Here is a 53,781-nt window from a genome sequence, read left to right on the forward strand (position 1 = left end):
CCGGCGTTCTCAACCACGCCGTCGACGGGCGACCGCACCGCCGGGTTGCTCTTGTTCAGACGAGCCTCTCGTCCACCGACATAGTTGAAGTCGATACCTCGATGCGGATTGGACGAGCCACGCGGCCTGTCCGCGGTCACGCCATATCCGCTGGTCACATGAGGAGACACGCGCCCGGCGGGCTGCAAGATCCTCCGCATCATATCTTCCCAGGACATGTCCAACTCCATTCGAAAGAGGCAGGCCAGCACACCCCGCCCGCAGCCAGGATGGTGCGACCTCGGCCGACTTGCTCAACCATTGATAATTGTCTAACTACGTTGCCCGCAGGGCACGCAGAGCGCGACCACGCAATCTGCTCGACACGGAGACTGGCGTGAGCAATTTACCGGTCCTCGGAATTCTAAATCATGCGATGCTGGCGCTGATCGCATTCGCCTGCGCTGCGACCGCACAAGAGCGCCCCGCACCGGCATTCGACAAATGGCGTCCGAAGGCCGGCGCCTATGCCGAACCCGGCAAGAATTTCGCGTCGTCCTGCGATGAAGGCAACGACATGACGATCGGCGAAAAGTCGGTCAGCGGTTCCGAATGGGGCTGCGACGTCAAGAGAATCATCGATCTTGGCCCGGGCTCGCTGAAGTTTGAAATGATCTGCGACGATTACAATCTGGCGCAGAACCTCAACCCGCGCGATCCCAACTGGGCGAACAGGCAATTCAACGAAGTCATGTTCGTCAAGCGGATCGATGATGCGACAATCTCCGTTCAGAAGAGCTTGAACGGGAAGCTCAAGGATTCTCCCTGGCGTGCGGCCTACTGCCCTCTGAAGACCCAGCGCGCGCTTGCCGAAGCCACACTGAGGGCCAAGGTGGAAGCAAAGCAGAAGGCCGAACTGGAGCAAGCTCTGAAAGGCGCTCACCCGCGGGACGGCGTTTACGCGGCGGCCGGCCCCGACTTCGAGGACCGCTGCGCGAAGTTCGAGGACACCACCGTTTCGTTCTCCGGCAAATCGATCACGACAGCCTCGAACATCTGCAAAATCGAAAAGGCGCGGGTTCAGCTTCCCGACACGGTCCGGATCGGCGCCGACTGCACATTGCAGCCGGCGTCAGACAGGGACGCCGTCAGCGTACAGAATGTGGATACGACCCCGGACCGCGAGAACCTGATGTTCAAGAAGATCGACGACAAGACCGTCATCCTCTGGATCATCAACAACGGACACTTCACCGGCGATGGCCGAAAGCTGTCCTATTGCAGCGACCAGGTGCAGCGCGCCTATGCCGGGCAGCGCCGGACCAGCAAGCAGAGCAAGAACTAGGACCGTCGGTATTGGAGTGTTTAGGTCGGGCAAAGGGGCACTTACGAAAGACCAAGGATAAGCAAGGATGGCGTTCTCTCGCCCGCATTCTCCACCCCGGCACCAGACGAAGATCGAGACGAACACCAGATCGAGATATCCGGCAGCTCAAGCCTTCGGACCGGCATCGCCCTCGACGGCGTCTTCCGGGCGCACGATGACGCGCTCGACCCGGTGGACCAATTCCGGCGCGCCGTCTTCGCCGTTCTCGATCGGCTGTGCGGCCTTGCCCCAGCCGCGATCCAGGATGGCGTTGGCCGCCGAAAGGCGCACGGCCGGTGTCGCGTCATCGCTGCGCATGATGCCGACGAGAACCCTGAGGGCCGTCCTGGTGTGGCTGCGCGCCAGCGAGCGGATCTCGGTCAGGCTCCGCGCCCTCGACGTCTTCCTGGCCGAGGGCTTGGGGGACGGCTCGCTTGCAAGCTCGCATTCGACGTCCTCGCTCACGACAGCGTCTCCCACAGCACGATTGCGACCAGGCCCGCGAGCGCGAGCGATATCAGATAGGCAGTCATCATCCCTCCATAAGAAGAAAATGCGCGGCAGATCGCGCCAGGCGAGGCGCGATCGTTTCGGGCGCGAACCCTATCTCCGTATCTTCCGGAGACCGCAGCGGCGCGGGCGACTGGTCCCGGCGCCGCGGGCCGGCACGTTCGCGCGTGCTCGGCCGGCAATGGTTCGGACGGCGGCGCGCCGATCGGCGCTCCAGGTTTGACGAGTGCGTGGCCGTAATGCGCCGCCGCCGTCCGATCTCGAAAACCGAGACGAAAAAACCCGCGGCGGATGTGCTCCGCGCGGGTAAACCAAACTTCTTTCGATGATGCCATTCTGCCAGTGTTTTGCCCGACGCGTCAAACGAACTTACCGGCCCGGCGAAAGTTAGCCGATCTGGAGGATCGGTGAGATGACATTTGAGATGACGTCACCAGAGACATCGCGAGAATTGCCCGGAGCCAAGCCGCGCATCGACAAGGAGCGCGAGCCGCAGGAGGCGATCATCGAAGACGCCGGCGAGACAAAGGAGAGCGATCGCGATCTCGTGCACGGCGATGGCGGCACCATCGACATTCCCGCCAAGCCGGGCGATTTGTCGAAGGACGATTAGGCGGACCGGCGCCCGGCGGGCGTTTCGATGATGCCGTACCGCCGATGTTTTGCCCGAGGCCGCAAACATCTGTCCACGCGGCCGGGCCTTTGCGGGAACTTAATCCACGAGAGGCGCGTTGAATGCCTCGTCAGAAGGAACGTTCCTGCGATGAGCCGCACTGTCCTGGTTGTTGACGACGATCCCGCCGTCCTCGACGTGATCGTCGGCATGCTGGAAGATCTCGGCTGCGAGGTGATCAGCGCCCAAAGCGGCCTTGATGCACTCGAACGGCTCGAGCAGAACCGGGACATCTCCATCCTCATCACTGACATCAACATGCCCGGCATGGATGGTCATGAACTGGCCGAGCTGGCCAAGCGCGTCCGCCCGGAGCTGAAGATGCTGCAATTGTCGGGTCGCGAGCCCCGGCGCGGCGGCCTTCCGATGATCAGGAAGCCGTTTTCGTTCGAGGAGCTCGCCGACATCATGCAGCGGACCACCGGCCTCAGCTGACCATCCAATGCCGCAAAGGAAAACCCGCCGCAGATTGCTCCGCGCGGGCTGAACCGAACTCTTTCGATGATGCCTTTATGTCGGTGTTTTGCCCGACGTGTCAACGCGGCGAGCGCGGAGGAGGAAGTCCCTCCTCCCAACTCAATATGTGGTGCGCAACGGACTTGCTTCAAGTCCCCGCCTCTGCCGTAGAACCCCCGACCCAGGAAACATCCAAAGCAACCAGCCGAGGGGCACGACATGCCTGTACTGCTTCCGACGTCCCGTTCACGCCGTCAGCGACAGGGAGCCGACGCGCGGAACCAGATGCCGCCGGACCATGCCGTGGTGATCGCCGGCGGCGGCCCGACCGGGCTGATGCTGGCTGCGGAGCTCGCGCTCGCAAAGGTCGATGTCGCCATCCTCGAGCGGCGGGCGAACCAGGATCTCGTCGGCACGCGCGCCGGCGGGTTGCATGCCCGCAGCATCGAGCTGCTCGATCAGCGCGGCGTTGCGGATCGCTTCCTGCGCGAGGGACAGATCGTCCAGCTCGCGGGCTTTGCCTGGACGCGGCTCGACATCAGCGATCTCCCCACAAGGCACGCTTACGGGCTCGCGCTACGGCAGACCCACATCGAGCGCATCCTGGCGGACTGGGTCGAAGAACTCGGAGTGCCGGTCTATCGCAATGTCGAGCTCACGGGCTTCGCACAGGACGAAACCGGCATCGACGTGACGCTCTCCAGCGGCGAGACCTTGCGCGCAGACTATCTCGTCGGCTGCGACGGCGGTCGCAGCCTGGTGCGCAAGGCCGCCGGCATCGATTTTGCCGGCACCTCACCGACGCTCAGCAATCTCATGGCCGAGGTCGAGATGCGCGAGGCGCCGGAATTCGGCCTGCGTCACGATGCGCTCGGTTTTCACGGCCTCAGCAAGACCGAGAGCGGCCGCGTGCTGGTCGTCGTGACGGAAGCAACGCTCGCGCGCACCGGCGAGCCCTCCTTGCGCGATCTCAGCGATGCGCTCGTCGCGGTCTACGGCACCGATTTCGGACTGCAAAATCCCGCCTGGATCTCCCATTTCACCGATGCGGCACGGCAGGCCACGACCTATCGCAAAGGACGCGTGCTGCTCGCCGGCGATGCCGCGCATATCCATCACTCCGTCGGCGGGCAAGGCCTCAACATTGGCGTGCAGGACGCCGTCAATCTCGGCTGGAAGCTGGCGCAGGTGGTGCATCGCATCTCGCCGGACAGCCTGCTCGACAGCTACCACGCCGAGCGCCATCCCGTCGGCGCGCGCGTGCTGAAAAACACCATGGCGCAGATCGCCCTGCTCCGCCGCGGCGACGATGGCCTCAAGGCCGCGCGCGACACCGTCTCCGAACTGCTCGGCATGGACGAGCCGCGCAAACGTTTTGGCGCGATGATGAGCGGGCTCGACATCGCTTACGATCTCGGCGAAGGCCACGCGCTGCTGGGGCGGCGCATGCCGGATCTCGAGCTGACGGTCGAAGGACGGAAGCTGAGATTATTCTCGCTGCTGCACGGAGCGCGGGGCGTGCTGCTCAATTTCGGCAAGCGAGGCGGCGTGCCCGCAACGCCCTGGGTGGATCGCATCAATGTCGTCGACGCCGGCACCGATGGCGTGTGGGAGCTTCCGGTGATCGGCCAGGTCACCGCACCCGGCGCCGTGCTGGTGCGGCCCGACGGGCACGTCGCCTGGGTGGGAGATGAGAGCCAGCACGGACTTGAGGAGGCGGTGAGGAGGTGGTTCGGACCGACTGCTGCGTAGCGCACGACGTGGCAACTGCTCGAAATAAAGAAAGCTCGCGGCATCCCGCGGGCTCGATCCGAACTCTTCCGATGATGCTATTCTGCCGTTGTTTTGCCCGACGTGTCAAACGAACGATCCGACGGGATACTCACCGCTCCGCAACCTCAACCTTCACTCTGGTCGAAGCAACGGCCGTATCCACCGCGAAAACCACTCCTCAGCGTCACTATGCGGGTTGCCTGGACCGTCCACTCCGAAGATCGAGGGTGGGATAACGTAGCTCGGCTCGTCGGCGAAGAGACCGACCGGCTTGCTGGGCTGCAGTTGCCCGTTGCCAGCCGTCGGCACGGTCCAATTGCCAAATCGCTCGTTGAATTCCGTGGAAGGCGGATACGGGACCGGCGCGCTGCCGGATGTGAACACGCTGCCCGCGTTGGACTCGTTGACGCGGGCGAGGCGCCGAACGTTTTCGGGCGCGACCGATCCGCCTGGAGGAGCGTCTGGCAATCTATCCACGTTTGCCGGCTCGGCAGGTACAGTGCCGTCTGGCGTGTTGGCCCAGTTGCCAAAGCGATCTGCAAAAGTGCTGGCGCAGGTCTCTGGATCGGTGGAGGAAGCTCCGCCCACCTGCCGCCCAAACGTCGATGAAGCCGAAGAGCCGCTGCTGCTGGCCGCGTTGTCGACGTTAAGTCCATTGCCGATGATGTTGAGCGGCGGCGCTCCTGTCGAGAACACTCCTCCGCTAAGAGCGGCGGCGCCCATCGTCGTGCCGGAACTATTTTCCTCCGCGTTGGCAGCTCGCGTAAACGCCAAAATGCCTCCAATACCGAGCAGCCAGGGAAGGACAGAGGGAGCCGCTAAGCCGACGGCGGCCCCTCCGGCCAACCAAGGAAGAACACCGCGCTCCGGAGATGTGCCTCCGGCCAACGGATTCTCGTAGTATGGATACGTTATTCCGGAGTGCGGATCGGATTGCAGCACCAGCGGATCCGATGGAGCGGCCGTTGTCGGAGGCAATTGACCGATCCGTTGTTCATTGGGATCGAGCGTAGGAAACGGTGGCAGCGCACGTGTGAAGCGGGGATCACTTCGCGCAAACCCTTCCTGTTTGTTCAGACCGGCAAGCGGAGGTGAGCTGGACCCCGGCAGCGGCGGAAAGTCGCTCGGGTTGGCTGATGTTGAGCCGGGTACACGAAAAATGTCCGAAGAGGGATCTGACGCTTCGAACTTGGACCAATTCGTACCGCCCAGGTCGCGATTGCCAGCGGTGAGGTTGACGTCAGGATTGCGAGCAATTGCCTCATCTATCAGTCTCTGCCGCTCCGGATCGTCCAGGTAGAGCAGCCATTTGATCAGGTGGTCCTGACCGGCGTCCGCTCCCCTTCGCTCAACATCTCTGATGGTCCTCAATTGATCCGGGTATTGACCGCGGTAAGCCTTGGGGTCCGTCAAAACTTTCTCGATCCCTTGGTAGACTTCCTCTTGTGTTTTACCGATAGGCACATTGGTGTAGAGATGGCCGTTAAGGAAGCCAACGCGCATAGCATCGATAAGAGTCTTGATCTCCACAAGTCGCTCGTCTGGACTCTCGATCGTTGCGATCTCCTTGAGCCTCTTACAAATGAAGTCGCCATACGGCTCCACGTGTCTGCTCGGATGGGGCGACACCTCCAACTTTGCGGCGAGCTCTCGATTTGCCGGCAAATAGATTCGGTTTGCGGGCGCATCGATATCGAACGTCTTCTTGTCGATACCGCGAAACGCGGGGTGACCTCTAAAGCGCTCTGGAATGATGTGGTGATCGAAAAAAATCGACATGCACCCTCACAAGGGTTTCATTGAGTATGGGAGTTGGCAAGGTGAGTGGATTAGGCGCGCAAGCGCGGCCGCGGCGGGAACGCCCGCGCGTTCGTCAAACAAGGTTGCAATATTCCTGAAGTGCTATGGCGTGCAGGCGATCGCTTGATCAGACCGCCCGCAGTCGAAGCCCATGGAGCGCGAATTGAATACCGGCCCCAGAGCGTGGGCTTTATTGGGTTCTATTTTATCGGGAAGAAGTATGGGCACGCCCCGCCGCCATCTGCGCGCGGGCGCCCCTTGTCCGCTAGCAAAAATTGCCAAGCCACTGGTCATCGTTGAAGCCAAGGCGGCCGGCGTTTCTCACCTGTTCCGAGTATGCAATGCCGCCCACCAGCGAACAGACTTCATTTCTCAGGATGGCGCGAATCAATATCGGGTTTTTGAGCGATCGCGAAACCGAATTCTCTTCAGCCCCGCCGACTTGCAAGCGTCCTTGAACTCTTGATCGCATATGACAGTCGCTTCGTCGTAGGCCATGCGGAAGATGTGCGCGTTACCGATCGCGGCCTCTCTGAAGATCAGTTTGTAGCCGGGAGTGAACCCGTAGTATTTCTGACCGTGGTCTATGTAGCGAACATCGTCCCGGACTCCGATGCGCAAGCAGGACTCCGTTTCGTCCAGCGCGTCGAGGACGCGAACAACATCGCAGAGCCAATAGTCCGGTCCATGATAGCGACCTTGCGGCACTCGCACGTCGCACCGCACAAACACAAAAGCCTCCGGATCAACTCGCTCGAAGACAGCCTTTGTCCGGTCCGAAATGAGCCACCAGCGAAAGCAGAGCTCCAGGTCATAGGGCAGACTGCCATCGGATTTATCAAACATGTAAGGCACGGGCGGCGTAGAAGCGGGCAGACGATATACTCTGTGGGGAGGAAGGACGCTCTCGTCCGCAACCCAAAAGCCCGGCCGCCCTCCGTTAAAATCGGGACCCATTTCGTAGAAGCGGCGTTTTCGCGCTCTAGGCCGCTTTGCAGCAGAAATTGCTTTATCGTCACTCATGACTTGGACCCATTGAACAGCGTGCCTGCAATGACGCGCGGTGGAGACCACGATCGACCGCTCAACAAAAAGAGCCCGCGGCTTCCCGCGAGCTTGATCGGACTGTTTCGATGATGCCATTCTGCCGGTGTTTTGCCCGACGTGTCAAACGATCGATATCGAGCAATGAATCTGGCGGCAAATACCGATCGTAAGTCGCTCATCGACATCAGTGTTTGAACTCATCCACACAGTAAAACACCGGCAGTCCGCCAAACGCATCGGAGTTCTTGTGACGAACCTGGATACGCTCGCTCGCGCTTGCCCCGATCGTGTCGCCGTCCTTCACCACGCTGCCATGCTCGATCAGATAGACGGCAAGGCCAGCCACCTTGTCGAACAACGCCGAAAGCGTGAGCTTGCCAGTCACGAACTCGATCTCACGACCGACGAAGGCGGAGAGTCCCATCGTGACCGCTCCGATCTTGGCGCCTGATCGGAACGGAAGAATGTCGACCCATAGCCTGAAGGGGTAGTCGGGAAACGATGCGAACGAATCGCGGGACATTTCGAGCCAGAGATCGGCAGGCCGCGCGACCCGGCCCGCCCACACCACGCCGCAACACTCAGGCATCGTCGCAATCAACGCGCCGATGACCGCGGTCGTGATCCGCGCGGCGACCAGCGGCTGTTCGCTCTTACCGAGCATCGATACGATCATATGACCTCGATGCCGGGCGGCCACCGCCTTGCTCTCCGGCCACGTCGTGGCGGCGCGTGCCCACGGTCCCTGATCGTCCGGGATGGGTGGCGGCATCGACATGACGGCGACAAGCTCGTTGCCGCAACGAATGAGCGGCGAGTTTGCTCGAGCCTGCGGTGCACGCCCGTCATCCATCGTCTCCGTTGCCAACTCCGGATGTCGGGCGTGAAGGACCTCAGCAACCGCAGACATGTCCGGCGTCACCGGATGATCCAATAAGACAAAAGCGAGAAGGAAGCTACTCATCGACTGCCCGTGGAATTTTGGGACGAGACACGATCCTCTGCCCTGCTCGCCCAACAGTTGAAGTGTTTCCCAACCTAGAACAAAACGGGAACATTGTCAACCAGCGTTTCTTTGCGTCATATTATGCGGCCGCAATCCGAGTGCCGACACAGGTCCCAAACGGTCCCCCATGTTCTCAATCCACCCCGACGATCTCACCTCTGAACCGACCCGCCGCCTGCTCGCGCTTCATCTCGCCGGCATGCATGCGAGCTCGCCGCCGGGCCACGTGTTCGCGCTCGACCTGTCCGGGCTGCAGGTGTCCGGGGTCACCGTGTGGTCGGTGCGCGAGGGCGACGACGTCATCGGCATCGGCGCGCTGAAAGAGCTGGAGGACGGCGGCGCCGAGGTGAAGTCGATGCGGACCCACCCCGATCATCTGCGCCGCGGCGTCGCGGCGCTGCTGCTGGACCACATCGTGCGCGAGGCGAAGGCGCGCGGGTTGACCCGGCTGAGCCTGGAGACCGGAAGCGGCCCGGCGTTCGAGCCGGCGCTGGCGCTGTACCGCAAGCGCGGCTTCGTCAACGGCGAGGCGTTCGCCGATTACCAGGCGAGCGCCTTCAACCAATTCCTGCACCTTGCGCTTCGCGCCTGAGCCCGCGCGCGGACGCCACGCCGGGAGTGGCCGGCGAAGTTTTCTTGGGAGGTTTCCTTGGGAAGTTTCCTTGGGAAGTTTCCTTGGGAAGTTTCCTTGGGAAGATTCCTTGCTCGAAGACGTTCAGGGTTGCAGCCGCGAGAGGAGACGTTGTCGATCCTGATCGCGACTTCGCTGATCTTGGCGCATCCTCTCAAGTTCGGCTTCGGCTTTGGCTGTGTCCTGGCCCTGGCGCTTCAAATCAACAATCAGAGCCTCTTGCTCGGCAAGCCGCCGTTCACCCTCGACCACATCGCTCTCGATCCGCCTCAGCTCGTCAAATACTGCAGTCTGGTCCATCACGACTTCGGCGCGAGTGTGTTGCGATTGCATGTCTGCAGAGCCGAAGCACGCAGCATGATTTTTAACTCAGCCAACTTGTCGGATGTTCCGACCGATGCCACATTTTCCCGAACTTCTGACAACCCGCATCGTCAGCTCCCTTCGCGGCAGCAACGACCTGCCTCTGATGTCTAGACCTGAAGGGAATGACGGCAGCCCCTGCGGGAGCGAGCTGTTCAGCTTGAACGTTTGGCAGCGACCGAACGCGATGCGGGCTTCAAAGATCAACTGCTTGCACAGGCGCTGGCGTATCGGAAGCTGGCCGCCAAACGGGCAAAGGACTATGGGCGGCCGGCCCCGAGCCCGTCCGAACTGGCGCGCTAACTGCCAGCGCTTGGACGAGCCGCGGCGCGTCATCAGGGAGTACGCCGCAGACCTCCGCGAGATCATCATGAAGTCGCGCAGAAGTTGTGACGCTCCTGAAGGAGCGGACAGAGAGGTTCTTTCTGTGTCCGCTGCGAGGCACGCCAGGCCAGCGATAGGAACAGTCGAACCTCCAGCGGTGTTGGCCTAAAGGGCGCCTGCGCCTTTGGAGTCACTATAGTGCGATCTTCCCTCGAATCGCTCGTGTCCATTTACGTGCGCTTGAAGAATCGGCGAGCGCTCGAGGAGATGAGAGAACTCCGGCGCAAGCTGCTTGATGACCTCCATAACTCGCCGAACCACGACGCCCGCCATGCTCTTCACGACGATCTGCGAACGATTGAAGACGGACTTAAGCAACTCCTCGCCTGACGGGAGTGGAGGTCAGCGAATAGAGCCAGCGAAGTTTCTTGACGCTGCCGATTGCCGCAGGCTCGCTGAAGAATACCGCTCGCGCGCGGAGGCGTGGTGACCGAATGCGTGGAAGATGCCGCCTCGGAAAAAACCGGGAGGAAATGGAGCCCGGAGCGCCGCTCCAACTTGATATTTTTAATTTGATTTAATTCTATTTAAAGCGTTAATTCCTTTTTGCTGCATCCGGGAGGACCTTGCCATGCCAGATCAAGACGACGACCGCCGCGAATTCCTCAAGACGTGTGGAAAGTTCGCCGCCGTGACGCCGCCTACCATCACACTGTTGCTCTCGACCTCCCTCACCTCCAATGCAATTGCGCAATCTGGTGGCAGGCCGGTCCGCGGCAACAATGGCTGGGGCAACGGCGGCGATGATGGCAGCCCCAACGGCAAGAGCGATAGCGGCCGTTGAGCCGACGCGCGCGACCTCCGCAAAGAGACAAATGCAGCCAGGCGCCGCGTGGATTGGCAATTCACCTCCTTTATCGTTTCGCTTGTACGGCTAGCGATACTCGTTGCCGGACCTGTCAGTGCTATCCGAGGCAATCCTGAACACACACACAGGCTGGTTTGGCCATCGTCGGGGTGCTCGCCCTCCTGTGGCTAAATCAGGCGCCCGCGCTGGCGCGTTTCGAACCCTAGCGGCTGGTTCGAATTTCCCAGTGGTGGTTTGGGTCGAGGCGCGAAAAAGGCCCCAGCTCCTTTGGCAACGGGGCGGGGAACTGGGGCCAAGCGGGGTAAGCCCTTGGGGAAGGGCATCGGGAAAACCTGGCAATTGGCAAAGCGTTCCACACTGCCGCTGGCGGTGCGAGGCGTTCGCCGATGACCAGCGAGCGCCTTCAACCAAAATCCTGCACCTTGCGCTTCGCGCCTGAGCCGGCGCGCGGACGCCACGCCTCGGCGACCATTGAGGTAAAATCAAAACTGCTTCGGCGGCTGCAAGCCGGGCGACCGCAGCCATTCGCTCATGTGCGAGCCTGTCTCGGCCTGTCGGGCCTTTCGTAGCAGCTCCTCACGAGTCGCCCCAGGTGGAAGCAATGCGGCTTTAGCACGTAGGCGAGTCGCTTGTTCGGCAAGACGGACCTCCAGGGTGGCTGTCTGTTTGAACCGACGCCGCTCACTCATCACTCAACCTCCGAACACGGGTTCCTAATCCGTCAACGGGACTGCCCATCCAATATGCTAATATGCAGATAACTGCTGTCGGTTCCAAAGTTGGATTCAAATAAGCTACGGCGGCCAACTATGGCGGACTTACGCCAAGCTCTTTTATGGCCAGATCGGACAACTGCTTCGCCTCGCGAACGCCGCGCCGCTCCAGCTCTATGATCTTTTTTGCGATCAGGTCCGTGATTGGGTCGTTGCGGTCAACCAGACAAAGCGCGTGCAAAGTGCGCTCGTAGGCGTCCGTCAATATCGTTATTTCCTCCGGGCCCAACGGAGAGTTCTGTAACAGGCGGTAGATGGCCATTTTGGCTTTTAGCTCCGGACCCATTATGGCGCCCGAAAATCCAATTAGGACACACCTAAATTCAGCTTAGGACACTCGGGGAGATCCCGCAGTGCAAACAGAAAGCGGGCATCAATGGCCGGATTCGGCCAGCACCCACGCGTCAGCCGGCATCCGCGTCCGGCTTCCGCTCTTTCGGAGGCGCCTCCCTTGTCTTGCGTCCCAGAAACGTATCGGGCGGCGGCTGGTTCAGCAGCTCGCGGGCCTGGCGCAAAAGCTCTTGCATGTGTTCTGCCTGCGCATGATCGGCAGGCAACGGCCGATACACCGGCATCGGTGTGCTCCCTTCGCTTTGCAGGCGGGAGCACGCTGGGTCTCTCAGCCACCGACGCCCACGGACAAAGCCTTGGCCGGTGATATCTTGCGACGACCAGAGGTGGCTTTGGTACAAAAGTGAACTTAGCTCTCGTGTCGCACTCAAGATGAGTAAGTGGCTCAAAGGGCTGAATTTGCACCCGAAAATTTAATTTGCGGACATACCAAATGATACAGACTCGGCGCCGCCTGCGGCGTACGGTTAAAGCATCACCGCAAGGCTCGTGGCATTTATCGGTGATGAGAACGCCGTTTGCGCTCCCGCCTCCTCGAACAGGGAGAAGCGCCATGCTGACGCGGCGTCGTTTCAAACAGACCAGGACTCTCACCGAAAGACTCGCCGACGAAGCCACGCGCTGTCGCGAGGAAGCACGCGCGCTCTCGCCGGGACGTCGCCGCGAGCTGCTGCTGCGCCGGGCGCGGCAGGACGAGACGGCCATGCAGATCGAGGCCTGGCTGCGCTCCCCCGGCCTGAGGGCACCGACATGATGCAGCAATATCGCGCTTACCTCGTCGGCGAGAACGGCGTCTTCCGCTCCGCCGAAGCGTTCGAGGCCCCGTCGGATTCCTCCGCTCTCAGCTTCGCACGACAGTACACCCGCCATGGCAAGGTCGAGGTGTGGCAGCTCGGCCGGAAGATCGCCGTGCTGGATCCCGAGCAGTCGCCGCCGAGATCGTTGACGCGTCAATGATCGTGTGATTGCGGTCGCGACGCCGGAGTCTCGATCTCGAACCAGAATGTCAGCTGCATGACGGGACCGCTAGCGTCGCGAACGTCGATCGCCATCGTCTGCCTGCCGCCCGTGGGCGGCGCGGAAAGAACCGCATCGCGTGCCATGTCGGCAAGCGACTTGGCGGCCTCGGCCCGAACAGCGCGCGGGCTGGCCAATTCCAGCCCTTCCTCGTCGAGCGCAATTCCCTGGTGGTCACGAAGGTCGAAGTAGTAACGCGGCATCGTTGCATCCCTTTGCCGTATTAGGCCCGAGACGGGCAAAGGTTTCCAAATGCTACGAAAAATTCGCTTGGGATCAAGGGGTTCCGGGAACACCGCTAAGGGACGCTGCCAAGTGAGGCGGGATCGATCCGGCAGGACCGGACCGCGCCTGCTTGCGCAGTCCCCTACTCCTCCGCAAGCTTGTGCTCGATATAGGCGTCCACCGTCTCGGCGAACGAGCGCTGCACGCCGACCGCCACATCGTGCTGGTCGAGTGCGTCGCGCTGGAGCACGCGCAGGCCGCGCCCGCGGGCGCTGAGCGGCGCCGTGTTCAGATACTGATCGATGGCGCCTTTGGCGAGCGGGATGGCCTTGGGATCGCCCCTGGCGATCAGGAGCCTGAGCAGGCTCTGGCATTCGGCCAAACCTGGCATGGGTTCAGCCTCTTTACCTTTGCTGCGATTTCGGCTTCGGCCGCTGCACCGGCTGGGTGTGGGTGCCGAACAGCGCCAGCAGGAACGCGACTTCTTCCTTCGAACCGATCTGGATCATGATTGTCTCTCCTCTTCGCTCCGTTGGTCGGGACGAGCGGGCGCGGAGTTCAGGACGATCTGGTTTCAGCAATGTTTCAGCCGTGTTTCGTCGGACGGGCGGCTCGGGCGCCGCCTGCTTGTGTCCACAACTGAACATGGTCACCGCGAGCTCATCTGCGCGGCAAGCGGACGAGGCGTCACATACGATCAGCCCGCGCGGATCGCTCCACGCGGGCTTCTGCTTGACGCTTGCGCAACCTCAGCAAGGGGGGCCGTGGGCGCGCCAGACACCTTCGGCATCTATTCTCAGTGCATGTGGCCAATCAGATAAACGCCGCCACCGATCACGATCACGGCCGGGACGGCCCAAAGCAAAAGTACAGGCATCTGTCCTTCTCCTCAGTTCGACGTGCAGACCTTGACGGTCTTCATGCCGGCCTCGGCTTCAGTCCTGGTCTTGTACACGGTGTCACCGCTGACGACCGTGGTTTCCGTGCTCGTCGGCTTCGCCTCGGTGATCGTGCACTTCTTGGTCTTGACGTCCTGCACCACGTAGAACGACTGCGCGAATGCGGGAGCCGCGAATGACGTCAACACGGCAGCGGCAATGATGGTCTTGATGTTCATCGTGTCCTCCTCCAGCAGTCCGGTCATCCGGACCTGTCTTCTTCAAACCTACAAAATTACCACTTGTTCCCGATCTCGCCCGAACCAAGTCCCGCTGCCTGCGTTGACGCGGAAACTGGAGGCTTCGATGCTGGATGTGAGACTTGTGACGACCTCGCTGGCCATGCTGATCGCACTGCTGTCCGTGGCGCTGGCGGATCCCGCCAAGGAGCAAGCCCGGCCTGCTGGTCAAGGCTCCGCTGAGGCTCGTCCGATCCGCGTCATCCTTCCCGCACCCTGGGAGCCGGCCAGGACGCAAGCCGACGCACAATCGTCGAAGTGACGCGGCCGCTTTCCGCCTCGCTCACATGCGGGCCTTCGAACCAGCCGTTTTCAGCGGCTTGCGCCTCTGAATGACGAGCCGCAAGGCGATGCCGTGCTGCCAGGCGCGCACTCTCACCGCCGCTTCGCTTCGATTGAGCTCGCTTGCAATCTCGTCCGGCCGCCGGCCCGCTTCGGCCAATGCCTTCAATCGCTCGTGGTCTTGCGCAGTCCACTTCTTCAACAGCGGGTAGCCAGATTGCATGATGGGAGCCGTCTCGATTTCCGGCGACAATGGACCGGAGCAGTTGAAGTTCCGAAGGCGAAAACCAGTTAATCATCCGCCCCTCACGCCTTCGTGCCGTATCAGTTGATGCGTCGGCTGAAATAAATCTGCCAACGGCATCCGCAGGGCGCGCATAAACGGGACAAACCGGCAGACGTTCCTAAACTGGTTCGATGCACACGCGCGTTTCGCGCGCGACAGACTGCGGCACTCGGCATCTTCAAACGGAAGCAACCAATTCGAATCTCGCCTGTTGTCGCCGGCACATTCACCTGCTCGAGGACAAAAAAATGCGACGACTTACTCTACTTGCCACGACCATGCTGCTGCTCGGAGCGGTGCCCGCCAGCGCGCAATCGCAGCCTGCCCAGAGCGGGCCGGGCAACAACGCCGTCAACAGCTCGGACCAGAACAACTCGAACAAGCCGGTCGCCGGTCGCAACAGCTTCACCGAGGGGCAGGCCAAATCGCGGATCGAGGGTGCCGGTTATTCCAACGTCTCCGGCCTGCACAAGGACAACGAGGGCGTCTGGCGCGGCAAGGCCGACAAGGCCGGCAGCAAGAGCGACGTCAGCGTCGACTTCCAGGGCAACGTGAACCCCACCAAGTAACAAGCAAATCGCGAGGATACCGAACAATGACCGTCACCATCTCACGTCTTTACGACAATTACTCCGATGCCGAACGTGCCGTGACCCGGCTCGAAGGCGCCGGTGTGCCGCATTCCGATATCAGCATCGTCGCCAACAATTCGGACAATTGGTACGGCTCGCGGTCCGGCAAGGTCGACCGCGATCGCGACGGCGTCGACGATCGCGCTGAAGGCGCCGGGACCGGAGCCGGCATCGGCGCCGGCATCGGCGGCGCAGCCGGCCTGCTCGCCGGCCTCGGCCTGCTGGCAATCCCCGGCCTCGGGCCGGTCGTCGCGGCGGGCTGGCTCGCCTCGACCGCCGTCGGCGCGGCCGCCGGCGCGGCCACAGGCGGCATCGTCGGCGCCCTGACGCAGGCCGGCGTCTCCAGGGAAGATGCCTCGCGTTATGCCGAGGGCATTCGCCGCGGCGGCACGCTGGTGTCGGCCAGGGTGCCCGACCAGGACCGCTCACGCCTCGATGCGCTTCTCCACGAGAAGTCAGTGAACCTGCAGAATCGCAGCGCGGCCTGGCAGAAAGCCGGCTGGACCGACTTCGATGCCGCAAGCCCGCCCTTGTCTCCCGAGGACATCGGCCGCGAGCGCGAGCTCTACGGCGTGGGCACGCGGCGATAGGCCATCCCACACCGACACGACGAAGGCCCCGCGACGCGGGGCCTTTTTTTGATGGGAATGCGCCATCAGCGCAGCGCTATCGCGTCCCGATGCTCTCATCCTGCGGATGCTTTGCCCGACAGATCAAACTTTAACTCAAATGCAGCAAAGCGGATTTGGCGAAATGCAATCTCTTCGCGCCATGCTGGGACATGTGCTTGCGCGAATGCAATCGGGAAAGCGTCGGAGAGATTGCCATGTACTACGTCGCCGCTGCATTGCTGGTGCTGTCGGGACTGTTCTACTCCGCGAGCCATCACGAGATCGGCTCGTTCGGCGTCACCATGTGCAGCTATGGCGGCGCATTCTGCGATAACCCGCTGATCGTCTTTTCCGGCGCGGCGCTGGCCGCCGCCTGGGGCATGTTCGTCAGCGTCAAGTAGCGCGGCTGACGTCCTTCATCCCCAACGTTCAAAGTCCCGCCGCCGACGCAAGCGGCCTCGCCGACTGAGCTTGCGAGAATTTGGGCTGCGGGAATTTTTGCGATGATGGCAATCTACACCTGTTTTGCCCGACAGTCAAGTCGATTTAGCATTATCAGAAATTGAATTGACGCCGGCGCGGCGAGGAACTTTCGTTCCCCGATTGGCATTTGCTGTGAAAGCATCTGCCCCGACGAGGTCCCCTTCATGAGCGACAGCGCTGTCACGCCGACGAAATCCGCGCCGACGTTGCTGCAAAGGCTGGGGCCGGGCCTCATCACCGGAGCTGCCGACGACGATCCCTCGGGCATCGCCACTTATTCGCAAGCCGGCGCGCAATTCGGCTACGGGCTGCTGTGGACGGTATTTCTGACCACACCGTTCATGATCGCCATCCAGCTCGTCAGCGCGCAGATCGGCCGGGTCACCGGCAAGGGACTTGCCGCCAACGTCATGAAGCTCGCGCCACGTTGGGCGGTGCTGAGCCTGGTCGCCATGCTCGTTGCCGCCAACACGTTCAACATCGCCGCCGACATCGCCGCGATGGCCGAGGCGCTTTCGCTGGTCATCGGCGGCCTCAACCACGAGCACGCGCTGATCTTCGCGGCGGGCTCGACGCTGCTCCAGGTATTCCTGCCCTATCGCCGCTATTCGCCGGTGCTGAAATTCCTCACCTTGACGCTGTTCGCCTATGTCGCGACCGCCTTCACCGTCAAGATCCCGTGGAGCACGGCGCTGCTCGCCGCGGTGTGGCCCGAGGCGAACGTCACCGGCGATTATTTTCTGATGGTCGTCGCCGTGCTCGGCACCACCATCAGCCCCTATCTGTTCTTCTGGCAGGCCTCGCAGGAGGTCGAGGAGATGAACCAGGGCGAGCGCGACAAGCCGCTGCGCGAGCTGAAGCGCGGCGGCACCCACGAGCTCGATCGCATCAAGACGGACACCATCTCCGGCATGCTGCTGTCCAACGGCATCGCCTTCTTCATCATTCTCACCACCGCATCGGTCCTGCACGCCAACGGCATCACCAGGATCAATTCGGCGACGGAGGCGGCCGAAGCGCTGCGGCCGCTGGCCGGCGATTTCACCTTCGCGCTGTTTGCGATCGGCATCATCGGCACGGGCCTGCTCGCGATCCCGGTGCTGGCAGGCTCGGCCGCCTACGGCGTCGCGGAGATCTTCGGCTGGCGAGCCACGCTGGAGGCCAAGCCCGACGACGCCGCCGGCTTCTACACCATCATCGCCGCGGCAACCATCATCGGCTTCGGCCTCGGCTTCACGGGCATAGACTCCATCCACATGCTGGTGTGGAGCGCGGTGCTCAATGGCATCGTCGCCGTGCCCATCATGGCGATGATGATGCTGATCGTCTCGAGCCGCGCGATCATGGGCCGCTTCAGGGCGCGGTCATGGCTGATCGCGCTGGGCTGGCTCGGCACCGCGCTGATGGCGCTGGCCGTCCTCGCTTTGCTCGGCTCGTCGGTGATCGGCTGAGGTCAGAGCGGCGACAACGCCGCCGAGATCTGCGAGGCGGCTCCACTCATCGTGAGCAGCGAAGCTACGGCGTCACGGGGTTGACGGTCGGCGACGTCTTGGGTCCCGGCCGTGACGGCTCGATCGGTGATTTCGGGTTGGTCGGGAGCACCGCGGCACCGGCGGCCCGTGCCGCTTCCCCCGTGGTCGCATACATCGCAATATGGGCCGGCTGGGTCTTGGCGCGGCTCCAGGGGCCGTGATCGACAATCAGCATTGCCGCAATCGTCACGCCAGCCACGATCAGCGCGATCACACCGGGATGGCGGAGGGCGGCAGAGATGGAGCTCGCGAAACGAGTATTTGTCATCGAAAGATCCGCTGTTGTCCTCATGCAGGGTTAATTCAATGGCGCCCCTTCCGGTTCCCCACATCCTTCGGGGCGGGCGGTTCCAGCCTGCAGAGGCCACGATCCTGCGGTCGGGAAATCGACCCGGCCCGGCACCGCATTGCCGAACCGAGTGAATAGCTTCACGTGGCTGATTGTGAAGCGCCGCTGCAAGCGGCTCCGGTGTGGGTCGGCATGAAAAGGGCCTCCAAATGGAGGCCCTCGAACTCGATAACGTTGCGTCCTGTCAGTTGTAGTCCGAATATTTGAACTGCGGGAGCGCCTTCAGCTGCTCCTTGTTTCCGCTCATGACGGCGTGATCGGGGACCCAATCGTTGGTGTTGCGGGTCGTGGCGTTGGTCGAAGCCGCGCCGGTCGTCGTCTCGCGCGACGTGGTCGAAGTGCTGGTCGAGCTGGTCCGCACAGGCTCTTCCACGAACTTCAGCTTGTCCATCGAGACGGCGATATCGTGCTCGCCCATTCCCAGGAAGCCGCCGATGCCGATCACCACCGCGTTGATCTTGCCGCTCTTGTCGACGAGCAGTTCGTTGATGTCGCCGAGCTTCTCGTTGGCTTCGTTATAGACGTTCAGGCCCATGAGCTTCGAGGCGCGCCAATTGTCCTTGAGCATCATCTTATCGGCCGGCTGTGCGGTAGCAGCCGGAGCCGCTCGATCAGCCGGCGGAGTGGATTGCGCGAACGCAGCGCCGCCAATCAGAGCGCTGCTGATCAGAGCTGCGGCGAAAGTGGTTTTCATCATCGTCTCCTCCAGTGAGTCAGCATCCAGATGGATGCCTGGCCGCCAACGCCTGGATATTCCACTTGTTCCCGGTTGGGCACTCAGGGAGCGGAGCCGCTAGCCCGGCGATCCGATCTAGCTCCCGAACATGATGCGCAAGGCGATCACGATGACCGCCGAGACGAGAAAGGAAATCGCCAGCAGCGTCCAACTCGGCCTTGTGCTTCCGCGGGCCACGCGGGCAACGAGCATCTTCATGTCCGTCAACATTCGTCCTTGGGAAGCCGGTGCTGGTAGGCTATCCCGAAGCTGGCGAGTTCTTCGGCATCGCTTTCGCGCTCTTCTCATCTGCAAAAAAGACCGCGCTCCGAACGGGCGCGGCCTTTTCCTTTACAACACTTGCGAAGTTTTCCGCTCACCACCATCCGCCGGAAGACGGGTCGTGCCGCTCGAAGGCAAGCCGTCGCTCGGGTGCCCTTTTCGATGATTTGGCCGAGCGCTTCGGATGCGTACGGGCCACTGCGGAGACGCGGAGGGCCGGTTCTTTCTTGATCTGGCCGGACGGTGCTGCAGGCATGGCGGCCATGGCTTCACGCATTTGCAGCCGCGGTTCTTCAGGAATCGGATCGGCCTGCGCGATCTCAGGCATATCGGCGCGCGGCCGCGTATCGAATACGATCTTCTCCGGCAGCTTCCTTGCCGATGCGATCCGGATGATGGTTCTGTCAGGATCTGCCGTCGCTGCGGGCTCGCCCGGAGCCGGCAAGTACCGGTCGGCAGCGAACAGCAAGGCCAGCAGGACCCCGCCGACGAAGACGAAGTATCGAATGATCGGCATGACAGCCGCTCGCGAGCAAGAATAAGGGGAAGGTATTGGGCGGGGCCGTGGTTGCGGGAGGCGGGCCGCCTGCTCAGCGACCCGCCTCCCGGGACTTAGTCGATCTCTTGGACGACCGTGCGCGTCGACGGATCGACCAGCATCACGCGTTCGCCCGAGTAGACGTAACGATACCTGGTGAGCGAGGGGCCCCAATCGGCGGGCACGGCCTCGAGCTCGACCTCGCGCGGCACCGGCTGGCCGACCACGATTTTCTCTCGGGTCTGCACCGGGCGCACCTTGTGTTCGGTCACGTAGGTACGGATCTTCGTGCGGTATTCCGGCTCGATCTGCACGGCGGCGGCATGGCCGGTGCCGGTGGTGGTGACGACGGTCGACTGCGCCAGCGCGCCGCTCGAGATCAGCGCAGCAGCCGCGCACGTCAGCATCAGCTTCTTCATGGGTATCTCCTCACCGCAGGAGGCGGCGCTGCGAGAACCCGCGAATTGGTCACAAGGTTCCAAGATATTGCCACTTTTTCCCGATCCGTTGCGACCTCGCAGGCCCGAATTTGGCTGAAGGCAATCGGGCAGCGTTCGCTAAGGTCGCACCGCCGGCGGCGGCGGCGCGGCGGGTTGCTGCGAAGGTGCGGCGGGCGGCTTGGGCTGCTCCGCCGGCGCAACAGAATCTCCTCCGCCGTGTGGCACACAGGTGCCTACGTTGCTCAGCAGTCTTTTCGCCTCGAGATCGCGGGCCTTCCTGTAGTCGCTACGCCGGTCGATTCTTGCTGCGGCCACACGGTCCCAGGCATCGAACGCATCGGCGTAGTGCTGTCGCATTTGCGCTTCGGCGGACAGGCAGTCACTGAACTTGTCGAATACGAGATCGGTATTGACGGGGGCGACGCCACCCACGAGGACCACAAGCATCCATTTCATGGTGTCCGCCTAGGTTCGCGCCCGCGCATCGGGAACGGGTTTATGTCGGCAAAGTTCCGGGCGGCGTCGCCACCCCGGTCGCGATGGAAAAAGGCCCCAGCTCGGGGGGCGATTGGGAGCTGGGGCCATGCGTGTCACCCTTTGGGAAGGGCACCGGGAAAACTTGGCAAGCGTGGGAATGTTCCTGCCCGATCTACGATATCAGCTTGTGCCCTAGCCTTTAGGCCAACATCTTCCACGACCAATAGACGCCTATCGCCATCTGGACTGCGAAAGCCGTGAAGCGCAGACTGACCGCGATAGGACTGCTCGAAAGGAGATGGATAATCGACTGCACGATTCGTGCGGCAAGAAACCAAGGCGCCAAGGGATCCGTAATCGCTGTTCTTGATGTCATGATCGCAATCGCCAATAGACCGCCAAAGATCGGCAGACCTTCGACGCAGTTGGCATGAGCACGGGCGAGGCGCTGCATAAACGGCGACAGTCCGGAATTGTCCGGCGTGAAGCCATTGGCTGCAACATCACCCGTCACCACAAGATAAGCTCGGATGCTTTCCATGAGCACCAGCAGCAAGAGCGCCCACGAGATGAAACCTGTCAGCGCGTAGCCGGTATTGGACACTTTTCCCCTCCCAGGTCATTCTTCCCCTCTCTTTTACATTAGCTGAAAGCAGTGATCTCCGCTCTGGGTCAAAGTCTGCTCTTGGCAACTTGTCCGATGTGGTTCGGGTCATCTTTGGGAAGCAGACTCCGCGGCGGGTTCGACCATGGGCCGCTACGGGCCAGCCGCGGACCAGTTGAAGTCCGCTCCCTTCAGGGCAATAGCTCAATTCAGCTTCTACCCCAGCTTCCTGATGATCTGGCGAAGGTCGGCTGCATACTGTTCGGTAATGCGCAGACCGCTCTGCCGAGCCTCGTCGTCGGTGCGCAGCGACTGCTCCGGCACGCCTTTCTTGGGGGCGGCCATGTGGCACAGGTGATCGCCTGACGCCCGCAGGCTTTGATTTAATTCAATGGCTCTGGCCAAAGTCGCCGCTGCCGTTAGCTCTGTGCATTTCGTTCAGGGGTGCCCACGCAAAAGCGCCGCCCACCACGCAAGTTACAATCGCGTGCATTCGCCGCTGGAGTCCGTTGGGGACGGTTATTCGGACCTCAGCTTGAGATGTCAGCTGAGGGCCAAAAAAAGACATCAGCTAAGTAGGCATTCAAGCAGGTCTGTCGTATAAATCGGCTACGAGGACCACTGCCATGGTTCATGACCGCCCAGCCCGGATCGAGCGCAGGTTGTCGGCGATATTGGCCGCCGATGTCGCTGGCTATTCACGGCTTATGCACCAAAATGAAGAGGCCACGCATACCAAACTGACAGCGCTCCTGGCACACGGGACGCCTGCCGTCTCTGAGCACGGCGGTCGCATTGTCAAAAGCACCGGCGACGGGTTCTTGGCAGAATTTCCAAGCGCGGTGGAGGCGGTTCGGGCTGCAATACAATTCCAGAACCGCGTCAAGCAGCTTACGAACGCTGAGGCGGAAGACAGGCGTATCGCCTTTCGTATTGGCATCAATGTTGGCGACGTGATCGTCGAGCCTCATGACGTTTTCGGTGATGGCGTAAACATTGCTGCACGGCTCGAGAGTATCGCAGAGCCCGGCGGCATCTGCATCTCGTCTTCCGCATACGATCATGTAAAGGGCAGGGTCAGCGTCGAGTTCGTCGATTTAGGCGAGCAAATTCTTAGGAACATCCATAGCCCGGTACGGGTCTATGCAGTTGTCCGTGCAGGACCTCGTTCGACGGCACAAGGCGAGAGCGCGAAGCCCGGTCCGCTGTCGCCACCTCGTCTTTCCATTGTCGTGCTGCCGTTTGTCAATCTAAGCGGCGATCGCGAGCAGGACTATTTCGTCGATGGTGTAACCGAGAGTTTGACCACGGACTTGTCGCGTATCAGTGGTTCATGTGTGACAGCGCGGAACGTCTCCGTCTCAGACAAAAGGGGAGCAGTCGATGTCCGGCAAGTCGGCCGCGAATTGAACGTTCGCTACGTGCTCGAAGGCTCAGTTCAACGCGGCGGCAATCGGCTTCGGATGAACGTGCAGCTGATCGATGCCATGAGCGGTCAGCATCTTTGGGCCGAGCGCTTTGAGAAGCCTATTGCCGACCTGTTCGATATGCAGGACGAGATCGTATCAAGGCTCGCGAATACATTGGGTGCCCAGCTTATCGTGGCTGAGGCACGACGAGCCGAGCGTACGCTGCATCCCGATGCTATGGATCTGTACTTCCAAGGCCGGGCGTGTGTGATGAAGGGACTTAGCCTTGAATGCTTGACGCAAGCGCGGAACTTCTTCGAACGCGCCCTAGAGTGCGACCCTGGCAGCGTCGAAGCAATGATTGGCTTGGCAAATGTTGACACGACAGTTGGAGCCAGCTTTACGACGGATGATGGGCCCGCGCGGCTTTCAGCGGCCGAGGCGATGGTGAATAAGGCACTGTCCATCAGGCCAAATTATACTTCGGCTCACTTGGCTCGGGGTTGGGTCCAGATCCTTACGAACCGGGCCGCCCAAGGCATTCGTGAATTTGAGCATGCGTTGGTGCTGAATCCGAATGAGGCCAACGCTCATGCCGCCCTTGGTTGCGCCAAATTCTATATGGGTCGTGCTACCGAGACCGAAGGCCATATACTAGAGGCTTTACGTCTCTCCCCACGCGACTTTCAAGCCTACCATTGGACGTGTTTTGTGGGCGTGGCCAAACTGCTGCTTGGATCTGACGTCGACGCCGTCAGTTGGCTACGACGAAGCACTGAGGCGAATCGCAACTATCATCTCGCTCATTTGGCGCTGGCCGCTGCGTTGGGCCTGACTGGCGCCCTCGATGAGGCGCAAACTGCTGCAAGAACGGGACTCGCGCTCAACCCAGGTTTCACCATCCGCCGCTTCCTCGCCGCTCAACAAAGCAATAACCCAATTTACCTCGCTGGCCTCAAACGCTCGTGTGAAGGCTTGCGCCTCGCTGGCGTGCCCGAAGGGTAATGAGCGCTTCCGGTCGAAAGCCGACATCAGCGCCTTCCTGCCCTCAATCAACTTTGGATCAAAGCGCGCAGACGTCGCTATGAGAACGCGTTAACTGGAACGCAACTTCGGCTTAGAACCAACAAGCAGCTCGGTGTCATGCAAATCGCCGGGGTGGCGCTGCCTCAGTGATCTGCATGCAGCAATCGGCTCGCGACGTCCGTTCAGGGTCACAAGCGGCCCTCAGCGGACGTCACGAATGCGCGCGGGCAACATGTTGGATGTCAGCCGTGTCGGTGACGTACACCACGGTCCGAAAATTTCGCCGCGACGCATCCCCGGACCGCGAAGCGGCCAACTCGCAAGCTCATGATCCACTCGGTCGATTGCATCACTCGCCCGGAGCAATCGCGTTGCTCGGCGTCGGCCGGTCGGTGATCTGCTGGCCGAACAGGCTGCCGATCAGCTCGACGGCCGTGCGCGCCGTCCGGCCACGCTCGTCCAGGAAGGGATTGAGCTCGACGATGTCGACCGATCCCACCACGCCGGAATCGTGCAACAGCTCCATGATCAGGTGTGCCTCGCGATAGGTCGCTCCGCCCGGCACCGTGGTGCCGACGCCCGGCGCCACGCAGGGATCGAGGAAGTCGACGTCGAAGCTGACATGCAGCACGCCGTTGCTCGCCTTGACCCGCTCGATGACGCGTCGGATCAACACGGCGACTCCGAACTCGTCGATCTCACGCATGTCGACCACCCTGATCCTGCGCGCGCGCATCAGCTCCCTTTCGAGCTTGTCGACCGAACGCGCGCCGAACAAATCGAGCCTGTCCGGGGTGATCGAAGCGCGCGGATCGTCGCCGAGCAGGCCGTCGAGGCCGGGCTCGCCACACAGGAACGCGGCCGACATGCCGTGCATGTTCGCGGTGATCGTCGTCTGCGGCGTGTTATAGTCGGCATGGGCATCGAGCCAGAGCACGAACAGCTCGCGTCCACACTCGCGCCAATGACGCGCCATGGCGTTGACCGATCCCATGGACAGCGTGTGATCGCCGCCAAGGAAGATCGGTAGCGCACCGGTCTTCGCAATCTCATAGCCTTTGCGGCTCAGAACGCGCGTCCAGCGCTGGATCTCGCGGTAGTGATTGGCCCTTTCCGGCGGCCTGTCGGTGAGGTCCCCGACTTCGGCCACGGAAAGATCGCCGTAGTCGACGACCTCGAAATCCAGGCTTTCGAGCAGTGTCGCAAGGCCTGCGGTGCGCAGTGCCGCGGGGCCCATCAAGGTGCCGCGCTGCGAAGCCCCCATGTCGATGGGAGCGCCGAGCAAGGCGATGCGCCGGCCTCGATCCGTCACGGTCCGATCGGTCACGGCTGTCTCCTGACATCAACGAGCCACCGCCAGCCTAACAGAGATTCGCACCCGTCGTTTCCCGGGGAAGGTCCGCCGTGGACGTCCAATCATCCGGAACAAAATCCCGCGCGCTGAATTGCCCATCCAAGGCCGGCACCCGCCGTAAACCACGGCGCCTGTCGCGGATAGCCAAAGGTCATCAAGACCCGCTGTTCAGAACGAGCGCTCGCGCGGATAGCCAAAGGTGCCGGCCCATCGTCAGGTCTGGAGGTCGCGCACTTGAGCACGGAGATACCGCAATCCGCCTCGCAACCCGGCATGGCCGAACGTGCCATCGATACCGCGGCGGACGTTTCCCGGACGATCGGTGAAGTCGCAGGAGGCCTGCACGCAGCGGTCGATCGTCTCACCTCTGCAGTGGAAGAATCGCGCAAGCCCGGCGGAGCACTCGCGACGGTTTCCGCGATCACGCGCGAAGCACCGCTTGCGAGCCTGTTCGTCGCCTTCCTCTTTGGCGTCGCGATCGCGCGCCGGCGCTAGCTTCTCTGCGACCGCCCCTTCGGTGAGACCGTCCTCCATCAGGACTGGCCCGGCGCTGCGGTGCGGCCCCGGAGGCGATCTGCTGAAGGCACTATTCGTCGCATTGCCGCGGTGGCACCTGCCAACGGCGGTCTTCACCTTAACGGTCGAATGCTGAGCCGGGTCGCGCAGGCGTTCGCCAATTGCGTTCGCGACGTCGCCAAGCCACATGCTTAAGGCAAGGCGGCACCGCGACATTGGCGGCTTGCCCGTGCGAAGTGGGCCTCCTCTAAATCGGTGGACACCTATAGCTTAGGCAGCGAGAGGTGTCCGATGGCGAAACGGCAGCGTCGGTCCTATTCGGACGAGTACAAGCGTCAGGCAATTGATCTGGTTTTGTCGAGCGGCCGCTCGGCGAAGTCGGTATCGAAGGAGCTCGGGCTTGACGGCTCCGTGCTAAGCCGATGGGTGAAGGAGTGGCCGCGATGGGCATAAGCGGACGAGAAAAACTTGATTCACTAGCAGCCGTCTAAGAGCTTTATGGGGAAGCCCACCATCCGTCGGGAAATGGCTCAAGCAACATCCAGTCGATTTGGTTGTCGTTCTGAGGGAGCCTGAGACCTCCTGCACTTCTGCTTGGTCGCGTGCAGCGACGGAGATGGACAGACAGGGCGCCGAGATCACGACCTCGGAGGCGGCGCGAAGCCTGGCGTCTGGAGCGCAATGCAGGCGGACCGCGAGCGACGCGCTCTGCATCTTCGACTAGACTTCGAAGATCTTCCAGTTCTGAGAGCTGAGAGGCGAGTTCACCAAGTCGTTGCAGATAAAGGATTGCGCGAGAGCTTCGCATAAATGTCCTCCACAGTACAAAAAGGCACTACTAGGACGGCTTCAAAAGCAATCGGGATAAAGCGGTAATCTACCATGGCTAAAAATCGGCTTTCAATACGTCAGGCTCATTGCCTCATATCAGCGCTATCGCTTTCGAGCGCCTGCTCAGCGAAAGGGCGCTTTTGGTCAATACGCGAAGACTCAGGTTGAGCCAAATCTGGTCCGCTCTGGCTCAACGAGCGGACTACTGACCGCCGAAGCGCAACTTCGCCGATGGGCCGATATGCGACATCAACTTAGGTAGGTATCCCATCCGATCTGTCGTACAATCGCGTCTAGGTTGGATTGCGGGCCATGGTGCAGGAGCGGCCAGTCCGGGTCGAGCGCAGGTTGGCGGCGATATTGGCCGCCGACGTGGCGGGCTATTCGCGACTAATGCACCATGACGAAGACGGCACGCACGTCAGACTCACAACTCTCCTCGCGGACGACGTCACGCCCGCGATCGCCGAACACGGTGGCCGCATTGTCAAGAATACCGGCGACGGGTTTTTGGCAGAATTTCCGAGCGCAGTCGAAGCGGTTCGATGTGCTGTTCGGTTCCAAAGCCGCATCCGAGAACTCACGCCCCCCAATGCGGACGACAGCCGTATTGCTTTTCGTGTAGGCGTCAATATCGGTGACATAATCGCCGAGCCGCATGACATATTTGGCGACGGCGTTAACATCGCGGCACGGCTTGAGAGCATTGCCGAACCGGGCGGTATTTGCATCTCGTCCTCCGCTTTTGATCAGGTTAGAGGCAAGGTCGAGGCGGAGTTCGCTGATCTGGGAGAGCAAATCTTCAAGAACATCGCGCGTCCGGTGCGAGCCTATGCTGTCATTCGAGACGGGCTTGGTTCACGAAACGGCAGCGGGGCACCAACCTCGCTTTCGGCGCCGCGTCTATCCATTGTGGTGCTCCCGTTTGCGAATGTCAGTGGCGATCCCGAGCAGGACTATTTCGCGGATGGGGTGACCGAGAGTTTGACCACGGACCTGTCGCGTATCGGCGGCTCGTTCGTAATCGCTCGCAACAGCGCGTTCTCATATAAGGGCAAAGCCATAGACGTACGGCTGGTCGGCCGCGACTTGAACGTTCGCTACGTGCTCGAAGGATCAGTGCAGCGCAGCGGCAAGCGGCTTCGAGTGAACGTGCAATTGATCGATGCGGAAAGCGGCAGACATCTTTGGGCCGAACGGTTTGAGAAGCCGGTTACCGATCTGTTCGACTTGCAAGACGAAGTCGTGTCGAGGCTCGCGAACACGCTGGATGCCCAGCTCATTGTAGCGGAAGCACGAAGAGCCAAACATTTGCGGCATCCAGATGCGATGGATCTATATTTTCAGGGAATGGCATCCATATTCAAGGGGCTTATCGCCGAGCACTTGATCGCAGCGCGCGAGTTCTTCGAACGTGCGTTAGCAATCGACCCCCAAAGTGTAGAGGCGCTGGTCGGCGTGGCTTTTGTTGATCTAACAACGGGGGGCGCGCTGTTAATGGACGACCGAGCCGCGCTCCTTTCCGCAGCCGAAACGAATGCGACCAGGGCGCTTTCATTAACCCCGGACCATGCGGTAGCCCACATGGTCCTGGGCGACGTGTATATTTTTACAAATCGCGCCGCGCAGGGAATTGCTGAATGCGAGCGTGCATTAGCGCTTAATCGCAATCTAGCCGAGGCCCATAGCAATATTGGTTTTGCGAAACTCCTAATGGGTCGTGCAGCCGAAACTGAAGGTCATATCCACGAGGCTCTCCGTCTTTCTCCCCGAGACGTCTTTTGCCACCGCTGGCTGTACCTTATAGGCTGCGCCAAGTTGCAGCTCGGTGCGGATGCCGAAGCAGCGGGTTGGCTGCGACGAAGCATTGAGGCAAACCGCAATTATCCCTTGGCCTATTTTGCGCTCGCCGCTGCCTTGGGCCCACTCGGCGCGTTAGATGAGGCACGAAGGGTTGCAACTGAGGGACTTGCGCTCAATCCAAGCTTCACCGTCAATCGCTTGCGCGCCAGCAAATTGAGCGACAATCCGGTGTTCCTTGCCGGGCGCGAGCGCCTTTGTATGGGCATGTGTCTCGCCGGGGTGCCCGAGGGGTAGTATCCGCTTCGGGTCAAAATCTGCCCTGATCAGCTTCAAGACACCTTTCCGTTCAGCTCTGGAAAGCAGGTCAATGCGAGGCCAATCCCCCGGGACATTTCCGTCCTCAGATTGCGCTGCGACCTCGCAGGCAGCAAGGAATGTCCGCACCGTCGCTGGATGCCGAATACCCGACTGATGTTGACCCACGGGGCGCCGCTCGTCAAAACAACAAGCGGCATTCGGAGTGCTGGTGTCAACGCGCAGGCGAAAGCAGCCCGCTCAGGCAGCGCTGGCCGCGTCGAGCTCGGTCGCCAGGAATTGCTTTTCGAACGCCTCGGCCGGCATCGGACGGCCGAAGAAATAGCCCTGTCCTTCCGCGCATCCCATGCTGACCAGGAAGTCGGCAGTCGCGCGGTTCTCGATGCCTTCCGCCACGACCGTGAGGCCGAGCTGCTTGCTGAGGCCGATGGTCGAGCCGACGATCGCGGCATCGTCGGAATCGGCGAGCAGATCGAGCACGAACGAGCGGTCGATCTTGAGCCCGTCGAGGGGAAACTTCTTCAGATAGCTGAGGCTCGCGTAACCGGTGCCGAAATCGTCGAACAGGACGCGTACCCCGAGCTCCTGAATTCGCTTGAACATGTCGAGCACGCGGCGTTCGTCATGGATCAGGATGTCTTCGGTCACTTCGATCTCGAGCAGTGACGGGGTAAGCCCCGTCGCTTCGAGCAACGCCGCAACCGAATGCGCGAGATCGCCGGAGTGAAGCTGCGAGGGCGACAGGTTGATGGCGACGCGCACGCCGTTGCCGGACAGTTCCCAGTCGCGCGCCTGACGGCAGGCGGTCTCCATCACCCAGTTCGCGATCCGCTCTGACAGTGCCGAGGTGTTGACCACCGGCATGAATTCTCCGGGCGAGACGCAGCCGCGCACCGGATGCCGCCAACGGATGAGCGCTTCGGCCCCGACAAGGCTGCCGTCGATCAGACGAACCTGGGGCTGGTAGAACAGCTCGAACTCGCCGCGATCCGCCGCAAGCGCCAACTCGCTCTCCAGCGTAAGCCGGTTCTCCAGCTCCTGCCTGATCGCAGCCTCGAAGATCACATGGCTGCCGCGCCGCGTCATCTTAGCCTTGCTCAACGCCAGATGAGCATTGCTGAGAAGTTCGTCGGCGCCCTGTCCGCCTTCGCCGTAGACCGCGACGCCGATGCTGATCCTGACGCGATGCTGGCGCGTGCCCGTCGCGAGCGGCGTTTCGAATGCACGCGCGATCCGCTCGGCGAACTTCACGATCGGCTCACCGTCATCTGCGGTTTCGCGCACAATGGCGAATTCATCTCCGCCGAGCCGGGCGACGATCGCCCGATCTCCGGCCTGACCCTCCAGTCGAATGGCGACCGCCTGCAGCACCAGATCTCCCGCCGAATGCCCCAGCATGTCGTTGATGCCCTGGAAGCCATCGAGCCCGATGACGAGCAACGCGACTTCGCGAGGCCGTCGCTCTGCATTCGCGATCATGCCGGCCAGTCCGGCATGCAGCGTGTTGCGATTGGCAAGACCGGTCAGCGCGTCATGTTCGGCGAGATATTTGACGCGTTCGACTTCCCGCTTGCGGACCGAGATGTCGCGCAGGATCGCGCCGTACTGAAAGCCATCCGTTCCCTGCCAGCCCGAGAAGCTCGCCTCGACGGCGAAGGTTTCGCCATTCTTGCGCCGGCCCTCGAACTCGACGACGACCGCCCCGCCCGGAACCAGCAGCGCCTGGCGCGCGGCGTCATGCATGGACGGTCTTGCATCACCGTCCGCCGCCACTGTGCATAGCGTTTCGAACGGACGGCCGATCATCTCGGCCGGCGCGTAGCCGAAGATCGCACTCGCCCCGGGATTCCAGACCGTGATCCGGTGATCCTCGTCGGTGCAGACGAGACCATCGCCAAGCGACATCGCGATGCGGTGAAAGCGGCTCTCGGCGATGCGTCCCAGGAGACCACGGAAATCGATTTCGTCCAGCGCAATCGCGGCCAGATAGGCGACGATCGCGATGTGGAACAGCGATGTGTCGATGACGAGGGGCCATCTTGCCTGCACGAGGGCCGCGACCAGCTCGATAGCCGACCCGGAGGCGATCAGGACCGCGACGCGAATTCCTGGCGCGAGACGGCGCCACGAATACATCATCAGCAGGCAGATCACGCCCAGGCCCAGGATCATGCCGATATCGGATGTCCAGTGCAGCATCCGGCCCTGGAGGATCGATTCTGCCGCAAGCGCCTGGAGGACCGGCCCCGAGACCAGCTTGCCGTTGGGAACGCTGAACCGGTCACCGAGCTCGAGCGCGGTGGCGCCGACAATGATCTTCTTGCCTCTCACCCTGTCGAGAGCAGCAGTATCGCCGCGCAGCGCGTCGACATAAGAGACGCTCGGAATGGAGGCTGCACGAATGCTGAAGTCGATCAGGAAGGGCGGCCGCCGGTTGGCGTCCTGCCCGGCCAGCACGACGGCCATCGACGGCATCAAGGCATCGCCGAGCTTCTCGCCGAACGGATAGCGGCGAACGAGTCCGTCGGATTCGACCGCGACGTTGACGACGGCCGGCCACGACTGGTTGCTGAAACCCTTCAGGGGGCGATTGATGTGCGCCGTGCCGCCATTCGGCGTCGGCTGCTTGAAGGACGGCAGGATCGTCGAGCCGCCGACATCGCGGAGCGCCTTGACGAAGGCCTCGTCGGACGCCGGATCGGACGGCGTGCTGAAATCGACGTCGAAGGCAATGTCCCCCGCGCCCGCCGCCTCGAGCCTGCGCAACAGCTCCGCGTGAAGCCGGCGCGGCCACGGCCACACCCCGATCTGATCGATAGACGGTGCGTCGATGGCCACCACGACGACATTGCCGCTGGCCGCACGCGATTGCCAGCTGAATCGCAGATCGGTGAGCGCGTTGCGAAGCGCCCCATGCCATCCCGTGGACAGCACGATCGCAAGCGCGATCACAACGAGAATATGCGGCCGATAACGCTTCACCCGATCCTCCCGCGCACCCGCTTCAACGGATGCGCCCCCCTCATCCCCTAGGAAACCGCCTCAGCGCCTGTTGTGGCCGTAGGCATTGCCATGGCCGTTGCTGCCGTTGCCGCCGCCGTTCCCATTGCCGTTGCCGTTGTTGCCCCTGCCGTTGCCGGTGGCACCATTGTTGCCGTGGTCGTTGTTCCCGCTATTTCCGTTATTGCCGTTATTACCGTTGCCGTTGTTGCCGGAATTGCCGTTGCCGCCGGAGTTTCCGTTGTTGGCGCCGGGGCTGTCGCTGGATGCACCGGCTGCCGCGGCCGCGATCGCCGCATTAGCAGCCGACGCGCTGCTGCCGGCAGCTGCACCGCTGGTCGTTGCCGCAGTCTGGACTGAGCTGTTGGATGCCGCCGTATTGGTTTTGCCATCGCTCCAGACCGTCGCGGTGCCGGCGTTGGCGTTCGCGTTGCGCACCTGTCCGGGAGCAACCGCGCCGTGGGCGAGCCCATTCGTGACCTTGTGGACATTGAGCTTGACCTCGCCGAGCGAGCTCGAGATGCGCACGACGCCGGCCTTGGAAACATGAGCTCCAGCCGCCTGATGCGAAGGCTTCGGCACGCCAGCCGCCTTGGTCCCCTTGTCGATCGGACCGAGCGCATGGATCGCATGGCCGCTCGCGGCATTGCGCGGCGCCGACAGGCCCGATTTCGGGACGGGGACACGCTCGATCGTCGAGGCGCGCGGCTTGCCATGCTCGATCGGATTGAACGTCCCCGCGCCGCTCAAGCCGAGACCAGGCTTGCCGTGCTCAAACACCGTGGCCGCTTGTCCCGGCATGACCTGGGCGACCTGTCCCGTCTTGAAGTCGGAGACTTCGACCTGGCCGCGGAGCACGCCGACCTTGGTGCTGCCAGCTCCCACCGTGACGCTGAACTGCGTTCCCTTGACCACGGCGGCGAGATAGGGCGTCTCGACCTCGAAATGCTTGACGTTGCGCTTCTCGACCTCGAGCAGGATCGATCCCGCCCGCTGGATGATCGTGGTCGAAAGCCCCTCCTTCTTCTCCGAGGGCAAGCCGACCACGGAGTTGGGAGAGATCAGAATGGTTTCCTCGCCGCGGACCAGCAGCACCCGGCCGTTGCGTCCGGTGCGGATGGTATTGCCAGGCTTGAGCGTCTCTTCCCGGTTCAGCGACACCGGTTGCGCGCCCTCGGTCGCGATCCACACCTCACCGGTGGCCTTGCTGACCGACCAGACGCCATCCTCCGCGGCGAACGCAGCGGAAGCCGTTCCAACGGTCAGCGCCGCCACGAAGGCACACCGCATTCCAATTCTGCCAAGCATGACGATCCTCAGTCCGCGTTACAGCCGGGGCTGAGGGGGTATCCGAAAATCACTCAAGAGAGGATTAGCGGCAAGCGGCCAGTGGAGTGGCAGCATTAACCAATCATTGACCATAAAAAACTATGAAAAATCATGCGGATAACGAACCCTTACCGCCCAATCGCAAAGTCTCCGTCAAACTACGGAGGAAGATTCGCGACGTGCGTTGAGCAGCGGCATCTCATTACCGCGTTCGCAGTGCTGGTATCGATCTTTGCGGGAGTTTCCCAGGCGTTCGCACAACAGGCGAACCAGCCGGGTTTCGATCCGCGCCAGCCCGAGAAATATTTCGATAACCAAGCCGAGCGGGAATCGCTGAGCCGGCCTCCGGTCCGGCTTCCGAACGTCGGACAGCCCAACACCGGCGGCGATACCAAACTGCAATTCGTGCTGCGGGGCATCGACGTCAGCGGCGCACACACCGTGTCCCAAGATCGGATCGCCACGACCTATCAGCCCTATCTCGGCAAGCAGGTCTCACAGGCGGATCTCGCCGCGATCGCCGGCGCGATCAGCGATCTCTACCGCGCCGACGGCTTCCATCTGAGCCGGGCCATCGTGCCGCCGCAGGACATTGCCGACGGCCGGGTGCGCATCCAGGTGATCGAAGGCGCCATCGTGCAGGCGGAGCTGAAAGGCGACGGCGCCGAGCAGTTCGGCGTAAGGCCGATGCTCGGGCCGGTTCTGGCCGAGCAGCCGTCGCGCCTTGCAACGCTCGAACGCCAGCTCTTCCTGATCAACGGCAGGCCGGGCGTCCGGATCACCGATACCGCGCTGGAGGAGATCGGTGGCGCGACCGGCCGCTTCCGTCTCACAGTCGTTTTGAAGACCTGGCACGTCTTCTCCTCGTTCGGTCTGGACAATCTCGGATCATCTTCCGTTGGCCCGTGGCAGAGCTACGCCACCGGCGCGTTCAACTCCTACCTCACGCCCGGCGACACGCTGGCAGTCAACCTGTCGACAGTTGCCAACGATCCTCGCCAGCTCGGCTTTGCGCGACTGTCCTACGACACGCCCGTCGGCGTCGACGGCGTACGCCTCGGCGCTTCCGTCCTGTACAGCGCGGTCCGGCCGGGCGATGCCCGCCGCCTCGACAGCGACATCACCACGACAGAGGCCTTCGAGCTGCGCGCCAGCAGCGTCCCGCTGCAATCGCAATCCTCCACGCTCACGCTGACTGCGGCGACGACCTTCAGCAATGTGTCCGAGCACGACCGTTACGGTCCCTGGTACAACGACCATATCAGGACAGCGAGCCTGACCGCCGACTACCGGCTGCAGGATCGCTTCGGCGGCACCAATCTTGCGACGCTGACCTATCGCCAGGGCCTCGACATCTTCGGCGCCTCGCATTTCGACGACGATCTGTTGTCGCGCGACGGCGCATCCTCGAACTTCTCGGTGCTGAACCTCTGGTTCACGCGCTACCAGACGCTCAACGATACCTGGTCGCTCAAGCTCTCCGCGGCGAGCCAGACGGCATCGCGGCCACTGTTCACCTCGCAGCAATTCTATCTCGGCGGCGCGGCCTTCGGCCGGGGCTATGGCGCAGCCGAGATCAGCGGCGACAACGGCCTTGCCGGCTCGCTCGAACTGCGCTTCGACCAGAAGCTCAATTTCCGCTACTGGACCGGCTATCAGCTCTACGCCTTTGGCGACGCCGGCGCCGTCTGGAACGACGGTTACCGCCTGAGTGACGGCCTGTCGCTCACATCGGCCGGAGCCGGTGTGCGCTTCTTCCTGCCAGACGATCTCCAGGCCGATCTCGGCGTGGCGGTGCCCTTGAGCTACCGGGCACTGGACAACGAGCGCCGCAGCCCCCGCTTCCTGTTCACCCTGTCGAGCGCGTTCCGGCTCTGACCCGAACGCGGCAAGTCCGGCTGTCTCTAGCCACCCCGTCGTTCGCGCGGTGGGCTTGGCATGCGGTCCTTTTTGCGGGCTTGCTCACAGACTTGCCTAAATTTAATCCCGTAAGCTGCTCACGATCGCTCGATCCGGGAGTTCCCAATGACCATGTTCAGTCAAATGTGATTTGAGATGAAACCATGAAGAGGGTGTTTGCAATCCTGGCGTTTCTCTGCGTCCTCGGCGTCGGGGAATATTTCGTCGTTAGTCGGTTCGCGATCCGCCATGAGACTTTGGCGCTGTTCGACGCCTCGCGGCAGCGGCCGATCTCGGTCGACGTGGCGGTGCGGCGCGACTACGAGACCAAGGCGAATCTCGGCCTCTGGAAACTCCCGCTCGCCATCATCAGCAACGGCAACACCGTCAAGGCCACCGAATACTCCTTCCTTGCCAACGTGCTCGCCGCGCGCGGCTATCTGGTTGCCAGCATTCAGCAGGACCTGCCGAGCGATCCGCCATTGATGACCCATGTCGGTCAGCAATATGTCGGCCGGCGCGAGGTCTATATCCGCTGCGAAGCCAACATTCTTTTCGTGCTGGACAAGCTGAAAAAGCAACAGGAGAACGTCGATTACGACCACGTCACCCTCGTCGGCCACTCCAATGGCGGCGATGTCTCCATGTATGTTGCCCATCAGCACCCGGAGCTGGTGTCGAAGGTGATCACGCTGGACAATCTGCGGGTGCCCTTCGTGGTCAGCGACGGCATGAAGATCCTGTCGTTCCGGTCGAAGGACCCGCATTTCGTGACCGATCCCGGCGTGCTACCGACGCCGGAAGAAGCCAAGGCGCGCGGTATCGACATCGTTCACACCGGCGCGCAGCACACGGAAATGAGCGATCGCGGACCCAACGCGGTCAAGGAGAAGATCCAGGAAACGCTCGACCGCTTCCTGCGCGACAGCGCCAGCAGCGCGCTCGCGCCGGCTGATACGAAAACCCCGATGATCATGAATCCGGGCGACTATTAGCCGGGAACGCTTTGCGGCAGATCAAGGCGGCTCCGAGGCGCCGGGATAAAAGGGCGATATAGCCTCGGAGAGACACGTGTCGCACTACATTGAAAGTCTGGATACGAGAACTCTCGATACGAGAAGTCTCGACACGAGAAGTCTTGGCCTGCCCGCGGCGAGGATGCCGGCTTTCCTACGGCATCTCTATCGTTCGACCCGCAAGCTGCTGCGGTCGATCATCGCCCGGATTGATCTCTCGCAATTTCCGGGATCGTGCTGCGGATAGGCATGGCGGCCGCTAATCGATGCATGAAGGTTACCCTATGCACCAGCATTTGAGACGAATTTTCCTGCTGCTTGCCGTAACCTCGAGCTTCGGCACATCGTCCGCTCTCGCGGCCAATGCCGATCACGGTGCGGACCTCGCCAAACGCTGGTGCGCAAGCTGCCATGTCGTCGCGAACGGCCAGACCCAGGCGAGCGCTGACGTCCCCTCCTTTGCCTCCGTCGCACGCAGGCCGGACTTCAGTCCGGAGAGGCTCGCCTTCTTCCTGCTTGATCCCCACCCGAAGATGCCGAATTTTCCCCTGAGCCGAACCGAAGCCGGCGATATCGCGGCCTACATCGCATCGCTGCGCTAGAGCATGATCCGGAAAAGTGCGCAGCGGCTTTCCGAAGGGATCATGGCTTAAGCAACACGCGCTTTAGTCGCGCGCCGAGCACGACGCTGCCACAAATGCAAATCCCTGCCGGTGGGCCGACAGGGATGAGCAGAAAGGATGACGGACGACGAATGTGGTCGTTCGGTGGCCTGTCATCGACCTACGGTGCGCACTCAGAGAATCAGGACTTCCCTTTGCCCGGCTGCATGAGACTGCCGGTCATCTGGCGCATGTGATCTCCGGCACTGGTGAACTGGCTGCGCAGAAAATCGGACTGGATTCGCATCGCTTCCTGAAGGTCGGTGGCATGAACCAGCTTGCGCGCATGCTCGAAGGCCGACTTCATGTTCTGCTCAGTGAAAACCAGCGCCTGCTTCGACACCTCCGTCCCCGGTCCTGGAACGGACGACATCGATTTGGTGGCGGCGTCGAAAAACATGCCGAATGCTTTCTCCGCCTGATCAATTGTCTTCTCGGCCAGGTCGCGCAGTTCGGCCGGAACTTCGAGCTTCGGTTCGATCATGGTCGCACTCCTCCCGTTTTCCCAATTGAATACCACACTTGCCGGATCGCCTTCCAGCGGCCAGCCGCGTGGAAACGTCGCCGGCGGTCCGGCTCCGGCGGGAAAACGAACGGGAAAACGAGAGGGACGGTGTAAGGCCGGCGCGTGGCCGGGTTCAGGACAAGGGGTGCTCGGGCAGAATTTCTTCGGTGGCGAGGTCTTCGACCAGCTTGATGACCTCGAAACGCTGTCGAGGCGCGAGCTTCAGGAACGCGCGGAGCAGGCGCAGGCTTTCGACCGTGCCGCTTGCGGGCGCGCCGAGCTTGAGGTGCAATTCAGCCGCGAAATTGAGGTTTTTCATCTCGCACCTATGACAAGCATCGGCTTCGTGCCCCGCTCAAGAACCGAACGCCATAACAAGACACCATAACAAGACCTATGGCGACGAACTCTCGGCCGGGTGGCCCCGGCGGGTTGGCACGCCGAACGCATGTCCAAACGACTGGCTCAACCAGATGGTTGCAATTATGTCAAGGAACAACCCGTCCGGCAAGCCCAACAGTGGTTGTAGCGATGCTTCGTCTGCATCGCACCACGGCAATTCCGGATAACAGGAATATCGACCGCCGTCACCCACCTGCGTCAAGAAGCGCCATCAATCACACACACAGCCCTGATCGCCGTCAATCGGCACAACGTTTCCGCTTGTTTCCCACATGAACGGACATTCGGCTACGAATGAGCGCTTCTCAGCGCCTACACGTAATTGTTGAGTGCGGCCTCGGCGGTTGTATTAACGGCGAAATAACGATCGATCTCGCAAGCCGGATATGTTTCCGCCCGTGAACCGTTGTCCATGAACGAACGACCAAGCCGTTGCGACACGGCCACGCGGACAACGGGCGCCATGGCTGAAAACTCTTCGATTCGGGCGCGCCTCAGCACCAAAGGACGACGGCATGCTTTCTCGCTGCGATCTCATCAAGGGCGCCGCGGTCGCGCTTTTCACCCTCTCGATACAAGGCGCATGGGCGCAGGAGACCAAGATGAACCTGTTCAAGATCGTCACCATCAAGGACGAGATCGTCGTCGGGTTGTCGGCGGAGGAGCTTCAGGCGCTCGGCGGCAATGATGCGAGCGCGGTTGCGCACGCGCTGGCGCAGAAGGGCGATCTCACCGTCTGGCAATACAACGTGCATCGCGGCCCGAATGGCGAATTGCAGCAGGCGCCGACCGCCAGGATCGGGCTTTTGGCCAACGCCTCGCTCCGCGTCGAGCCCTATACGACGCCCTACCAGATCGTCCCGCATCCGTGAGCGGCTGACTGGCACGCCCGCGGCCTAAACCGCAGGCGTGCCGTTGTCATCTGCGCCGCCCTGCCTGCCGTGCCCCCGTTTCCGTCGCAAAGCCGTAGATCAGCGTCAGCCGGTCGAGGCACTCGCGAAAGCGTCGCGCAAAATAGTCGTTCCAGCGCTGCGTACGGACGGCACGACGCTGCCCGATCTGATCCATGGTCAGGCCTAGCACCAACACGTCGTGCACCAGCGCAGCGCCGTCGGTCCCGAGTTCGCGCTCGACCTGGTTCAGCCGCAGCACCGCCTGGCGCTGGCTCTCGGTGACCGGCTCGCGCATGCGCGCGCCATCGACATATTCGCGGGTCGGGTCCATCGCCTGAGGGCCCCGCTCCGCTCTCTCCCAATCGTTCTGGAAGGCGCGCCCGCCGAGATATTGCGCCTCGTCGATCTGGTGGTGTGCATGCAGCCGTCCCAGCGGATCGCCACGGATCGACCGGATCGCCACGATCTTCTCACCAGCATCGAGCGCCAGCGGATTGTCGACCTCGACCTCCGCCACTTCGGCATTGAATGGCACGTCGCGGGACCGCCGGTCGTAGATCTGCGCCAATTTGTAGGACTTGTTGCGTCGGACACGAGCCACTTGGATCTCCTTGCGAAATCGACGATGAAACGGGTGAGAGTTCAGGCTGCGAAGACCAGCTTCAGCACGACGGGACCGGGGACACGGGCGGACGCAGCCCCACAGCGACGCGTCAGGCCCGCATGCGGCGCGCAATAGCTGGAGCCCGGCTGGCGCTGATGGCCGCAGAAGGCGATCTCCTCCCCGTCCTTGTCGCCGCCATAGGGATAGCGGCAGTCAGCCGGCTCGAGGTCGACCAGCTGGATCAGGCGCGGCTGAACGCCGACGCAGCGCAGCTTCAACCGCACCGCAGGCTTCATTGCGGACTTCGGCGGTACGTTCAGGTTCGGTAGCACCGCGCGGCGCGGCGAAACCGGAGCCTCACCCGGCAAATATGGCGCGACCGATGGGCTCACGATCCATTCCGGTATGACGAGCCCGAGCCGCTTCGCGCGGCCGATCACTGCATTGCGCGTGTAAGCCGTTCCAAACCTTGCGTTAATCTGCCTTCCGATTTCCGCATAAGACATGCCTTTGAGAAAATAGTCGCGAAGCGCGTCGGAGTGCTCCGACGGCCAATGGCCCGGTTCCATGCTGCTGTCCTGTGATGCGCCTCCTCCGATCGCACGACCGGGGGCGAAACAGACATTCCGGTATTCCGAAGCTCAAGTCAAGCAATAATTCTGATATTCATAATTGCAATAATTCCGAATTTCGGATTACAAGAGCGAGACGTTGGGTAATCGAGGGAATCACCATGTTGGACGTTGCAATGATCGAGCGGGGCCTGGAAAAGACGGGCAAGAGCAAGGGCGGCCTGGCGGCGGCCATGGGCGTGCGGCCCGGCGCGGTCTCGGAGATCCTCGGCGGCGAACGCCTGGTGAAGGCCTCGGAAATCATTCCGATCATGGAATATCTCGAGCTCAATCTCGCGCCGATCATGGGCCGCGTCGGTGCCGGCGCCGTGATCGAGCCGGATTACGAGCAGGTCCCCCCGGAGGGTCTCGGCGACATCGCGCTGCCCTTCCCGATCATGGAAGAGACTGTCGCCTTCGAGATCGTGGGTGATTCGATGCTGCCCAAATACGAGAGCGGCGACGTGATCGTGGTCTACAAGGATCAGCGCCATCCGCTGTCGAGCTTCTACGGCGAAGAGGCCGTGGTCCGGCTCAAGACCGGCGAACGCTATTTGAAGACGATCGAGCGGGGGAAAAGCCCGTCCGTCGTCAATCTCACCAGCTTCAACGCCAAGCCGATCGTCGGCGTGAAGCTCGATTGGGTGGGTGAGATCTGCCTGTCCATGCCCAAGGGCCAGCTCGAGCGGCTGCGCGCCAAGTCGGCGCGCCCCCGCAAGAAGGGCAAGTAAGGCCTCGGCACAGGCGACGATTTCGCTTTTTCGAAATCGCTCTTGACTTGTTTCTGTTTTTCGGAAATAATCTGCCGCGCGCCCGCAATGGGGGCGCGGCAGAGTCGTTTTGATGCAATATTTCGTCGTGATGATCGACTATGGACGGCGGGGCCGCGAGGCGGTGGTCGACCCCGAAATCACAAGGCGTGAGGTCATCTCCCGCATCGCCTCGGGCGAATACCGGAATGTCTCGTTCATCCACGAGATCGCCGGGAGTTCGGTCGAGGACGTCACCGAGGCGATCCTGACCGAGGCCGCCCTGCCCCGGATCCCGCCCGAGGATATCGACCTCCAGGCCCTCCGGCTCGATCACGCCCGCGATCTGCGCAAGCACGAACGGACGTGACGCAGGCTCGGATATCACACCAGAAGGACGGTCGATCCCGTGGTCTTGCGTGCGGCGAGATCGGCATGCGCCTTGGCGGCGTCCTTCAACGGATAGGTCTGATGCACCTCGATTTTGACCGCGCCGGACTTGACGACGTCGAACAGCTCGTTCGCCATCGCGACCAGATTTTCGCGCCTGGCGGCGTAGGTGAACAATGTCGGCCGCGTGACGTAGAGCGATCCCTTCTGGGCCAGCAGGCCGAGATTGAGCGGCTCGACCGCGCCGGAGGATTGGCCGAACAGCGCGGCGACGCCGAGCGGCGCGAGGCAGTCCAGCGATTTCAGGAACGTGTCCTTGCCGACGGAGTCATAAACCACGGGAACCTTCTTGCCGCCCGTGATCTCGTCGACCCGCTTCACGAAATCCTCGCGGGTGTAGATGATGACGTGGTCGCAGCCATGCGCCTTGGCGAGCTTGGCCTTCTCGTCGTTGCTGACGGTGCCGATCACGGTCGCGCCGAGGTGCTTGGCCCACTGGCTCAGGATCAGACCGACGCCGCCCGCCGCGGCATGCAGCAGGATGGTATCGCCCGCCTTCACCCGATAGGTCTGCCGGATCAGATATTGCGTGGTGAGACCCTTCAGCATCATCGCCGCCGCGGTCCTGTCGTCGACCCCCTCAGGCAGCTTCAGCAAGCGGTCCGCGGGGATCAGCCGCGCCTCGGAATAGGCGCCGAGCGGCGAGGCGCCATAAGCGACACGATCGCCCGGCTTCAGATCGGTGACACCGGGCCCGACCTCCTCGACCACGCCTGCTGCCTCGCTGCCGAGCCCGCTCGGCAGTTGCGCCGGATACAGGCCGGAGCGGTTGTAGATGTCGACGAAATTGAGGCCGACGGCGGTGTGGCGGATGCGCGCTTCGCCCGGTCCGGGCTTGCCGACGCTGACCTCCTCCCAGACCAGGACTTCCGGACCGCCGGTCTTGTGAAAACGAATGGCATGCGTCATGGGCGTTACTCCCTTATCGTTGGTTGAGGGTCCGAAAAACCGGATCGGCCGCAGAAATAGGCATTCGGTCCGCCCGTTACAGTACAGACACGTAACAAGAATGTCACAGCGCGCGACAAACGTCCGCCGTTCCATCTCCGTTCGATAGAGTTGATGACGCGTCTGGAGCGCCCGGCAGTAGCTTCTGCGCGGGGTTTGGTTGTCGCCTGCGAAGGAGAGTCGAGATGCCAGCTTATGTACAGCATCATCAGGACATCGAGATCGCGCCTGTGAATTGCCCGACGTGCATGGGGTTCCTGCCGATGTATGTGCGCGAGGTCGAACCGCATTGGAGCCTCGCCAAGATCGACTTTGTCTATGAATGCGCCGATTGCGGCGCCGAGGTCAGACAGACGATCCGCAAGCCGGAGCTGCTGCGGCACTGATCGTGCGAACGGCGAGCCGCGCAAGTTTCCGCGCCGACACATATTTGCGTCGAGCGGAAAAAGCGCCGTCCGTGCGGGTCTGATGCCTCCCAAACGAGGCTTGTTCTTTGCCGGGAACGCAGGCAGAACAAGCCTCAAGCAAGACCTTTGGGAGCGCCCTTTCGTGGCTGATCAGAAGGCCTCGACTTCGATCGAGGCAGTGGAGAGCGGCCTCGCCGCGCAGGGCTATATCGCGAGCCGGCAGATCGCGACCGCCGTCTATTTGTCGCAGCAGATCGAGAAGCCGATCCTCGTCGAGGGCCCCGCGGGCGTCGGCAAGACCGAGCTTGCCAAGGCGATCGCGGCCTGGCGCGGCATGAAGATGATCCGCCTGCAATGCTACGAGGGTCTCGACGAGGCCAAGGCGCTCTACGAGTGGAAATACGCCAAGCAGCTTCTCTACACGCAGATCCTCAAGGACAAGCTCGGCGAGGTCCTTGGCGGCGCGCAGACGCTGCACGCCGCGCTCGACCAGCTGCACGATTTCGGCGACGTGTTCTTCTCCAAGGAATTCGTCGAGCCCCGCCCGCTGCTCCAGGCGCTGGAACAGCCCGGCGGCTGCGTGCTTCTGATCGACGAGATCGACAAGTCGGACGCCGAATTCGAATCCCTGCTGCTGGAGATCCTGTCCGATTTCCAGGTCACGATCCCCGAGCTCGGCACCGTCTCGGCCATCACGCCGCCGACGGTGATCCTCACCTCCAACAGCGAGCGCGACCTCGGCGACGCCCTGAAGCGGCGCTGCCTGCATCTGCATATCGGCTTCCCCGAGCAGCGGCTCGAGGAGCGCATCGTCGAAAGCCGGGTGCCCGGCATCTCGCAGGCACTGCGCCGGCAGATGGTCGGCTTCATTCACGAGATCCGATCGCTGGATCTGAAGAAGCTGCCCTCGGTCAGCGAGACCATCGACTGGGCGCGCGTGCTGGTGCTGCTCCAGGCCACGGAGCTCGACACCGAGATCGTCAAGGACACGCTCAACGTGCTTCTGAAATACGAAGCCGACATCGAGGCAGCAGCGCCGCAGGTGACGACCTTCATTGCCAAGGCGGCACGGTCCAACGTCTTCGGTTGACGCCGATGCGCGAGAACCTCCATCGTTTCTTTCGGGCAGCACGCGGCGTCGGCGTTCACGTCTCGCCTGCCGAGAGCATCGATGCGATGCGCGCCGTGTCGCAGGTCGGCTTTTCCGATCGAACCATCCTGCGCGACGCGCTGCTCCTGACGCTTGCCAAATCGCAGGACGAGAAGCTCGCGCTCGGCGACTGCTTTGATCTGTTCTTCAGCCAGCCGGAGCCACGACAGGATCAGACCGAAGCCAACGGCGAGGAGAGCGCCTCGCAGGATCCGGATCAGTCGCCCTCCTCCGGCTCGGCCAGCGAAGCGGGCGAGGGACAGCCTCCCGAGGGCTTGGGCCCGCTCGCGCAGATGCTGCTGTCGCAGGACCGCAACACGATCGCAGCGGCGATTGCCAGCGCTTCCGGCGCGGCCTCCCTGTCGGATATCCGCTATTCCACCCAGCGCGGGATCTTTTCCAGCCGCATCCTCGACGCCATGGGGCTCCAGCGACTGCGCGACGATCTCGACGCCTTGACTGCGAGCAACCCGGCACTGGCCGAACGTCTGCGCGCCGCGCTCGACGCCTTGCGCGAAGCCGTGCGCGACACCGTCTCGCAGGGGCTTGCGCTCTACGCCCGCGAGGAGGCCGAAAATCTCCGCAACGAGATCCTGCGCAACGCGCCGCTCGCCCGCATCGAGCGGCGCCAGGTCGCGGAGATGCGCGCCCTCATCCGCCAGATCGCGCGCCGCCTGCGCGAGCGCTATTCGAAGCCGCGCAAGCGCCAGCGCCGCGGTCATCTCGACGTCCGCCGCACACTCCGCCGCAATGCGGCCTGGGGCGGCGTGCCCTTCCTCACCGCATGGAAGCGCAAGCATCGCGACCGGCCGAAGATCGTGGCGCTCTGCGACGTCTCCGGCTCGGTAGCACAAGTCTCCGATTTCTTCCTGCTGCTGATCCACTCGCTGCACGAGGTGGTCGACGACGTCCGCTCCTTTGCCTTCTCCTCGCACATGATCGAGGTCAGCGATATCCTGGAAAAGAAATCGCCGGAAGAGGCGATGGCCGAGATCATGTCCAAGGTCGGCTTCGGCTCGTCCGATTACGGTTCTTCGCTGGTCGATTTCGAGAAGGACTTCATGAGCACGCTGACGCCGCAGACCACGGTGATCGTGCTCGGCGATGCCCGCAGCAACAACCTCGACCCGCGTGCCGACATCCTGCGCCGCATCTCCGAGCGCTCGAAGCGGCTGGTCTGGCTCAATCCCGAAGGGCGGCTCGCCTGGGGCTTTGGCGATTCCGAGATGCCGCGCTACGCGACCTTCTGTACGGTCGTGCGCCAATGCGCCACCGCGCAGCAGCTCGAGCGCGCGGTGTCAGATATCGTGGCGACTTATCAGTAGGTCTTGCTCGCGGCCAGCGTCAGTTCCGCGCAAGCTCCGCCTGGCCGATATTGCACTCCCGGAAGTGATAGGCAATTTCGTCGAGCGCGCGCTGCTCCCATTCCTCGGCTTGCGCGAGCCAGAAAACCCGGCGATCGAAATCGAGCGCGGCACGCTCCCGGCACAGGGATTCCTGACTGCGAATTTCGACCAGCCTGTTCATGCACTCCACTCCTGCAGCGTGAAGTCATTCCCCGGGAATCACCGTAACAGAGTCCTCAACCTTTCGCTTCACGATTTCTGTGCATATTGCGACGCAGAATGGGACAGCAGCGCTTCCCGTGCATCGCGACAACTTGCAGTGCAGCATCAAACCGAATTCATCAATATGTGATCGAAGCTCGGGACGATATTTGCCAACGAGCGATCTTTACTCTTGTGGCGCAATGAAGTGCGGCAATTCGTGAAGAGAGGTTCTAAACAGCGCACCGAATTCCCGACTCATTGTCGTCGCATGGTCTTCATGCAGCGTCGCTAACAGAGGCGCGCGAATGGTACTATCGCTTGAGGCAACATGAGCAACGACGTCGACTTCGATCTTTCGCCGGACCAGTGGGAAGCCCTGCGCACACTTCGCAACCCGGTGTCGAGCGGTCGCCTCTCGAAGACCTATCTTATCGAAAGTCTCGTCAAGTTCGGCCTCGTTGTCGTCAATGACGGCGTACCCGTGATGACGCCCATCGGACGCAAGGCGCTCGTGCGCGGATCGTGCCGGCTGCTGGATCTTGCGGCGTGACGATGCCTTTCGTTTCGGCGTAGGCCATAACGACTGACGGCGGGTCCCGCGGGCTTCCTCCCCACGCGACTGTTCGGCGAGATAGCGTCGCGCCCTCGACACAGAGCGATGTCCTGCGCCGCTTTCTCCCCCGCGACAATCTGGCACGGTTGTTGCTCCTTTTTGACGTCCAAGTCGCGTCAAACCAGGGGAATCCACCATGTCGACCATCACAGCGGCGCCCGCCGCCGAGCCGAAGCCGCTCTACACCTCGCTGTTCGTCCAGGTCCTGGCCGCGCTGGTGCTTGGCGTCATCCTGGGCATGGCCGTCCCGGATTTCGCGATCGGGCTCAAGATCCTCAGTGACGCTTTCCTGAAGCTGATCTCGATGATCGTGGCGCCGATCGTGTTCTGCGTCGTCGTGCACGGCATTGCCGGCGCCGGCGACCTCAAGAAGGTAGGCCGGGTCGGCGTCAAGGCGCTGGTCTATTTCGAGATCATGACGACCGTCGCACTCGTCGTCGGCCTGCTCCTTGCTTACCTCTTCGGCCCCGGCCACGGCATGAACATCGATCCCTCGACGCTGGATGCCAAAGCGCTCAACACCTACGCCGACAACGCCCACAAGCTGTCCGGCGGCGGCATCGGCGCCTTTCTGATGAACGTGATCCCGACCACCTCCTTCGATGCGCTATCGCGCAACGACGTGCTCCAGGTGTTGTTCTTCGCGGTCCTGTTCGGCGTCGGGCTCGCGCTCGTCGGCGGCGAAAAGGGCAAGCTCGTCACCAGCATGATCGATGCGGCCTCCACCGTGCTGTTCCGCGTCATGGGCCTGATCGTCCGCGTTGCCCCGCTCGGCGTGCTCGGCGCGGTCGCCTACACCGTCGGCAAATACGGTGTCGGCTCGCTGAAGCAGCTCGTGTCGCTGGTGATGTTGTTCTACGTCTCGGTCGGCATCTTCGTGCTGGGCGTGCTCGGCGGCGTGATGGCGCTCGCCGGACTCAACATCCTCAAATTCCTCGCCTACCTGCGCGAAGAGTTGACCATCGTGCTCGCGACCGCCTCCTCCGATGCCGTGCTGCCGCAGATCATGAAGAAGCTGGAGCGGATGGGCGTGAAGGATTCCGTGGTCGGTCTCGTGATCCCGACCGGCTATTCCTTCAACCTCGACGCCTTCTCGATCTATCTGACGCTCGCCGTCGTCTTCATCGCCCAGGCGACCAACACGCCGCTGTCCTTCGGTGACCTCCTGCTGGTTCTCGGCGTCTCCCTGATCACCTCGAAGGGCGCGCATGGCGTGCCGGGTTCGGCGATCGTGATCCTGGCAGCGACGCTCAATGCGGTACCGAGCATTCCCGCGATCGGCCTCGTGCTGGTGCTGTCGGTCGACTGGTTCATCGGCATGGCCCGCGCGCTTGGCAACCTCGTCGGCAATTGCGTCGCGACCGTCGTGGTCGCGGCCTGGGAAGGCGATCTCGACCGCGCCAAGGCGGCCAAGGTGCTGGAGGGCGGCGAGCTGGTGGACGTGACGGCGGGATAGCGCCCCCGCTGGATCAGTCGTTCCATTGGAGGAGCGGCGTTCCATACGCCCTCCTCCAGACCGACAGGAAGCGCGGAAACCAGGAATGGGCCACGGCGCCCTTGTAGGCCCAGGTGCGATACTTCAGCCCCTGTTCCGAGATCAGCTCCTGATATCCGCCGTGCACTTCGGTTGCGGTGCGAATGTCTTTCAATATCCCTTGCGCGCAGGCCCGGTAGCGATCGCCGCCGGAGACCTCGTCGTAATCGAGCATCCGGTCCGCGAACTCGACGTTGAACGTCGGCCAGGATGAGCGCCCCTGATAGGCTGGAGCCGCAATCTTGTGGATCATCTTGTTCCGCGGATTATCCGCTGACACCAGGAAGTGGAACGTAGAGGGTATGCGGAAGCGCGGCTCCGCAATGATCAGATCCGCCGTGGCCGCGAACAGCACCCGCTCGCTCGCATCGGTCATGTCCCAAAAGCCGCGATGCACGCTGACGAAATCCAGCGCGACCGAGGACGCCGGCGGGCCCTTCGGACCATCCAGGGAATGCCTGATGTAGCCGTCTTTGCCGAACAGACGGAGCAGGTCCTTCTTGTACTGCGCGAGGCCGCGTCCGAGCAGCCGCTTCAGCTCGTTCTCGTCGACGATGCCGAGCTGCACGCTCCACAGGAAGGTTGTATAGATGCAGGCATTGGTGACAAAGCGCCTGCGTTCCGCACGGGTATCCGTTGCAGCGGAGCGAGGGCCACGGGCATCACACAGCAAATACCTGGTGCCTTCATCGTCGAACGGCTCGAGCTCGCTTGCGAGCTGCAGGATCGCACGCTTCAGGTCACCGCCATATTCAGCCAGCAGCAGCCGGCCGGCATGCGCGCATTGCGCCATCGCCAGATAGGACGACGCCCTCTGATCGGCCGAGATCATCTGCTGCAGTCCGGCCAGAATGCCAAGCAGCGTATCCGACGGGCGCGAGAAATAGTTCACGCCGAGGTACCGGCCGCGCCCCGCCGGGACGATGGTGGTTGTGACGACATCGGCGCGAACCGCATCGAGCAACAGACGGATGCTCTTGTCAAGCAGCCGGGCCCGCCGCACCGCGTCCTGCGCATCCATAATGGTCTCGGGGTCGAGGACATCAGGATAGAACCAGGCGAAGTCACGGGGATAATAGGCGGATGCGTGCGGCGCGCCCGTGACGAGGAAGGCCTCGGTCACCGAAAAGGCGCTGTCCATCGAGTGCCGGTAAAGGTCCTCGATGGCCGACAACGAATGGTGCGACTTTCTCAGGAATCGATCACCGAGAAAATTGACCGCCTGGAGGGCGTTGGCGAAAAAGGTCGCAGCCACGCCTTGGTAAAATCGGTTTCCGCGATCTGAGGACAACGAGATATCGCTATTCATATGTGGCTAGGATCACTCCGATGGGGCGGCCACCATCCGAAGCATGGCTGATTCGTATTTCCTCCAGATGACGCGCCGGCTTCCCGGGGGGCTTCTTCAGCCTGCCCGGCCTACCCTTCCCGCGGCCTGAAATTCTCGATCACCCGCAGCAGCACCCGCACACCGGCGTCGGCATCGGCGAGCTCCACATGCTCGTCCGGGTGGTGGCTGATGCCGCCGCGGCAGCGGACGAAGACCATGCCGACATCGGCGATGTCGATCATGGCCATGCCGTCATGCCCTGCTCCGCTCGGCAGCTCGAACACGGAGAACCCCTCCGCTCCGATCGCCTGCGCGATCTGCTCCTTGAGCCATGGCGCGCAAGGCGCGGTGCGGTTCTCGTGGGTGACGTCGAGCTGGAGGGCCAAGTGCCGGCGCTTGGCGATCGCCTCGATCTGGCGGACGATATCCGCAACCGCGCGCTTGCGGTGCATATCGGTCGGCGCGCGCATGTCGATGGTGAAGGACACCTCGCCCGGAATGACATTGGTCGCGCCGGGCCTCGCCTGGATGTAGCCGACGGTGCCGACCAGGCCGCCCGCATCGGTGCGGCAAAACTGCTCGATCGCGCCAATGCACTCGGCGGCGCCCGTGAGCGCATCACGCCGAAGCGCCATCGGCACAGTACCGGCGTGCCCGGCCATGCCGGTCAGCCGCGCGGCAAGCCGCGTGGCACCGGCAATCGCGGTGACGACACCGACAGGCAGGTCCTGCGCTTCCAGCACCGGCCCCTGCTCGATGTGCAATTCGAGATAGGCAAGCAGCTCGCGCCGCGTCCGCGCGGCCGCTCCGATATGATCGGGGTCGAGGCCGAACTGCACGATCGCATCGCGCATCGACACACCGTCGCGGTCGCGCACATTCAAGACACTCTCGTCAAAAGTGCCGGCCACCGCACGGCTGCCAAGCAAGGTCGAAGCGAAGCGCACGCCCTCCTCGTCGGCAAAGCCGACGATCTCGATCGCGAACGGCAGGCGCTTACCACGGCGATTGAGATCGGCAACGCAGGCAATGGCCGTGATCACGCCCAACGGCCCGTCCCATTTGCCGGCATCGCGCACGGTGTCATAGTGCGAGCCGAGCATCAGGCAGGGCGCGCCCGGCCGCTCGCCTTCGTAGCGGCCGCAGACATTGCCGATCGCATCAAGACGCGCGCTCATGCCGGCGTCGCGCATCCAGCTCAGGAGGAGGTCCGCCGCCTCGCGCAACTCCTTGGTGAGATAGATGCGGGTGAGGTTGTCGCCGCCTTCCGAGATCGCAGCCAGATCGTTGATCCGACGCACGATCTCTTCGCCGAGCGATGCATTTTGAACGGCGTTGACGGCACCCATCTCGACGAGCCTTCTCTTCTCTGGACCGCGGCAGCGGCTGTCTGGCGACAATCGGTACACGTTCGGCGGCAAATCACGCACCGCGTCCGTCCCAATCAGCGCGTGGTTAGCATGAATGCGCGTACGCGGCAGGCTACGTCGCCCGGTCGTGCACAGGCGCACCAACCGTTTCACCCAATATCAAGACCCGAACGGCCCGCATAATCAATATTTTCAATCGGTTATCCGGAAGATACCGTCAATAGCCCAGGGTCGACTGGTGGAGATGTTCCACGGCGAATTCGTGTATGAAGGACGGGCCAGCGAAGCCGGTCTCGCCGCGATCGGTCGGCGCATGGCGGGGCACTGACCGCGGAGGATCGATGGCCGGCACATCGAAGCGTGACGAGCAGTTTCTGCGTTTGTCCTTCGCGGTCGCCCGCCGCTCCCTCACCCATGGCAACCACCCGTTCGGCTGCATCGTCGTCGATGCGGACGGCAAGCTGCTGATCGAGACCGAGAACGGCTACATGCCGGATCATGACGGCACCGCGCATGCCGAACGTCTCGCGGCCACCCAGGCCTGCCGCACACTCGGCCGCAAGGTGCTGGCGACAGCGACGCTCTATTCCTCGGCAGAGCCCTGCGCGATGTGCGCCGGCGCGATCTACTGGGCCGGCATCGGTCGCGTCGTCTACGGCCTCAGCGAGCATCGCCTGCGCGGCGTCACCGGCAACCATCCGGAGAACCCGACCCTCGACCTGCCTTGCCGCGAGGTCTTTGCCAGCGGCCAGCGGCCAACCGAGGTCGTTGGTCCGCTGCTCGAGGACGAAGCCGCAGCGCTGCACGATGGTGTCTGGACGAAGTAGGCGCAAACTCCGATCCCTAGGGTGGGTTAGCTGGCGGCTGCGCGAAGCGCAGGCCGCCGGCGTAACCCACCACCCTTCCGCGCTAGCCGCCCGAAGTTGGTGGATTACGCCTGCGGCTAATCCACCCTACATTTTCCACAGATCCCAACCGGTCAGAACTTCACGGTAATGCCGGAGTAGAGCGAGGATTCCGTGCACGACCCCGTGCTCACCGTCCGGCCACCGACCGCCGTGGTACAGCCAACGGCAAGGTTGTGATCGAGACCGAACTTGTTCTGCCAGTAGCGGTAAGCCACCCAGACGTCCACGAAGTGGGAATACTTGTCACCCCAGGCGGCCTTCGAGGCATCGAAGGTCAGGCGGATCGGCTCCGAATTCAACTCGACCGCCGTGTTGTAGACGCCGTTCGCGGGGCTGTAGGGAAGCGGCTGGGTGTCGGTGCCCTTCTTGCCGTACCAGCCGGCGCGACCGCTGATCGAGAAATACTGCATGTTCGGCGGCAGGAAACCGAGATCCATGTAGTAATTGACTTCGACGGCCCAGGTCGGCTTGAACGAGGTGTTGCCGTCTGCAAGACAAGTCACGCCGGGAACGCCCGCACCGAACAGTCCGCACTGGCTGAATGAGTTGTGATTAGCGAACTCCCAATACACCAGCGGCGCGACGTTGATGTAACCCTTGTAGGGCAGATCGAACGCAAACTGCAGACCGCCGACGACGTCGCGCTTGGCGGCGCCGAAATACCGGTTTTCCGTGTTGGCATCCATCCCGACCTCGAACGAGATGTTGTGAAGCGGACCCGCGGTGAAGGCCTTGGTGTCGAAGAGCTCATTCCAGCCGAACGTCGAGCGGAACAGTCCGTAGATCTCCGTTGCACCGGCGCACGTTGCCGGCGCGCCGAAGATCGTGCCCGCGTTGGTGCAGGGCGCAGACGGGTCATTGTGATCGGACTTGAACATCGAGATGGTGAAGAAGTTCGTGCCGTATGCCCAGAGATCGAAATGCGTGAACGAGTAGACCTGCTTGGTGGTCTTGCTGTCGATCGACCCATCCGGCCGGAACGACCATGCACCGGGCTGCGAGGCGTTGAAGATGTAGGAGAACGTGACGCGGTTATCGATCACCAGGAAGAACGGGAGATCCGCCGCCTTCTTGGCAGCCTTGACCGGCAGATCCGCCGCGAAAACCAGGCCACCGGTGGCCAGCGTGGCAAGTGACAGCGCCGTTGCTGCAATTGCCCTGAAACGAAACGACATCCTGAATACCCCCAAGTTTGGACACGTCAATGAACGCCCTTGGGTGCGAGACTTGCGCCGATCTCCCGGACGGAGAAGCCTCAACTTTTTTCAAGGTATGCCGCTTGTTTTGGCAACGGGCGGCGTTTCTTCGTGGGATTTAGGAGGTTTTCTTGCAGCGGGCATGCGGCCCGCAAGACCGACTATTGCCAGACATTCCCGTTTGATTTCGCTCTTCTTTCATGTCGAGCGGATGTTGGGGGGACGGACGGACAGGAGCCAACGTTGCATCGATCCGCAATGCACAAGCGCGATGGCGCAACTTTGCTCACTGCGACGTCAAGGCTGCATAGCGGGTTCCGATTTGCCTTGAACCGTCACAAATCTGCAACAGGCGCCCGCGGAAGCCGCGCCCACGGGTGTGTGCGGGCTTTGGAGCAGGAGGCTTCATCCCGTCGGGCACAGGCGCGCGGACACAAGGCCCTGCCGAAGCGTTGAGCAAGGGATGACGCATTTTCCCACCTTACGCCGCGGTTCAAACTGGCCCACTATTGGGCATTTCACCATGCAAGCGCATCAGCGAATGTTGGATTCGACACCTGACGGCCTGAATTCCGGCGAGCCTCCGCTGCTGCGGACGATCGGACTCACCAAACGCTATGGCGATTTCCTCGCGAACGATTCCATCGACATCGATATCCGGCCGAGCGAAATCCACGCGCTGCTCGGCGAGAACGGCGCAGGCAAGTCGACGCTGGTCAAGGCGATCTACGGGCTGATCCAGCCCAGCGCCGGCGAGATTCGCTGGCAGGGCCGACGAATCGTACTGTCCGGTCCCTCGGAAGCACGCAGCCTCGGCATCGGCATGGTGTTCCAGCACTTCTCGCTGTTCGACAATCTCACCGTCGCCGAGAACGTCGCGCTCGGCCTCGACGGACGAGAATCCTTCAAGGACATATCGGCGCGACTGGAGCAGGTATCCAAGACCTACGGCCTTCCGCTCGATCCCAAACGCGAGGTCTGGCAATTGTCGGTCGGCGAGCGCCAGCGCATCGAGATCGTCCGCGCCTTGATGCAGGATCCGAAATTCCTGATCCTGGACGAGCCCACCGCCGTCTTGACGCCGCAGGAAGCCGATCAGCTGTTCATCGTGCTGGAGCGGCTCAAGGCCGAAGGCCGCGCCATCCTCTACATCAGCCACAAGCTCGAGGAGGTGAAGCGGCTCTGCGACACCGCCACGATCCTGCGCGGCGGCAGGAAGGTCGAGACCTGCAATCCCCGGCGCGAGACCGCCGCTTCACTCGCGCGCATGATGGTCGGCGGCGAGATCAAGGAAGTGAAGGCGGCATCCGGCCGGAAGACCACCGTGCCGCGGCTCGTCGTCAACGATCTTTCGCTCGCACCGGGCGAGCCGCATGGCGTCCGGCTCGAGCACATCTCATTCGAGCTGAAGGGCGGCGAAATTCTCGGCATCGCCGGTGTCGCCGGCAATGGCCAGGACGAGTTGTTCGCCGCGCTGTCCGGCGAGCGGTTGTCGAAGGACCCGGGCACCGTGGTGATCGAAGGCATTGCCGCCGGCCATCTCTCCATCACGCAGCGACGCAGGCTGGGAGCAGCTTTCGTTCCCGAAGAGCGGCTCGGCCATGGCACCGCGCCGCGCATGAAGCTCTCGGAGAACGCGCTGCTCACCGGACACGCGGCGAGCGGCATGGTCCATCGCGGCTTCATCAATACCGCGGCCACGCTGAAGACCGTCGACCGCGCAACCGAGACGTTCGACATCCGCAAGGCCAAGCGCGATCCGGAAGCCGCATCCCTCTCCGGCGGAAATTTGCAGAAGTTCATCGTGGGACGCGAGATCCTGCGCAACCCC

General features: G+C 62.3%; 63 protein-coding genes (2 of these 63 only partly in view). 31 read left to right on the forward strand and 32 right to left on the reverse strand.

Annotated features, from left to right (window positions below; translation table 11 throughout):
• Positions 1–218, reverse strand: partial view of a M23 family metallopeptidase gene (locus RAD10_RS33545; protein ID WP_461620771.1) — the 5' end (the start) only. Its footprint begins 604 nt before the window's first position; the window shows 218 of its 822 coding nt (coding positions 1–218); the start codon lies at positions 216–218; the stop codon falls past the left edge of the window.
• Positions 219–376: 158 nt separating this feature from the next.
• Here RAD10_RS33545 and RAD10_RS33550 point away from each other — a divergent pair, with 158 nt between their 5' ends.
• Positions 377–1,324 (forward strand): hypothetical protein, encoded by a 948-nt coding sequence (locus RAD10_RS33550; protein ID WP_461620772.1) that lies wholly within the window; start codon positions 377–379, stop codon positions 1,322–1,324.
• A gap of 147 nt (positions 1,325–1,471) precedes the next feature.
• Here the strand turns inward: RAD10_RS33550 and RAD10_RS33555 are convergent, their stop codons facing one another.
• Positions 1,472–1,810 (reverse strand): hypothetical protein, encoded by a 339-nt coding sequence (locus tag RAD10_RS33555; protein WP_461620773.1) that lies wholly within the window; start codon positions 1,808–1,810, stop codon positions 1,472–1,474.
• Positions 1,811–2,267: 457 nt separating this feature from the next.
• Here RAD10_RS33555 and RAD10_RS33560 point away from each other — a divergent pair, with 457 nt between their 5' ends.
• The 3 genes from RAD10_RS33560 (at position 2,268) to RAD10_RS33570 (ending at position 4,736) form a co-directional block, all read left to right on the forward strand.
• Entirely contained in the window at positions 2,268–2,468 is a 201-nt protein-coding gene (locus tag RAD10_RS33560) for a hypothetical protein (protein WP_461620774.1), read from the forward strand.
• A gap of 150 nt (positions 2,469–2,618) precedes the next feature.
• A complete protein-coding gene (locus tag RAD10_RS33565) occupies positions 2,619–2,963 on the forward strand; it encodes a response regulator (RefSeq protein ID WP_461620775.1) in 345 nt (114 codons plus the stop codon).
• Positions 2,964–3,203: 240 nt separating this feature from the next.
• Complete coding sequence (locus RAD10_RS33570) at positions 3,204–4,736, forward strand: FAD-dependent monooxygenase (protein WP_461620776.1); 1,533 nt, start codon at positions 3,204–3,206, stop codon at positions 4,734–4,736.
• A 153-nt stretch (positions 4,737–4,889) separates the two neighbouring features.
• Here RAD10_RS33570 and RAD10_RS33575 read toward each other — a convergent pair whose 3' ends face one another.
• From RAD10_RS33575 to RAD10_RS33585, 3 genes are all read right to left on the reverse strand, one after another.
• Positions 4,890–6,536, reverse strand: a complete 1,647-nt coding sequence (locus RAD10_RS33575) for an AHH domain-containing protein (protein ID WP_461620777.1) — start codon at positions 6,534–6,536, stop codon at positions 4,890–4,892.
• Positions 6,537–6,944: 408 nt separating this feature from the next.
• Positions 6,945–7,580 (reverse strand): imm11 family protein, encoded by a 636-nt coding sequence (locus RAD10_RS33580; protein ID WP_461620778.1) that lies wholly within the window; start codon positions 7,578–7,580, stop codon positions 6,945–6,947.
• A gap of 208 nt (positions 7,581–7,788) precedes the next feature.
• Positions 7,789–8,568, reverse strand: a complete 780-nt coding sequence (locus tag RAD10_RS33585; protein WP_461620779.1) for a DUF4261 domain-containing protein — start codon at positions 8,566–8,568, stop codon at positions 7,789–7,791.
• 169 nt (positions 8,569–8,737) lie between these two features.
• On the opposite strand from RAD10_RS33585, the gene RAD10_RS33590 reads away from it, so the two are divergent.
• From RAD10_RS33590 to RAD10_RS33600, 3 genes are all read left to right on the forward strand, one after another.
• Positions 8,738–9,202 carry a GNAT family N-acetyltransferase gene (locus tag RAD10_RS33590; protein WP_461620780.1) on the forward strand — a complete coding sequence of 155 codons (465 nt, stop codon included), beginning with the start codon at positions 8,738–8,740 and terminating at the stop codon, positions 9,200–9,202.
• 150 nt (positions 9,203–9,352) lie between these two features.
• Positions 9,353–9,718, forward strand: coding sequence for a hypothetical protein (locus RAD10_RS33595; protein ID WP_461620781.1), 366 nt, complete (start codon positions 9,353–9,355; stop codon positions 9,716–9,718).
• 841 nt (positions 9,719–10,559) lie between these two features.
• Positions 10,560–10,772 (forward strand): hypothetical protein, encoded by a 213-nt coding sequence (locus RAD10_RS33600; protein ID WP_461620782.1) that lies wholly within the window; start codon positions 10,560–10,562, stop codon positions 10,770–10,772.
• Between the two features lie 831 nt (positions 10,773–11,603).
• On the opposite strand, the gene RAD10_RS33605 is transcribed toward RAD10_RS33600, so the two are convergent.
• Together RAD10_RS33605 and RAD10_RS33610 are read right to left on the reverse strand one after the other, a co-directional pair.
• Positions 11,604–11,831: a hypothetical protein gene (locus tag RAD10_RS33605; RefSeq protein WP_461620783.1), complete on the reverse strand. Its 228-nt coding sequence runs from the start codon at positions 11,829–11,831 to the stop codon at positions 11,604–11,606.
• 142 nt (positions 11,832–11,973) lie between these two features.
• A complete protein-coding gene (locus RAD10_RS33610) occupies positions 11,974–12,144 on the reverse strand; it encodes a hypothetical protein (RefSeq protein ID WP_461620784.1) in 171 nt (56 codons plus the stop codon).
• Between the two features lie 329 nt (positions 12,145–12,473).
• Here RAD10_RS33610 and RAD10_RS33615 point away from each other — a divergent pair, with 329 nt between their 5' ends.
• Both RAD10_RS33615 and RAD10_RS33620 read left to right on the forward strand, forming a co-directional pair.
• The gene (locus RAD10_RS33615) at positions 12,474–12,674 is read left to right on the forward strand and encodes a hypothetical protein (protein WP_461620785.1); all 201 of its coding nucleotides are present in this window, start codon (positions 12,474–12,476) and stop codon (positions 12,672–12,674) included.
• Positions 12,671–12,877 (forward strand): hypothetical protein, encoded by a 207-nt coding sequence (locus tag RAD10_RS33620; RefSeq protein WP_461620786.1) that lies wholly within the window; start codon positions 12,671–12,673, stop codon positions 12,875–12,877. The genes RAD10_RS33615 and RAD10_RS33620 overlap by 4 nt, the downstream gene beginning before the upstream one ends.
• Here RAD10_RS33620 and RAD10_RS33625 read toward each other — a convergent pair.
• The 3 genes from RAD10_RS33625 to RAD10_RS33635 all read right to left on the reverse strand — a co-directional run bounded on the left by RAD10_RS33625 (position 12,871) and on the right by RAD10_RS33635 (position 14,279).
• Positions 12,871–13,140: a DUF6894 family protein gene (locus RAD10_RS33625; protein ID WP_091965536.1), complete on the reverse strand. Its 270-nt coding sequence runs from the start codon at positions 13,138–13,140 to the stop codon at positions 12,871–12,873. The genes RAD10_RS33620 and RAD10_RS33625 overlap by 7 nt on opposite strands.
• Before the next feature lie 164 nt (positions 13,141–13,304).
• Positions 13,305–13,553: a hypothetical protein gene (locus RAD10_RS33630; RefSeq protein WP_018319193.1), complete on the reverse strand. Its 249-nt coding sequence runs from the start codon at positions 13,551–13,553 to the stop codon at positions 13,305–13,307.
• 498 nt (positions 13,554–14,051) lie between these two features.
• Positions 14,052–14,279 (reverse strand): hypothetical protein, encoded by a 228-nt coding sequence (locus RAD10_RS33635; RefSeq protein WP_461620829.1) that lies wholly within the window; start codon positions 14,277–14,279, stop codon positions 14,052–14,054.
• Positions 14,280–14,406: 127 nt separating this feature from the next.
• Between RAD10_RS33635 and RAD10_RS33640 the strand changes: the two genes are divergently transcribed.
• Complete coding sequence (locus RAD10_RS33640) at positions 14,407–14,601, forward strand: hypothetical protein (RefSeq protein ID WP_461620787.1); 195 nt, start codon at positions 14,407–14,409, stop codon at positions 14,599–14,601.
• A gap of 21 nt (positions 14,602–14,622) precedes the next feature.
• Here the strand turns inward: RAD10_RS33640 and RAD10_RS33645 are convergent, their stop codons facing one another.
• Complete coding sequence (locus RAD10_RS33645; protein ID WP_461620788.1) at positions 14,623–14,874, reverse strand: hypothetical protein; 252 nt, start codon at positions 14,872–14,874, stop codon at positions 14,623–14,625.
• A gap of 281 nt (positions 14,875–15,155) precedes the next feature.
• Here RAD10_RS33645 and RAD10_RS33650 point away from each other — a divergent pair, with 281 nt between their 5' ends.
• The 4 genes from RAD10_RS33650 to RAD10_RS33665 all read left to right on the forward strand — a co-directional run bounded on the left by RAD10_RS33650 (position 15,156) and on the right by RAD10_RS33665 (position 18,084).
• Positions 15,156–15,476 carry a hypothetical protein gene (locus RAD10_RS33650; protein WP_461620789.1) on the forward strand — a complete coding sequence of 107 codons (321 nt, stop codon included), beginning with the start codon at positions 15,156–15,158 and terminating at the stop codon, positions 15,474–15,476.
• 26 nt (positions 15,477–15,502) lie between these two features.
• Positions 15,503–16,129: a hypothetical protein gene (locus RAD10_RS33655; protein WP_461620790.1), complete on the forward strand. Its 627-nt coding sequence runs from the start codon at positions 15,503–15,505 to the stop codon at positions 16,127–16,129.
• 236 nt (positions 16,130–16,365) lie between these two features.
• Positions 16,366–16,551, forward strand: a complete 186-nt coding sequence (locus RAD10_RS33660; RefSeq protein ID WP_020508701.1) for a hypothetical protein — start codon at positions 16,366–16,368, stop codon at positions 16,549–16,551.
• Positions 16,552–16,797: 246 nt separating this feature from the next.
• Positions 16,798–18,084, forward strand: coding sequence for an NRAMP family divalent metal transporter (locus RAD10_RS33665; protein WP_461620791.1), 1,287 nt, complete (start codon positions 16,798–16,800; stop codon positions 18,082–18,084).
• Positions 18,085–18,148: 64 nt separating this feature from the next.
• Here the strand turns inward: RAD10_RS33665 and RAD10_RS33670 are convergent, their stop codons facing one another.
• The 8 genes from RAD10_RS33670 to RAD10_RS33705 all read right to left on the reverse strand — a co-directional run bounded on the left by RAD10_RS33670 (position 18,149) and on the right by RAD10_RS33705 (position 21,915).
• Complete coding sequence (locus RAD10_RS33670; RefSeq protein ID WP_028142626.1) at positions 18,149–18,433, reverse strand: hypothetical protein; 285 nt, start codon at positions 18,431–18,433, stop codon at positions 18,149–18,151.
• 265 nt (positions 18,434–18,698) lie between these two features.
• Positions 18,699–19,211, reverse strand: coding sequence for a PRC-barrel domain-containing protein (locus tag RAD10_RS33675; RefSeq protein ID WP_461620792.1), 513 nt, complete (start codon positions 19,209–19,211; stop codon positions 18,699–18,701).
• Positions 19,212–19,325: 114 nt separating this feature from the next.
• On the reverse strand, positions 19,326–19,448 hold the full coding sequence (locus RAD10_RS33680; protein ID WP_461620793.1) for a hypothetical protein: 123 nt from the start codon (positions 19,446–19,448) through the stop codon (positions 19,326–19,328).
• Positions 19,449–19,605: 157 nt separating this feature from the next.
• Positions 19,606–20,028: a hypothetical protein gene (locus RAD10_RS33685; protein WP_461620794.1), complete on the reverse strand. Its 423-nt coding sequence runs from the start codon at positions 20,026–20,028 to the stop codon at positions 19,606–19,608.
• Positions 20,029–20,123: 95 nt separating this feature from the next.
• Positions 20,124–20,468: a DUF1236 domain-containing protein gene (locus tag RAD10_RS33690; protein WP_091965544.1), complete on the reverse strand. Its 345-nt coding sequence runs from the start codon at positions 20,466–20,468 to the stop codon at positions 20,124–20,126.
• Positions 20,469–20,606: 138 nt separating this feature from the next.
• Entirely contained in the window at positions 20,607–20,945 is a 339-nt protein-coding gene (locus RAD10_RS33695; RefSeq protein ID WP_018319179.1) for a hypothetical protein, read from the reverse strand.
• A gap of 220 nt (positions 20,946–21,165) precedes the next feature.
• On the reverse strand, positions 21,166–21,570 hold the full coding sequence (locus RAD10_RS33700; protein ID WP_461620795.1) for an MAPEG family protein: 405 nt from the start codon (positions 21,568–21,570) through the stop codon (positions 21,166–21,168).
• Between the two features lie 216 nt (positions 21,571–21,786).
• On the reverse strand, positions 21,787–21,915 hold the full coding sequence (locus RAD10_RS33705) for a hypothetical protein (protein ID WP_461620796.1): 129 nt from the start codon (positions 21,913–21,915) through the stop codon (positions 21,787–21,789).
• A 281-nt stretch (positions 21,916–22,196) separates the two neighbouring features.
• Between RAD10_RS33705 and RAD10_RS33710 the strand changes: the two genes are divergently transcribed.
• Entirely contained in the window at positions 22,197–23,984 is a 1,788-nt protein-coding gene (locus tag RAD10_RS33710) for an adenylate/guanylate cyclase domain-containing protein (RefSeq protein WP_461620797.1), read from the forward strand.
• Between the two features lie 370 nt (positions 23,985–24,354).
• Here RAD10_RS33710 and rocF read toward each other — a convergent pair whose 3' ends face one another.
• Positions 24,355–25,332, reverse strand: a complete 978-nt coding sequence (gene rocF, locus RAD10_RS33715; protein ID WP_461620798.1) for an arginase — start codon at positions 25,330–25,332, stop codon at positions 24,355–24,357.
• A 261-nt stretch (positions 25,333–25,593) separates the two neighbouring features.
• Here rocF and RAD10_RS33720 point away from each other — a divergent pair, with 261 nt between their 5' ends.
• The 3 genes from RAD10_RS33720 (at position 25,594) to RAD10_RS33730 (ending at position 28,803) form a co-directional block, all read left to right on the forward strand.
• Complete coding sequence (locus RAD10_RS33720; RefSeq protein WP_461620799.1) at positions 25,594–25,854, forward strand: hypothetical protein; 261 nt, start codon at positions 25,594–25,596, stop codon at positions 25,852–25,854.
• A gap of 312 nt (positions 25,855–26,166) precedes the next feature.
• The gene (locus tag RAD10_RS33725) at positions 26,167–26,328 is read left to right on the forward strand and encodes a transposase (protein ID WP_461620800.1); all 162 of its coding nucleotides are present in this window, start codon (positions 26,167–26,169) and stop codon (positions 26,326–26,328) included.
• Positions 26,329–27,018: 690 nt separating this feature from the next.
• Positions 27,019–28,803, forward strand: coding sequence for an adenylate/guanylate cyclase domain-containing protein (locus RAD10_RS33730; RefSeq protein ID WP_461620801.1), 1,785 nt, complete (start codon positions 27,019–27,021; stop codon positions 28,801–28,803).
• 261 nt (positions 28,804–29,064) lie between these two features.
• On the opposite strand, the gene RAD10_RS33735 is transcribed toward RAD10_RS33730, so the two are convergent.
• Positions 29,065–31,806, reverse strand: coding sequence for an EAL domain-containing protein (locus RAD10_RS33735; RefSeq protein ID WP_461620802.1), 2,742 nt, complete (start codon positions 31,804–31,806; stop codon positions 29,065–29,067).
• Between the two features lie 60 nt (positions 31,807–31,866).
• Positions 31,867–33,132: a FecR family protein gene (locus RAD10_RS33740; protein ID WP_461620803.1), complete on the reverse strand. Its 1,266-nt coding sequence runs from the start codon at positions 33,130–33,132 to the stop codon at positions 31,867–31,869.
• A 132-nt stretch (positions 33,133–33,264) separates the two neighbouring features.
• Between RAD10_RS33740 and RAD10_RS33745 the strand changes: the two genes are divergently transcribed.
• From RAD10_RS33745 to RAD10_RS33755, 3 genes are all read left to right on the forward strand, one after another.
• Positions 33,265–35,031 (forward strand): ShlB/FhaC/HecB family hemolysin secretion/activation protein, encoded by a 1,767-nt coding sequence (locus RAD10_RS33745; protein ID WP_461620804.1) that lies wholly within the window; start codon positions 33,265–33,267, stop codon positions 35,029–35,031.
• A gap of 185 nt (positions 35,032–35,216) precedes the next feature.
• Positions 35,217–36,047 (forward strand): alpha/beta hydrolase, encoded by an 831-nt coding sequence (locus RAD10_RS33750; RefSeq protein ID WP_104461283.1) that lies wholly within the window; start codon positions 35,217–35,219, stop codon positions 36,045–36,047.
• A gap of 305 nt (positions 36,048–36,352) precedes the next feature.
• Positions 36,353–36,670: a c-type cytochrome gene (locus tag RAD10_RS33755; RefSeq protein WP_461620805.1), complete on the forward strand. Its 318-nt coding sequence runs from the start codon at positions 36,353–36,355 to the stop codon at positions 36,668–36,670.
• A 202-nt stretch (positions 36,671–36,872) separates the two neighbouring features.
• On the opposite strand, the gene RAD10_RS33760 is transcribed toward RAD10_RS33755, so the two are convergent.
• The 3 genes from RAD10_RS33760 to RAD10_RS33770 form a co-directional block, all read right to left on the reverse strand.
• Positions 36,873–37,214: a phasin gene (locus tag RAD10_RS33760; RefSeq protein ID WP_092261775.1), complete on the reverse strand. Its 342-nt coding sequence runs from the start codon at positions 37,212–37,214 to the stop codon at positions 36,873–36,875.
• Between the two features lie 154 nt (positions 37,215–37,368).
• Positions 37,369–37,554 (reverse strand): hypothetical protein, encoded by a 186-nt coding sequence (locus tag RAD10_RS33765; protein WP_028142638.1) that lies wholly within the window; start codon positions 37,552–37,554, stop codon positions 37,369–37,371.
• A 395-nt stretch (positions 37,555–37,949) separates the two neighbouring features.
• Complete coding sequence (locus RAD10_RS33770) at positions 37,950–38,102, reverse strand: hypothetical protein (RefSeq protein ID WP_461620806.1); 153 nt, start codon at positions 38,100–38,102, stop codon at positions 37,950–37,952.
• 50 nt (positions 38,103–38,152) lie between these two features.
• On the opposite strand from RAD10_RS33770, the gene RAD10_RS33775 reads away from it, so the two are divergent.
• A complete protein-coding gene (locus RAD10_RS33775; protein ID WP_027545886.1) occupies positions 38,153–38,509 on the forward strand; it encodes a hypothetical protein in 357 nt (118 codons plus the stop codon).
• A gap of 46 nt (positions 38,510–38,555) precedes the next feature.
• Here the strand turns inward: RAD10_RS33775 and RAD10_RS33780 are convergent, their stop codons facing one another.
• Both RAD10_RS33780 and RAD10_RS33785 read right to left on the reverse strand, forming a co-directional pair.
• Positions 38,556–39,131 (reverse strand): hypothetical protein, encoded by a 576-nt coding sequence (locus RAD10_RS33780; RefSeq protein WP_461620807.1) that lies wholly within the window; start codon positions 39,129–39,131, stop codon positions 38,556–38,558.
• A 41-nt stretch (positions 39,132–39,172) separates the two neighbouring features.
• A complete protein-coding gene (locus RAD10_RS33785; RefSeq protein WP_461620808.1) occupies positions 39,173–39,703 on the reverse strand; it encodes a GcrA family cell cycle regulator in 531 nt (176 codons plus the stop codon).
• 164 nt (positions 39,704–39,867) lie between these two features.
• Between RAD10_RS33785 and RAD10_RS33790 the strand changes: the two genes are divergently transcribed.
• Both RAD10_RS33790 and RAD10_RS33795 read left to right on the forward strand, forming a co-directional pair.
• Positions 39,868–40,476: a S24 family peptidase gene (locus tag RAD10_RS33790; RefSeq protein WP_018644790.1), complete on the forward strand. Its 609-nt coding sequence runs from the start codon at positions 39,868–39,870 to the stop codon at positions 40,474–40,476.
• A 112-nt stretch (positions 40,477–40,588) separates the two neighbouring features.
• On the forward strand, positions 40,589–40,864 hold the full coding sequence (locus RAD10_RS33795) for a hypothetical protein (protein ID WP_461620809.1): 276 nt from the start codon (positions 40,589–40,591) through the stop codon (positions 40,862–40,864).
• A 14-nt stretch (positions 40,865–40,878) separates the two neighbouring features.
• On the opposite strand, the gene RAD10_RS33800 is transcribed toward RAD10_RS33795, so the two are convergent.
• Positions 40,879–41,853 carry a quinone oxidoreductase family protein gene (locus RAD10_RS33800; protein ID WP_461620810.1) on the reverse strand — a complete coding sequence of 325 codons (975 nt, stop codon included), beginning with the start codon at positions 41,851–41,853 and terminating at the stop codon, positions 40,879–40,881.
• 224 nt (positions 41,854–42,077) lie between these two features.
• On the opposite strand from RAD10_RS33800, the gene RAD10_RS33805 reads away from it, so the two are divergent.
• The 3 genes from RAD10_RS33805 (at position 42,078) to RAD10_RS33815 (ending at position 44,774) form a co-directional block, all read left to right on the forward strand.
• A complete protein-coding gene (locus RAD10_RS33805) occupies positions 42,078–42,278 on the forward strand; it encodes a hypothetical protein (RefSeq protein ID WP_018319162.1) in 201 nt (66 codons plus the stop codon).
• A gap of 163 nt (positions 42,279–42,441) precedes the next feature.
• Complete coding sequence (locus tag RAD10_RS33810; RefSeq protein WP_271594206.1) at positions 42,442–43,389, forward strand: AAA family ATPase; 948 nt, start codon at positions 42,442–42,444, stop codon at positions 43,387–43,389.
• A 5-nt stretch (positions 43,390–43,394) separates the two neighbouring features.
• A complete protein-coding gene (locus RAD10_RS33815; protein WP_461620811.1) occupies positions 43,395–44,774 on the forward strand; it encodes a vWA domain-containing protein in 1,380 nt (459 codons plus the stop codon).
• A gap of 19 nt (positions 44,775–44,793) precedes the next feature.
• Here RAD10_RS33815 and RAD10_RS33820 read toward each other — a convergent pair whose 3' ends face one another.
• The gene (locus tag RAD10_RS33820) at positions 44,794–44,976 is read right to left on the reverse strand and encodes a hypothetical protein (protein ID WP_461620812.1); all 183 of its coding nucleotides are present in this window, start codon (positions 44,974–44,976) and stop codon (positions 44,794–44,796) included.
• Between the two features lie 351 nt (positions 44,977–45,327).
• Here RAD10_RS33820 and RAD10_RS33825 point away from each other — a divergent pair, with 351 nt between their 5' ends.
• Both RAD10_RS33825 and RAD10_RS33830 read left to right on the forward strand, forming a co-directional pair.
• Entirely contained in the window at positions 45,328–45,549 is a 222-nt protein-coding gene (locus RAD10_RS33825; protein WP_461620813.1) for a hypothetical protein, read from the forward strand.
• A 199-nt stretch (positions 45,550–45,748) separates the two neighbouring features.
• Positions 45,749–47,068, forward strand: coding sequence for a dicarboxylate/amino acid:cation symporter (locus RAD10_RS33830; protein WP_271594208.1), 1,320 nt, complete (start codon positions 45,749–45,751; stop codon positions 47,066–47,068).
• A gap of 13 nt (positions 47,069–47,081) precedes the next feature.
• On the opposite strand, the gene RAD10_RS33835 is transcribed toward RAD10_RS33830, so the two are convergent.
• Together RAD10_RS33835 and RAD10_RS33840 are read right to left on the reverse strand one after the other, a co-directional pair.
• Positions 47,082–48,455, reverse strand: a complete 1,374-nt coding sequence (locus tag RAD10_RS33835) for a hypothetical protein (RefSeq protein WP_461620814.1) — start codon at positions 48,453–48,455, stop codon at positions 47,082–47,084.
• Between the two features lie 110 nt (positions 48,456–48,565).
• The gene (locus RAD10_RS33840) at positions 48,566–49,825 is read right to left on the reverse strand and encodes an allantoate amidohydrolase (protein ID WP_461620815.1); all 1,260 of its coding nucleotides are present in this window, start codon (positions 49,823–49,825) and stop codon (positions 48,566–48,568) included.
• A gap of 362 nt (positions 49,826–50,187) precedes the next feature.
• Between RAD10_RS33840 and RAD10_RS33845 the strand changes: the two genes are divergently transcribed.
• A complete protein-coding gene (locus RAD10_RS33845) occupies positions 50,188–50,673 on the forward strand; it encodes a nucleoside deaminase (protein ID WP_461620816.1) in 486 nt (161 codons plus the stop codon).
• 152 nt (positions 50,674–50,825) lie between these two features.
• On the opposite strand, the gene RAD10_RS33850 is transcribed toward RAD10_RS33845, so the two are convergent.
• Positions 50,826–51,929: a hypothetical protein gene (locus RAD10_RS33850; RefSeq protein WP_461620817.1), complete on the reverse strand. Its 1,104-nt coding sequence runs from the start codon at positions 51,927–51,929 to the stop codon at positions 50,826–50,828.
• Between the two features lie 544 nt (positions 51,930–52,473).
• On the opposite strand from RAD10_RS33850, the gene RAD10_RS33855 reads away from it, so the two are divergent.
• Positions 52,474–53,781 carry the 5' portion of an ABC transporter ATP-binding protein gene (locus RAD10_RS33855; RefSeq protein ID WP_461620818.1) on the forward strand. Its footprint extends 282 nt past the window's final position, so only the first 1,308 of its 1,590 coding nucleotides appear in the window; it begins with the start codon at positions 52,474–52,476; its stop codon lies off the right edge, out of view.

This window comes from Bradyrhizobium sp. 23AC, from assembly GCF_054863025.1.

What these genes read in the sequence shown, in the direction of transcription:
- RAD10_RS33660 (WP_020508701.1), top strand. Translation starts at nt 16,366, where the DNA reads ATGTACTACGTCGCCGCTGCATTGCTGGTGCTGTCGGGACTGTTCTAC.
- RAD10_RS33710 (WP_461620797.1), top strand. Translation starts at nt 22,197, where the DNA reads ATGGTTCATGACCGCCCAGCCCGGATCGAGCGCAGGTTGTCGGCGATA.
- RAD10_RS33770 (WP_461620806.1), bottom strand. Translation starts at nt 38,102, where the DNA reads ATGGCGCCCGTTGTCCGCGTGGCCGTGTCGCAACGGCTTGGTCGTTCG.
- RAD10_RS33580 (WP_461620778.1), bottom strand. Translation starts at nt 7,580, where the DNA reads ATGAGTGACGATAAAGCAATTTCTGCTGCAAAGCGGCCTAGAGCGCGA.
- RAD10_RS33805 (WP_018319162.1), top strand. Translation starts at nt 42,078, where the DNA reads ATGCCAGCTTATGTACAGCATCATCAGGACATCGAGATCGCGCCTGTG.
- RAD10_RS33635 (WP_461620829.1), bottom strand. Translation starts at nt 14,279, where the DNA reads ATGAACATCAAGACCATCATTGCCGCTGCCGTGTTGACGTCATTCGCG.
- RAD10_RS33585 (WP_461620779.1), bottom strand. Translation starts at nt 8,568, where the DNA reads ATGAGTAGCTTCCTTCTCGCTTTTGTCTTATTGGATCATCCGGTGACG.
- RAD10_RS33600 (WP_461620782.1), top strand. Translation starts at nt 10,560, where the DNA reads ATGCCAGATCAAGACGACGACCGCCGCGAATTCCTCAAGACGTGTGGA.
- RAD10_RS33665 (WP_461620791.1), top strand. Translation starts at nt 16,798, where the DNA reads ATGAGCGACAGCGCTGTCACGCCGACGAAATCCGCGCCGACGTTGCTG.
- RAD10_RS33670 (WP_028142626.1), bottom strand. Translation starts at nt 18,433, where the DNA reads ATGACAAATACTCGTTTCGCGAGCTCCATCTCTGCCGCCCTCCGCCAT.
- RAD10_RS33795 (WP_461620809.1), top strand. Translation starts at nt 40,589, where the DNA reads ATGCAATATTTCGTCGTGATGATCGACTATGGACGGCGGGGCCGCGAG.
- RAD10_RS33745 (WP_461620804.1), top strand. Translation starts at nt 33,265, where the DNA reads ATGCGGATAACGAACCCTTACCGCCCAATCGCAAAGTCTCCGTCAAAC.
- RAD10_RS33575 (WP_461620777.1), bottom strand. Translation starts at nt 6,536, where the DNA reads ATGTCGATTTTTTTCGATCACCACATCATTCCAGAGCGCTTTAGAGGT.
- RAD10_RS33605 (WP_461620783.1), bottom strand. Translation starts at nt 11,831, where the DNA reads ATGGCCATCTACCGCCTGTTACAGAACTCTCCGTTGGGCCCGGAGGAA.
- RAD10_RS33760 (WP_092261775.1), bottom strand. Translation starts at nt 37,214, where the DNA reads ATGATCGAACCGAAGCTCGAAGTTCCGGCCGAACTGCGCGACCTGGCC.
- RAD10_RS33825 (WP_461620813.1), top strand. Translation starts at nt 45,328, where the DNA reads ATGAGCAACGACGTCGACTTCGATCTTTCGCCGGACCAGTGGGAAGCC.
- RAD10_RS33675 (WP_461620792.1), bottom strand. Translation starts at nt 19,211, where the DNA reads ATGATGAAAACCACTTTCGCCGCAGCTCTGATCAGCAGCGCTCTGATT.
- RAD10_RS33815 (WP_461620811.1), top strand. Translation starts at nt 43,395, where the DNA reads ATGCGCGAGAACCTCCATCGTTTCTTTCGGGCAGCACGCGGCGTCGGC.
- RAD10_RS33800 (WP_461620810.1), bottom strand. Translation starts at nt 41,853, where the DNA reads ATGACGCATGCCATTCGTTTTCACAAGACCGGCGGTCCGGAAGTCCTG.
- RAD10_RS33765 (WP_028142638.1), bottom strand. Translation starts at nt 37,554, where the DNA reads ATGAAAAACCTCAATTTCGCGGCTGAATTGCACCTCAAGCTCGGCGCG.
- RAD10_RS33755 (WP_461620805.1), top strand. Translation starts at nt 36,353, where the DNA reads ATGCACCAGCATTTGAGACGAATTTTCCTGCTGCTTGCCGTAACCTCG.
- RAD10_RS33790 (WP_018644790.1), top strand. Translation starts at nt 39,868, where the DNA reads ATGTTGGACGTTGCAATGATCGAGCGGGGCCTGGAAAAGACGGGCAAG.
- RAD10_RS33850 (WP_461620817.1), bottom strand. Translation starts at nt 51,929, where the DNA reads ATGTCGTTTCGTTTCAGGGCAATTGCAGCAACGGCGCTGTCACTTGCC.
- RAD10_RS33830 (WP_271594208.1), top strand. Translation starts at nt 45,749, where the DNA reads ATGTCGACCATCACAGCGGCGCCCGCCGCCGAGCCGAAGCCGCTCTAC.
- RAD10_RS33750 (WP_104461283.1), top strand. Translation starts at nt 35,217, where the DNA reads ATGAAGAGGGTGTTTGCAATCCTGGCGTTTCTCTGCGTCCTCGGCGTC.
- RAD10_RS33685 (WP_461620794.1), bottom strand. Translation starts at nt 20,028, where the DNA reads ATGCCGATCATTCGATACTTCGTCTTCGTCGGCGGGGTCCTGCTGGCC.
- RAD10_RS33680 (WP_461620793.1), bottom strand. Translation starts at nt 19,448, where the DNA reads ATGAAGATGCTCGTTGCCCGCGTGGCCCGCGGAAGCACAAGGCCGAGT.
- RAD10_RS33610 (WP_461620784.1), bottom strand. Translation starts at nt 12,144, where the DNA reads ATGCCGGTGTATCGGCCGTTGCCTGCCGATCATGCGCAGGCAGAACAC.
- RAD10_RS33820 (WP_461620812.1), bottom strand. Translation starts at nt 44,976, where the DNA reads ATGAACAGGCTGGTCGAAATTCGCAGTCAGGAATCCCTGTGCCGGGAG.
- RAD10_RS33615 (WP_461620785.1), top strand. Translation starts at nt 12,474, where the DNA reads ATGCTGACGCGGCGTCGTTTCAAACAGACCAGGACTCTCACCGAAAGA.
- RAD10_RS33725 (WP_461620800.1), top strand. Translation starts at nt 26,167, where the DNA reads ATGGCGAAACGGCAGCGTCGGTCCTATTCGGACGAGTACAAGCGTCAG.
- RAD10_RS33785 (WP_461620808.1), bottom strand. Translation starts at nt 39,703, where the DNA reads ATGGAACCGGGCCATTGGCCGTCGGAGCACTCCGACGCGCTTCGCGAC.
- RAD10_RS33690 (WP_091965544.1), bottom strand. Translation starts at nt 20,468, where the DNA reads ATGAAGAAGCTGATGCTGACGTGCGCGGCTGCTGCGCTGATCTCGAGC.
- RAD10_RS33775 (WP_027545886.1), top strand. Translation starts at nt 38,153, where the DNA reads ATGCTTTCTCGCTGCGATCTCATCAAGGGCGCCGCGGTCGCGCTTTTC.
- RAD10_RS33590 (WP_461620780.1), top strand. Translation starts at nt 8,738, where the DNA reads ATGTTCTCAATCCACCCCGACGATCTCACCTCTGAACCGACCCGCCGC.
- RAD10_RS33640 (WP_461620787.1), top strand. Translation starts at nt 14,407, where the DNA reads ATGCTGGATGTGAGACTTGTGACGACCTCGCTGGCCATGCTGATCGCA.
- RAD10_RS33560 (WP_461620774.1), top strand. Translation starts at nt 2,268, where the DNA reads ATGACATTTGAGATGACGTCACCAGAGACATCGCGAGAATTGCCCGGA.
- RAD10_RS33650 (WP_461620789.1), top strand. Translation starts at nt 15,156, where the DNA reads ATGCGACGACTTACTCTACTTGCCACGACCATGCTGCTGCTCGGAGCG.
- RAD10_RS33655 (WP_461620790.1), top strand. Translation starts at nt 15,503, where the DNA reads ATGACCGTCACCATCTCACGTCTTTACGACAATTACTCCGATGCCGAA.
- RAD10_RS33570 (WP_461620776.1), top strand. Translation starts at nt 3,204, where the DNA reads ATGCCTGTACTGCTTCCGACGTCCCGTTCACGCCGTCAGCGACAGGGA.
- RAD10_RS33565 (WP_461620775.1), top strand. Translation starts at nt 2,619, where the DNA reads ATGAGCCGCACTGTCCTGGTTGTTGACGACGATCCCGCCGTCCTCGAC.
- RAD10_RS33845 (WP_461620816.1), top strand. Translation starts at nt 50,188, where the DNA reads ATGGCCGGCACATCGAAGCGTGACGAGCAGTTTCTGCGTTTGTCCTTC.
- RAD10_RS33740 (WP_461620803.1), bottom strand. Translation starts at nt 33,132, where the DNA reads ATGCTTGGCAGAATTGGAATGCGGTGTGCCTTCGTGGCGGCGCTGACC.
- RAD10_RS33630 (WP_018319193.1), bottom strand. Translation starts at nt 13,553, where the DNA reads ATGCCAGGTTTGGCCGAATGCCAGAGCCTGCTCAGGCTCCTGATCGCC.
- RAD10_RS33730 (WP_461620801.1), top strand. Translation starts at nt 27,019, where the DNA reads ATGGTGCAGGAGCGGCCAGTCCGGGTCGAGCGCAGGTTGGCGGCGATA.
- RAD10_RS33695 (WP_018319179.1), bottom strand. Translation starts at nt 20,945, where the DNA reads ATGAAATGGATGCTTGTGGTCCTCGTGGGTGGCGTCGCCCCCGTCAAT.
- RAD10_RS33625 (WP_091965536.1), bottom strand. Translation starts at nt 13,140, where the DNA reads ATGCCGCGTTACTACTTCGACCTTCGTGACCACCAGGGAATTGCGCTC.
- RAD10_RS33840 (WP_461620815.1), bottom strand. Translation starts at nt 49,825, where the DNA reads ATGGGTGCCGTCAACGCCGTTCAAAATGCATCGCTCGGCGAAGAGATC.
- RAD10_RS33835 (WP_461620814.1), bottom strand. Translation starts at nt 48,455, where the DNA reads ATGAATAGCGATATCTCGTTGTCCTCAGATCGCGGAAACCGATTTTAC.
- RAD10_RS33620 (WP_461620786.1), top strand. Translation starts at nt 12,671, where the DNA reads ATGATGCAGCAATATCGCGCTTACCTCGTCGGCGAGAACGGCGTCTTC.
- RAD10_RS33705 (WP_461620796.1), bottom strand. Translation starts at nt 21,915, where the DNA reads ATGGCCGCCCCCAAGAAAGGCGTGCCGGAGCAGTCGCTGCGCACCGAC.